Source organism: Kitasatospora sp. NPDC001225 (assembly GCF_053597855.1).
This window is the reverse complement of the sequence record NZ_JBSFJC010000014.1, coordinates 1-55,434: the sequence shown is the minus strand read 5'-3', so window position 1 is coordinate 55,434 and position 55,434 is coordinate 1. Positions and strand designations below refer to the sequence as shown.

Annotated in this window: 52 protein-coding genes; 22 read left to right on the top strand and 30 right to left on the bottom strand. The window is 73.4% G+C overall.

What is annotated here, in order from left to right:
• Positions 1–81 precede the first annotated feature (81 nt).
• On the top strand, positions 82–657 hold the full coding sequence (locus ACWDCZ_RS07320; RefSeq protein ID WP_449815442.1) for a hypothetical protein: 576 nt from the start codon (positions 82–84) through the stop codon (positions 655–657).
• Positions 658–670: 13 nt separating this feature from the next.
• On the opposite strand, the gene ACWDCZ_RS07315 is transcribed toward ACWDCZ_RS07320, so the two are convergent.
• Together ACWDCZ_RS07315 and ACWDCZ_RS07310 are read right to left on the bottom strand one after the other, a co-directional pair.
• Positions 671–1,687 (bottom strand): DMT family transporter, encoded by a 1,017-nt coding sequence (locus ACWDCZ_RS07315; RefSeq protein ID WP_449815441.1) that lies wholly within the window; start codon positions 1,685–1,687, stop codon positions 671–673.
• Positions 1,688–1,863: 176 nt separating this feature from the next.
• The gene (locus ACWDCZ_RS07310) at positions 1,864–2,529 is read right to left on the bottom strand and encodes a CatB-related O-acetyltransferase (protein ID WP_049651173.1); all 666 of its coding nucleotides are present in this window, start codon (positions 2,527–2,529) and stop codon (positions 1,864–1,866) included.
• 94 nt (positions 2,530–2,623) lie between these two features.
• On the opposite strand from ACWDCZ_RS07310, the gene ACWDCZ_RS07305 reads away from it, so the two are divergent.
• The 3 genes from ACWDCZ_RS07305 to ACWDCZ_RS07295 all read left to right on the top strand — a co-directional run bounded on the left by ACWDCZ_RS07305 (position 2,624) and on the right by ACWDCZ_RS07295 (position 4,531).
• The gene (locus ACWDCZ_RS07305; protein WP_449815440.1) at positions 2,624–3,274 is read left to right on the top strand and encodes a TetR/AcrR family transcriptional regulator; all 651 of its coding nucleotides are present in this window, start codon (positions 2,624–2,626) and stop codon (positions 3,272–3,274) included.
• A gap of 84 nt (positions 3,275–3,358) precedes the next feature.
• The gene (locus tag ACWDCZ_RS07300) at positions 3,359–4,066 is read left to right on the top strand and encodes a peptidylprolyl isomerase (RefSeq protein WP_449815439.1); all 708 of its coding nucleotides are present in this window, start codon (positions 3,359–3,361) and stop codon (positions 4,064–4,066) included.
• 108 nt (positions 4,067–4,174) lie between these two features.
• Positions 4,175–4,531 (top strand): MazG-like family protein, encoded by a 357-nt coding sequence (locus ACWDCZ_RS07295; protein WP_074005516.1) that lies wholly within the window; start codon positions 4,175–4,177, stop codon positions 4,529–4,531.
• 153 nt (positions 4,532–4,684) lie between these two features.
• Here the strand turns inward: ACWDCZ_RS07295 and ACWDCZ_RS07290 are convergent, their stop codons facing one another.
• The 7 genes from ACWDCZ_RS07290 to ACWDCZ_RS07260 form a co-directional block, all read right to left on the bottom strand.
• On the bottom strand, positions 4,685–5,974 hold the full coding sequence (locus tag ACWDCZ_RS07290) for a geranylgeranyl reductase family protein (RefSeq protein WP_117491907.1): 1,290 nt from the start codon (positions 5,972–5,974) through the stop codon (positions 4,685–4,687).
• Positions 5,975–6,219: 245 nt separating this feature from the next.
• The gene (locus tag ACWDCZ_RS07285; RefSeq protein WP_049651181.1) at positions 6,220–6,915 is read right to left on the bottom strand and encodes a demethylmenaquinone methyltransferase; all 696 of its coding nucleotides are present in this window, start codon (positions 6,913–6,915) and stop codon (positions 6,220–6,222) included.
• Between the two features lie 156 nt (positions 6,916–7,071).
• A complete protein-coding gene (locus ACWDCZ_RS07280) occupies positions 7,072–7,659 on the bottom strand; it encodes a DUF3592 domain-containing protein (RefSeq protein WP_074005515.1) in 588 nt (195 codons plus the stop codon).
• Positions 7,660–7,913: 254 nt separating this feature from the next.
• Positions 7,914–8,642, bottom strand: a complete 729-nt coding sequence (locus ACWDCZ_RS07275) for an amidohydrolase family protein (RefSeq protein WP_449815438.1) — start codon at positions 8,640–8,642, stop codon at positions 7,914–7,916.
• 127 nt (positions 8,643–8,769) lie between these two features.
• The gene (gene mqnC / locus ACWDCZ_RS07270) at positions 8,770–9,990 is read right to left on the bottom strand and encodes a cyclic dehypoxanthinyl futalosine synthase (RefSeq protein ID WP_049651178.1); all 1,221 of its coding nucleotides are present in this window, start codon (positions 9,988–9,990) and stop codon (positions 8,770–8,772) included.
• Positions 9,991–10,127: 137 nt separating this feature from the next.
• Positions 10,128–11,858 carry a serine/threonine-protein kinase gene (locus ACWDCZ_RS07265; protein ID WP_449815437.1) on the bottom strand — a complete coding sequence of 577 codons (1,731 nt, stop codon included), beginning with the start codon at positions 11,856–11,858 and terminating at the stop codon, positions 10,128–10,130.
• Between the two features lie 279 nt (positions 11,859–12,137).
• Positions 12,138–13,058, bottom strand: a complete 921-nt coding sequence (locus ACWDCZ_RS07260) for a menaquinone biosynthetic enzyme MqnA/MqnD family protein (RefSeq protein WP_380776138.1) — start codon at positions 13,056–13,058, stop codon at positions 12,138–12,140.
• A 486-nt stretch (positions 13,059–13,544) separates the two neighbouring features.
• On the opposite strand from ACWDCZ_RS07260, the gene ACWDCZ_RS07255 reads away from it, so the two are divergent.
• Positions 13,545–13,748 (top strand): cold-shock protein, encoded by a 204-nt coding sequence (locus ACWDCZ_RS07255; protein ID WP_045692393.1) that lies wholly within the window; start codon positions 13,545–13,547, stop codon positions 13,746–13,748.
• 346 nt (positions 13,749–14,094) lie between these two features.
• Here the strand turns inward: ACWDCZ_RS07255 and ACWDCZ_RS07250 are convergent, their stop codons facing one another.
• Positions 14,095–15,441 carry a dicarboxylate/amino acid:cation symporter gene (locus ACWDCZ_RS07250; RefSeq protein ID WP_049655677.1) on the bottom strand — a complete coding sequence of 449 codons (1,347 nt, stop codon included), beginning with the start codon at positions 15,439–15,441 and terminating at the stop codon, positions 14,095–14,097.
• 486 nt (positions 15,442–15,927) lie between these two features.
• Between ACWDCZ_RS07250 and ACWDCZ_RS07245 the strand changes: the two genes are divergently transcribed.
• Positions 15,928–17,136, top strand: coding sequence for an MFS transporter (locus ACWDCZ_RS07245; protein WP_449815436.1), 1,209 nt, complete (start codon positions 15,928–15,930; stop codon positions 17,134–17,136).
• 97 nt (positions 17,137–17,233) lie between these two features.
• On the opposite strand, the gene ACWDCZ_RS07240 is transcribed toward ACWDCZ_RS07245, so the two are convergent.
• The 5 genes from ACWDCZ_RS07240 to ACWDCZ_RS07220 all read right to left on the bottom strand — a co-directional run bounded on the left by ACWDCZ_RS07240 (position 17,234) and on the right by ACWDCZ_RS07220 (position 24,409).
• A complete protein-coding gene (locus ACWDCZ_RS07240; protein WP_449815435.1) occupies positions 17,234–20,638 on the bottom strand; it encodes an SdrD B-like domain-containing protein in 3,405 nt (1,134 codons plus the stop codon).
• Positions 20,639–20,860: 222 nt separating this feature from the next.
• A complete protein-coding gene (locus ACWDCZ_RS07235; protein WP_449815434.1) occupies positions 20,861–22,021 on the bottom strand; it encodes a LacI family DNA-binding transcriptional regulator in 1,161 nt (386 codons plus the stop codon).
• A gap of 29 nt (positions 22,022–22,050) precedes the next feature.
• Entirely contained in the window at positions 22,051–22,395 is a 345-nt protein-coding gene (locus tag ACWDCZ_RS07230) for a DUF4229 domain-containing protein (RefSeq protein WP_369808350.1), read from the bottom strand.
• A 114-nt stretch (positions 22,396–22,509) separates the two neighbouring features.
• Positions 22,510–23,040 (bottom strand): GNAT family N-acetyltransferase, encoded by a 531-nt coding sequence (locus ACWDCZ_RS07225; protein ID WP_416874891.1) that lies wholly within the window; start codon positions 23,038–23,040, stop codon positions 22,510–22,512.
• A 52-nt stretch (positions 23,041–23,092) separates the two neighbouring features.
• Positions 23,093–24,409 carry an MFS transporter gene (locus ACWDCZ_RS07220; protein WP_074005507.1) on the bottom strand — a complete coding sequence of 439 codons (1,317 nt, stop codon included), beginning with the start codon at positions 24,407–24,409 and terminating at the stop codon, positions 23,093–23,095.
• Between the two features lie 120 nt (positions 24,410–24,529).
• Here ACWDCZ_RS07220 and ACWDCZ_RS07215 point away from each other — a divergent pair, with 120 nt between their 5' ends.
• Positions 24,530–25,594 (top strand): GlxA family transcriptional regulator, encoded by a 1,065-nt coding sequence (locus ACWDCZ_RS07215; RefSeq protein ID WP_449815433.1) that lies wholly within the window; start codon positions 24,530–24,532, stop codon positions 25,592–25,594.
• 404 nt (positions 25,595–25,998) lie between these two features.
• Here the strand turns inward: ACWDCZ_RS07215 and ACWDCZ_RS07210 are convergent, their stop codons facing one another.
• Positions 25,999–26,472: an ATP-binding protein gene (locus tag ACWDCZ_RS07210; RefSeq protein ID WP_049658191.1), complete on the bottom strand. Its 474-nt coding sequence runs from the start codon at positions 26,470–26,472 to the stop codon at positions 25,999–26,001.
• A 657-nt stretch (positions 26,473–27,129) separates the two neighbouring features.
• Here ACWDCZ_RS07210 and ACWDCZ_RS07205 point away from each other — a divergent pair.
• Both ACWDCZ_RS07205 and ACWDCZ_RS07200 read left to right on the top strand, forming a co-directional pair.
• Positions 27,130–27,708 carry an RNA polymerase sigma factor gene (locus tag ACWDCZ_RS07205; RefSeq protein ID WP_074005505.1) on the top strand — a complete coding sequence of 193 codons (579 nt, stop codon included), beginning with the start codon at positions 27,130–27,132 and terminating at the stop codon, positions 27,706–27,708.
• The gene (locus tag ACWDCZ_RS07200) at positions 27,705–28,931 is read left to right on the top strand and encodes a zf-HC2 domain-containing protein (RefSeq protein WP_416874894.1); all 1,227 of its coding nucleotides are present in this window, start codon (positions 27,705–27,707) and stop codon (positions 28,929–28,931) included. The genes ACWDCZ_RS07205 and ACWDCZ_RS07200 overlap by 4 nt, the downstream gene beginning before the upstream one ends.
• A 52-nt stretch (positions 28,932–28,983) precedes the next feature.
• Here ACWDCZ_RS07200 and purU read toward each other — a convergent pair whose 3' ends face one another.
• Positions 28,984–29,847 (bottom strand): formyltetrahydrofolate deformylase, encoded by an 864-nt coding sequence (gene purU / locus ACWDCZ_RS07195; protein WP_449815432.1) that lies wholly within the window; start codon positions 29,845–29,847, stop codon positions 28,984–28,986.
• A 141-nt stretch (positions 29,848–29,988) separates the two neighbouring features.
• The gene (locus ACWDCZ_RS07190) at positions 29,989–30,423 is read right to left on the bottom strand and encodes an SCO4402 family protein (protein ID WP_234348233.1); all 435 of its coding nucleotides are present in this window, start codon (positions 30,421–30,423) and stop codon (positions 29,989–29,991) included.
• Positions 30,424–30,678: 255 nt separating this feature from the next.
• Here ACWDCZ_RS07190 and ACWDCZ_RS07185 point away from each other — a divergent pair, with 255 nt between their 5' ends.
• Positions 30,679–31,980: an ABC transporter substrate-binding protein gene (locus ACWDCZ_RS07185; RefSeq protein WP_117489146.1), complete on the top strand. Its 1,302-nt coding sequence runs from the start codon at positions 30,679–30,681 to the stop codon at positions 31,978–31,980.
• Positions 31,981–32,088: 108 nt separating this feature from the next.
• Here the strand turns inward: ACWDCZ_RS07185 and ACWDCZ_RS07180 are convergent, their stop codons facing one another.
• Together ACWDCZ_RS07180 and ACWDCZ_RS07175 are read right to left on the bottom strand one after the other, a co-directional pair.
• Positions 32,089–33,321: a hypothetical protein gene (locus ACWDCZ_RS07180; protein WP_049649969.1), complete on the bottom strand. Its 1,233-nt coding sequence runs from the start codon at positions 33,319–33,321 to the stop codon at positions 32,089–32,091.
• A 245-nt stretch (positions 33,322–33,566) separates the two neighbouring features.
• Positions 33,567–34,943: a tetratricopeptide repeat protein gene (locus tag ACWDCZ_RS07175; RefSeq protein WP_049649968.1), complete on the bottom strand. Its 1,377-nt coding sequence runs from the start codon at positions 34,941–34,943 to the stop codon at positions 33,567–33,569.
• Between the two features lie 306 nt (positions 34,944–35,249).
• Between ACWDCZ_RS07175 and ACWDCZ_RS07170 the strand changes: the two genes are divergently transcribed.
• Positions 35,250–35,960 carry a bifunctional DNA primase/polymerase gene (locus tag ACWDCZ_RS07170; RefSeq protein ID WP_053111970.1) on the top strand — a complete coding sequence of 237 codons (711 nt, stop codon included), beginning with the start codon at positions 35,250–35,252 and terminating at the stop codon, positions 35,958–35,960.
• 466 nt (positions 35,961–36,426) lie between these two features.
• Here the strand turns inward: ACWDCZ_RS07170 and ACWDCZ_RS07165 are convergent, their stop codons facing one another.
• On the bottom strand, positions 36,427–37,119 hold the full coding sequence (locus tag ACWDCZ_RS07165; protein ID WP_049649967.1) for a metal-dependent transcriptional regulator: 693 nt from the start codon (positions 37,117–37,119) through the stop codon (positions 36,427–36,429).
• Between the two features lie 220 nt (positions 37,120–37,339).
• Between ACWDCZ_RS07165 and ACWDCZ_RS07160 the strand changes: the two genes are divergently transcribed.
• From ACWDCZ_RS07160 to ACWDCZ_RS07150, 3 genes are all read left to right on the top strand, one after another.
• Positions 37,340–38,104, top strand: coding sequence for a sugar isomerase domain-containing protein (locus tag ACWDCZ_RS07160; protein WP_049649966.1), 765 nt, complete (start codon positions 37,340–37,342; stop codon positions 38,102–38,104).
• A 271-nt stretch (positions 38,105–38,375) separates the two neighbouring features.
• The gene (locus tag ACWDCZ_RS07155) at positions 38,376–39,293 is read left to right on the top strand and encodes a DUF4231 domain-containing protein (RefSeq protein ID WP_049649965.1); all 918 of its coding nucleotides are present in this window, start codon (positions 38,376–38,378) and stop codon (positions 39,291–39,293) included.
• A gap of 11 nt (positions 39,294–39,304) precedes the next feature.
• Positions 39,305–40,216 carry an alpha/beta fold hydrolase gene (locus ACWDCZ_RS07150; RefSeq protein ID WP_049649964.1) on the top strand — a complete coding sequence of 304 codons (912 nt, stop codon included), beginning with the start codon at positions 39,305–39,307 and terminating at the stop codon, positions 40,214–40,216.
• 7 nt (positions 40,217–40,223) lie between these two features.
• Here ACWDCZ_RS07150 and ACWDCZ_RS07145 read toward each other — a convergent pair whose 3' ends face one another.
• Genes ACWDCZ_RS07145 through ACWDCZ_RS07135 form a run of 3 tightly spaced genes read right to left on the bottom strand, consistent with a single transcriptional unit; the run spans position 40,224 to position 46,691 of the window.
• Positions 40,224–41,192 carry a 2-hydroxyacid dehydrogenase gene (locus ACWDCZ_RS07145; RefSeq protein WP_449815431.1) on the bottom strand — a complete coding sequence of 323 codons (969 nt, stop codon included), beginning with the start codon at positions 41,190–41,192 and terminating at the stop codon, positions 40,224–40,226.
• A 31-nt stretch (positions 41,193–41,223) separates the two neighbouring features.
• On the bottom strand, positions 41,224–45,231 hold the full coding sequence (fxsT, locus tag ACWDCZ_RS07140; RefSeq protein ID WP_079272748.1) for an FxSxx-COOH system tetratricopeptide repeat protein: 4,008 nt from the start codon (positions 45,229–45,231) through the stop codon (positions 41,224–41,226).
• Complete coding sequence (locus ACWDCZ_RS07135; RefSeq protein WP_449815430.1) at positions 45,228–46,691, bottom strand: TIR-like protein FxsC; 1,464 nt, start codon at positions 46,689–46,691, stop codon at positions 45,228–45,230. Before ACWDCZ_RS07135 ends, fxsT begins: the two co-directional genes overlap by 4 nt.
• 198 nt (positions 46,692–46,889) lie before the next feature.
• Between ACWDCZ_RS07135 and ACWDCZ_RS07130 the strand changes: the two genes are divergently transcribed.
• Positions 46,890–47,084: a DUF397 domain-containing protein gene (locus tag ACWDCZ_RS07130; RefSeq protein ID WP_074005498.1), complete on the top strand. Its 195-nt coding sequence runs from the start codon at positions 46,890–46,892 to the stop codon at positions 47,082–47,084.
• Positions 47,085–47,161: 77 nt separating this feature from the next.
• On the opposite strand, the gene ACWDCZ_RS07125 is transcribed toward ACWDCZ_RS07130, so the two are convergent.
• Positions 47,162–48,091 carry a helix-turn-helix transcriptional regulator gene (locus ACWDCZ_RS07125; protein WP_449815429.1) on the bottom strand — a complete coding sequence of 310 codons (930 nt, stop codon included), beginning with the start codon at positions 48,089–48,091 and terminating at the stop codon, positions 47,162–47,164.
• A gap of 91 nt (positions 48,092–48,182) precedes the next feature.
• Between ACWDCZ_RS07125 and ACWDCZ_RS07120 the strand changes: the two genes are divergently transcribed.
• Positions 48,183–48,734 (top strand): NIPSNAP family protein, encoded by a 552-nt coding sequence (locus ACWDCZ_RS07120; RefSeq protein ID WP_449815428.1) that lies wholly within the window; start codon positions 48,183–48,185, stop codon positions 48,732–48,734.
• A 31-nt stretch (positions 48,735–48,765) separates the two neighbouring features.
• On the opposite strand, the gene ACWDCZ_RS07115 is transcribed toward ACWDCZ_RS07120, so the two are convergent.
• Both ACWDCZ_RS07115 and ACWDCZ_RS07110 read right to left on the bottom strand, forming a co-directional pair.
• On the bottom strand, positions 48,766–49,293 hold the full coding sequence (locus ACWDCZ_RS07115; RefSeq protein WP_380782604.1) for a hypothetical protein: 528 nt from the start codon (positions 49,291–49,293) through the stop codon (positions 48,766–48,768).
• A gap of 94 nt (positions 49,294–49,387) precedes the next feature.
• Positions 49,388–50,893: an MBL fold metallo-hydrolase gene (locus ACWDCZ_RS07110; RefSeq protein WP_449815427.1), complete on the bottom strand. Its 1,506-nt coding sequence runs from the start codon at positions 50,891–50,893 to the stop codon at positions 49,388–49,390.
• Positions 50,894–50,971: 78 nt separating this feature from the next.
• On the opposite strand from ACWDCZ_RS07110, the gene ACWDCZ_RS07105 reads away from it, so the two are divergent.
• A complete protein-coding gene (locus tag ACWDCZ_RS07105; protein ID WP_449815426.1) occupies positions 50,972–51,565 on the top strand; it encodes a TetR/AcrR family transcriptional regulator in 594 nt (197 codons plus the stop codon).
• A 15-nt stretch (positions 51,566–51,580) separates the two neighbouring features.
• Here the strand turns inward: ACWDCZ_RS07105 and ACWDCZ_RS07100 are convergent, their stop codons facing one another.
• Together ACWDCZ_RS07100 and ACWDCZ_RS07095 are read right to left on the bottom strand one after the other, a co-directional pair.
• Positions 51,581–51,823 (bottom strand): hypothetical protein, encoded by a 243-nt coding sequence (locus ACWDCZ_RS07100; RefSeq protein WP_449815425.1) that lies wholly within the window; start codon positions 51,821–51,823, stop codon positions 51,581–51,583.
• On the bottom strand, positions 51,820–52,188 hold the full coding sequence (locus ACWDCZ_RS07095) for an ATP-binding protein (protein WP_074005487.1): 369 nt from the start codon (positions 52,186–52,188) through the stop codon (positions 51,820–51,822). The genes ACWDCZ_RS07100 and ACWDCZ_RS07095 overlap by 4 nt, the downstream gene beginning before the upstream one ends.
• A 169-nt stretch (positions 52,189–52,357) precedes the next feature.
• Here ACWDCZ_RS07095 and ACWDCZ_RS07090 point away from each other — a divergent pair, with 169 nt between their 5' ends.
• The 4 genes from ACWDCZ_RS07090 (at position 52,358) to ACWDCZ_RS07075 (ending at position 54,233) form a co-directional block, all read left to right on the top strand.
• The gene (locus ACWDCZ_RS07090) at positions 52,358–53,227 is read left to right on the top strand and encodes a helix-turn-helix domain-containing protein (RefSeq protein ID WP_449815424.1); all 870 of its coding nucleotides are present in this window, start codon (positions 52,358–52,360) and stop codon (positions 53,225–53,227) included.
• Between the two features lie 2 nt (positions 53,228–53,229).
• A complete protein-coding gene (locus tag ACWDCZ_RS07085; RefSeq protein WP_449815423.1) occupies positions 53,230–53,427 on the top strand; it encodes a DUF397 domain-containing protein in 198 nt (65 codons plus the stop codon).
• A 314-nt stretch (positions 53,428–53,741) separates the two neighbouring features.
• Positions 53,742–53,939 (top strand): DUF397 domain-containing protein, encoded by a 198-nt coding sequence (locus ACWDCZ_RS07080; protein ID WP_449815422.1) that lies wholly within the window; start codon positions 53,742–53,744, stop codon positions 53,937–53,939.
• 96 nt (positions 53,940–54,035) lie between these two features.
• Entirely contained in the window at positions 54,036–54,233 is a 198-nt protein-coding gene (locus ACWDCZ_RS07075) for a DUF397 domain-containing protein (RefSeq protein WP_449815421.1), read from the top strand.
• Positions 54,234–54,281: 48 nt separating this feature from the next.
• Here ACWDCZ_RS07075 and ACWDCZ_RS07070 read toward each other — a convergent pair whose 3' ends face one another.
• Complete coding sequence (locus tag ACWDCZ_RS07070) at positions 54,282–54,818, bottom strand: hypothetical protein (protein WP_449815420.1); 537 nt, start codon at positions 54,816–54,818, stop codon at positions 54,282–54,284.
• A 230-nt stretch (positions 54,819–55,048) separates the two neighbouring features.
• Between ACWDCZ_RS07070 and ACWDCZ_RS07065 the strand changes: the two genes are divergently transcribed.
• A partial coding sequence (locus ACWDCZ_RS07065; RefSeq protein ID WP_449815419.1) for a transposase occupies positions 55,049–55,434 on the top strand: 386 nt, incomplete at its 3' end.

Genomic DNA, 55,434 nt, shown 5'->3' with positions numbered 1-55,434 from the left:
CTGCCGCGAACCCCTGGCGGGCCTCCAGTCTTGAGTCATCGCACCGGCCACGGAGGCCGGAGCCGAAGGGAGTCCACCACCATGTCGAAGCTCGTGATCACCGCCCGCGGCACCGCCCACCGGGCCGCGGCGACGGCCCCGAACGTCCCGCCCGCCCCGCGTTGGGCCCGGCTCGCCGCCGGGGCCGCAGTCCTCAGCACCATCCCCTCGGGGCTGTGGCGGATCGCCTTCGGCTTCGGCGTCCCGGTCGGCTTCTCCGGCGCGACGGCCGCGGCGTACGGCGCGCACCAGCCGGGCTGGGGCACGGTCTACTGCGTGGCGCTGAGCGCCCTGGCGGAGGCGCTGGCCTTCCTGACCCTGGGCCTGGTCCGGCCCTGGGGGCTGGTGGCGCCCCGGTGGATCCCCCTGATAGGTGGCCGTCGGGTCCGGCCGCTCGCCGCGATCGTCCCGGCACTGCTGGGCTCGGCGGTCCTCACCTATGTCGGCACGGCCGCACTGCTCGGCGGCTGGGCGCACAACCTGGCCGAGCCGGATTCCCCGCACGGCTTCGCCGCCGTGGTGATGACGCTCGCCTACCTGCCCCTGGTCGCCTGGGGCCCGCTGCTCGGCGCGGTCGCCCTCGACTACGCCCGCCGGACGCTGCGGCGGCGCCGGTGACGAGGACGGCGGGTCACACCGGAGCCGGCTCCGCGCCCGGCCCCACCGCGTCGGTCCCGCTCTCGCACTCGCCCCCGGCCGGGCGCGGCGCCGGAGCGGGGGCGACAGCCGGGGCGGGGGCGGGTACGGGGGCGGTGCGCCGGCCCCACTCGGTCGCGACCAGCACCAGGGCTCCGCCGAGCAGGGCGAGCGGGCCCATGCGGTTCCCGGCCACGGTGATGCCGAAGACGGCGGCCCAGAGCGGCTCGGTCCCGAGCAGCAGGCTCACCCGCGAGGGCGACGTGGCCCGCACGGCCCACATCTGGACGAAGAAGGCGAACAGGGTGCAGAACAAGGACAGGTGCAGCAGCCAGCCCCACTGGCCGGCCCCGTACGAACGCGCGACCGTCCACGGCGCGGGTCCGACCAGGAACGCGACGGCGGCGAACACGCCGGTGGCCACCGCGAGTTGGACCCAGGTGACGGCGAGCACATCGGTGTCGCGGACGGCCCGGGTGCGGGCCATCGCGAGGACGTACGCCGAGCGGACGAGGGCAGCGCCCAGCACCAGTAGGTCACCGAGTGCCGGAGGGCGCAGCCCGCCGTCCCCGGTGAGCAGGGCGACGCCGAGGACGGCCAGCCCGGCGGCGGCGAGGAAGGCCTTCGGCGGCGCGGTCCGGGCGAGGGCGCTCTCGCCGAGCGGCGTGAGCACCATCGCGAGGCTGATGATCAGCCCGGCATTGGTCGCGGAGGTGTGCACGGCTCCGTAGGTCTCCAGCAGGAAGATCCCGCTGAGCACCAGCCCCAGTGCGGCGCCGCCGAGCCACTCGGCGCGGCTCAGCCTCCGCAGGGCACGCCAGGCGACCAGCCCGAGCAGCGGCAGCACCAGGCCGAACCGCAGCACCAGCATCGCCACGACCGTCCCGGGCTCGGCCACCCGCTGGACGGCGAGGAAGCTCGATCCCCACACCACGGCCACGAGCAGGACCGGAAGATCGCGAAGGACCGACGAGGACGAACCCTCGGACGGGTCGGACAAGGAGGCTGGCATGCGAAAGATCCCTCCGAACGAACGGAACCGGCGGGCGCGAGTACCGTACGGCGTCGGACGGACCCAGGAGCCGGGCGGAAGGCCCGGCAGTGGACGGGGCGGTGCGCGGAGCAAGGGGGCGCCATCTTCGCGCACCGGGCCCCCGATGATCAATGCCCTCCACGGGCACGGTTGGGTCAGGCGGAGAGCAGACCGTTCGCCGCGGCGATCGCCTCGATGTCGGCCGGGGTGCCGGACATGATGGCGCGGACGTGCTCGGTGACCAGCTCCACCGGCCAGTCCCACCAGGCCGCACGGAGCAGACGCTCGATGTCGGCGTCGTCGAAGCGGCGGCGGATCGGGCGGGCCGGGTTGCCGCCGACGACGGTGTAGGGCTCGACGTCGGCGGTGACCATCGCCCCGGCCGCGATGATGGCACCGTCGCCGATCCGGACGCCGGGCAGGACGGTGGCCCCGTGGCCGAACCAGACGTCGTTGCCGACCACGGTGTCACCCCGGCTGGGCAGGCCCGTGACGATGTCGAGGGTCCGCTCGGTCCAACTGCCGCCGAACATCGTGAAGGGGAAGGTGGAGACGCCGACGGTCGGGTGGGCGGCGCCGGCCATCAGGAAGCGGGTGCCGGTGGCGATCGCGCAGTACCTGCCGATCACCAGCCGCTCGGGGCCGTACGCGTAGAGGACGTTGCGCTCCTCGAAGCGGGTGGCACCGTCGGGGTCATCGAAGTAGGTGTACTCGCCGACCTCGATCCTCGGGTCGGTGACGAGCGGGCGCAGCAGGACGACCCGGTCGTGGCCGGCAAGCGGGTGGAGGGCGGTGGGGTCGGGAACGGCAGTGGCGGACACGCGGGCTCCTCTCGTAATGCGACGCAAGTCGCATTACGATGAGCATGGCACGGCCGCCACCCCACAGCAAGCCTTAATGCGACTGGAGTCGACTTTGACTGGAGCAACCCACCCCGCACCGGAGCCCCGCACCCCCACCCCGCGCCCGGGCGGCCGCAGCACCCGGGTCCGGGCGGAGGTGGTCGCCGCCACGCTCGCCGAGGTGGCCGAGAAGGGGTACGACGGGCTCACCGTCGAGGCGGTCGCCGCCCGCTCCGGCGTCCACAAGGCGACCCTCTACCGGCGCTGGGGCGGAGTGGACGGCCTCGTCGCCGACGCCCTGACCGCCTCCGCCGACCAGCCCTGGCCCCTGCCCGACACCGGCGACCTCCGGCAGGACCTCCGCCGGATCACCCAGGAGGTGTTCAGCGTCTTCACCGATCCGGAGCTCGGCCCCACGCCCACCGCGCTGATCTCCGCGGCCCAGCGCTCGGACACCGGCGCGGCCGCCCTGCGCGCCTTCTTCGCGGCCCGCCACCGCCAGGCCGCCGAGGTGGCCGAAAGGGCCGTCGCCCGGGGCGAGCTGCCCTCCGGGACGGACGGCACCGAGGTGGTCCGGGCCGCCACCGCGCCGCTCTACTACCGCCTCTTCGTCTCCGGCGAGCCGCTGGACGCCCGCACCGCCGAGCGGGCCGCCGACGCCGCGGCCATGGCCGCCCGCGCCGGACTCTTCACACCCACCACGACCACCCCGGAGCAGAACTGACAAACCATCACACTGTCGCCGCCCGGGGAGCCACGGCCGCCCCAACCCCTACCGCATCCCCATCCGGCCGTGGATGATGCACCCATGACAACACCGCCGTCCACCACCCCCCGGAAGGCCCGTCACGTGAAGCGCAAGCACTGGGCGCTGGTCGCCGCCGCCACCGTCCTCCCGCTCGTGGCGAGCACCGGCACCGCCATCGCGGACACCCCCGCGGCCGCGACCCCCGCTACCGGCTGCGCCTACACACCGGCCGTCCCGGCCGACAACTTCAAGGGCATCCCGGTGTTCGACGCCAAGAAGGCGGCGAGGCCCTACCGCGCGACACTGCGGACCAGCCAGGGCCAGATCAGCTTCGAGGCCCTGACCGACAAGGCGCCCTGCACCACCTTCTCGTTCCGGTTCCTCGCCGAGCACGACTACTTCGACCGCAGTCACTGCCACCGCCTCACCACCCAGCGGATCTACGTCCTCCAGTGCGGCGACCCGACCGGCACGGGCAGCGGCGGTCCCGGCTACTCGTTCCCGGACGAGAACCTGACCGGCGCCACCTACCCGGCCGGCACCGTGGCCATGGCCAACGCCGGCCCGAACACCAACGGCAGCCAGTTCTTCTTCGTCTGGAAGGACACCAAGCTCTCCCCCGCCTACACCCCCTTCGGCCGGATCACCGGCGGTCTGGACGTGCTCCAGAAGATCGCCGCCGGCGGCGAGGACGACCAGAACAACCCGGGCGACGGCTTCCCCAACCTCCCGGTGAACATCCGCAACGTGAAGATCAGCGCCCGCTGAGGCTGCTCGTCCCCGGCGGGCCGGACAGCCCCGGCCCGCTCCCGCCCGCCCCCGCTCCCGTACGGTGGCAACACCAACGACACCGCGTGGGAGCAGGAGCAACGCCGCATGGACAGCCGGATCTGGGAGAGCGTCGACGACCTGGTCGCACGGCTGGACGAGCAGAGCACGCAGTCGCCCCAGGAGGAGCGACTGCTGCGGATCCTCAAGCTCTCCGAGGAGGTCGGCGAGGTCGGTGCCGCGGTGATCGGCGCCACCGGCCAGAACCCGCGCAAGGGGGTCACCCACACCTGGGAGGACGTCCAGCACGAGCTCTGCGACGTCGTCTTCACCGCCCTCGTCGCCCTGAGGACCCTCACCCCCGACGCGGCCCGGATCTTCGACGAGCGTCTCGCCTACGTCGAGCAGCGCTCCGCCGCCTCCCGCCGGGCGCCGGAGGCACCCCGGGCGGCCGAACAGCCGTAGGGCCGGCGGGGACGGACATCCCCACCGGCCCCAACACCCGGTCCGCGCCAGGCGTTCGGCGTCCGGCCCTTCGGCGTCAGCCGCCAGGCATCAGGCGCCAGAGACCAGCCGTCAGGCACCAGCTGTCAGGCACCAGGCGCCAGAGACCAGCCGTCAGGCGTTCGGCGCGACCCTGGCGAGGCCGTTGATCACGCGGTCCATCGCGTCGCCGCCCTGCGGGTCGGTGAGGTTGGCGAGCAGCTTGAGGGTGAAGCGCATCAGCATCGGGTGGGTGAGGCCGCGCTGGGTGGCGATCTGCATCACCTTGGGGTTGCCGATGAGCTTCACGAAGGCGCGGCCCAGCGTGTAGTAGCCGCCGTACACGTCCTTGAGGATGCGCGGGTAGGCCTGGAGGGCGCGCTCGCGGCCGCCGTCGGTGACCCGGGCGAGGGCCTGCACGATGACCCCGGCGGCGATCTGCCCGGATTCCATCGCGTAGGCGATGCCCTCGCCGTTGAACGGGTTGACCATGCCGCCCGCGTCGCCGACGAGCAGCAGGCCGCGGGTGTAGTGCGGCTGCCGGTTGAAGGCCATCGGCAGCGCTGCGCCGCGGATCGGCTCGGTCATGTTCTCGGGGGTGTAGCCCCACTCCTCCGGCATGTTGGCGCACCAGGCCTTGAGCACCTCGCGCCAGTCCAGCTCGCCGAACGCCGGCGAGGAGTTGAGGATGCCGAGGCCCACGTTGGAGGTGCCGTCGCCCATGCCGAAGACCCAGCCGTACCCGGGCAGCAGCTTGCGGTCGCCGTCGCGGGTGTCCCACAGCTCCAGCCAGGACTCCAGGTAGTCGTCGTCGTGGCGCGGCGAGGTGAAGTAGGTGCGGTAGGCGACGCCCATCGGGCGGTCCTCGCGCCGGTGCAGGCCCATGGCGAGCGAGAGCCGGGTGGAGTTGCCGTCGGCGGCGACCACCAGCGGGGCCCGGAAGGTGACCGGCCGCTTCTCGTCGCCGAGCTTGGCGGTGACGCCGACGATCCGGCCGGTGCGCTCGTCCAGGACCGGCCCGCTGACGTTGCAGCGCTCGTAGAGCCGCGCGCCCGCCTTCTCGGCCTGACGGGCGAGCAGCTCGTCGAAGTCGGCGCGCTTGCGCACCAGGCCGTAGTCGGGGAAGGAGGACAGCTCGGGCCAGTCCAGCTCCAGCCGGACGCCGCCGCCGATGATGCGCAGGCCCTTGTTGTGCAGCCAGCCGTTCTCGGTGGAGACGTCGATGCCCATGTCCACCAGCTGCTTGGTGGCGCGCGGGGTCAGGCCGTCGCCGCACACCTTCTCACGCGGGAAGGCGGTCTTCTCCAGCAGCAGCACGTCCAGCCCGGCCTGGGCCAGGTAGTACGCGGTGGTGGCGCCGGCCGGGCCCGCGCCGACCACGATGACGTCGGCCGTGCTCTCGACGGGGCTGTCCGGCTTCGTCAGATCGGCTGCGGTCTCGGACACGTGGACACACTCCTGGAACTGCGGCGGGGGACGGCGGCTTTGTCTCCGGCAGTCTAGTTCCGCTCACGCCACCGGATGCGCCCCCGCCCCCGACCTCCGGCTCCGCCCGTCAGCCCCGACCGCCCCAACCACCAACCCGAGCCGAGCAGCCGGGCGGCCGAGCGACCGGGCGACCGGGGCGCGGGCCCACCGAGCCCGCCGAGCCCCGAGCCCGCCAAGCCCGGCTACGCGATCTTGTACGCCCGGTGCAGCGCGACGATCCCGCCGGTCAGGTTCCGCCAGGCGACCTTCGACCAGCCGTTGTCCTGGAGCTTGGCGGCCAGCCCCGGCTGGTCCGGCCAGGCCCGGATGGACTCGGCGAGGTAGACGTACGCCTCCGGGTTGCTGCTGACGGCGGTCGCCACCGGCGGCAGCGCGCGCATCAGGTACTCGGTGTAGACCGTCCGGAACGGCGTCCAGGTCGGGGTGGAGAACTCGCAGATCACCAGCTTGCCGCCGGGCTTGGTGACCCGCTGCATCTCGCGCAGCGCCTCGTCGGTGTCCTGGACGTTGCGCAGCGCGAAGGAGATCGTCACCGAGTCGAAGGTGTCGTCCGCGAACGGCAGCCGGGTGGCGTCGCCGGCGGTGAGCGCCAGCTCGGGGTGGCGGCCCTTGCCCTCGGTGAGCATGCCGACCGAGAAGTCGCACGGGACGACCTTCGCACCGGCCTCGGCGAAGGGCAGCGAGGAGGTGCCGGTGCCGGCCCCGAGGTCGAGCACGAGGTCCCCCGGGCCGGCGGCCACCGCCTCGGCCACCGCCCGGCGCCAGGCGCGGGCCTGGCCGAGGGAGAGCACGTCGTTGGTGCGGTCGTACTTGGCCGCGACGTCGTCGAACATGGCGGCGACTTCGTGCGGCTGCTTGTCCAGAGAGGCTCGGGTCACGCCCCCCATTGTTCACCCTCGCACGGACACCCCGACCAACGGGGCCGCGCCCACGGACCTCACCGGCCTCACCCACGGACCTCACCGGCCTCACCCACGGACCTCACCGGCCGGGCCCACGGTCCTCACCGGCCGGGCCGTACCCGCACGCCCCCCTCAGTGCTGGGCGCGCCGCCCGCCCGCGCGGCGCCGCCGCCGGGACCGCTTGCCGTGGGTTATCGCGGGCATCCCGTCCGCGAGCGCCCCCGCCGCCAGCGCGAGGTTGGCGGCCAGCGCTCCCTGCCCGCTGCGGACCGCGAGGGCCTTGTGGTGCCGACGGATGCGCAGCACGCAGATCACGAAGAACACGAGGGCCACCGGCACGCTGAACCGGGCCAGGCCCACGCCGACCGGCTGCGGGTAGGTGTCGCCGCAGATCCGTACCGCGCCCGGGTCGTCGGCGGCGTGCTCCAGGCAGACCGCGTCGCCGACCTTGGCGCTGTCCGAGAGCGGCAGCGCGGCCGCGGTGTGCGGCTCCCCGTCGGCCCGGTAGCTGACGGCGCTGTAGGTGCCGCCACCGGTCGGGAGCTGGGTGACGACCCCCTCGACTCTCACCGGGTGCGCCTCGATCCGGTCGGCCTGGTCGGCCTGGCGCCAACCCAGCAGGCACATGCCGACGGCCAGCACTGCGCTGAGCACGGCGGCGAGGTACCAACCACGGCCCATCCGCGGGGTGCGCGGCGGGGGAACGGTCGCGGTTCGCATGGTTCCTGTCCTGGCTTGCCGTCGGGGCCGGGGACACGGCCCCGCCACCCGCGGGCGCGGGCGGTGGTGTGGTGAGGGTACGGAGTGGGTGAGCTGTCCGGGATCGTATCCGCTGGCGGGCCCTCAGGTCACGATGAAGGGACAATCACTCTCCGGTACCGGACCCGGAGTTCGGGTGCACACGAAGGAAGTCCCGTGCGCCACAAGGAAATCCGCCTACTGACGAGTACGTCACACCCGCCGTGACGCCCGTCTCAGCGTCGGCGGTACACCAACCGCCCGCCCAGCACCGTGGCCAGGCACCCGCCGGCCACCGGTTGCGCGCCCTCGTCCCCCGCGACCGCGGCCGTCGCGAACACCGCGAAGTCCGCCCGGCCCCCGACCGCCACCCGCCCGTACACGGCCTCGGCGAACGGCAGGACGGCCAGCGGGTCCAACAGCCGCGCGCCACCGTCCTGCGGCCCGCTGCCCTCCGGCCCGCCGTCCTGCGGCCCGCCGCCCACCCCGCCGGACGCCACAGCGGACGCCACAGCGGACGACACGGCGGAACCGGGCAGCCCCACGACCCCCGACCGCGCCACCGCCGTCCGCACCGAGGCCCGCTCGAAGGGCCCGGCCACCGCCGTCACCCCGTACCCGAGCATCCGCTGCAGCCCCCGCCGGGCGCTGGCCCCGCACCGCGCCTCGTCGGTGGACCCGGCCAGCCCGTCCGCCACCGGTTCGACGCCGACCTCCTCCCGCGGATCCGGGTGGTACGCGCGTTCCAACAGCCAGTGCCCGTACGGATTGCGCAGCCCGGGGGCGAGCACGGCCGCCCCCCAGTCCCGCACCCGCGCGCCCGGGTACCCGGCCGCCAGCTCCCCGTACGGCCCGACCGCCTCGACCAGCTCGCCACGCACCACCACCGCCCCGTCGGCGATGGACGGGGCGGTGGGATCGGCCGGGTCGGGCAGCACGAACGCCGCCCGGTGCAGAGTCAGCACAACAGCGCCTTCGACTTCGACAACAACGGCAAGTGCAACGGCAACGGCAACGGCAACAGCGCCGACGCCGGCACCGCCATCAGCGGCACCGGTACCGGCACGACAAGAAGGGAGGAGGAACGAGGACTCAGTTGTCCAGGATCTTCAGCTCGGGGTGCGCGGTGCCGCCCTCGATCGCCGTGGAGGCGATGTGCGAGGCGACCCGCGGGTCGACCGGGTCGTTGGCCGGGTCGTCCAGCACCCGCAGGTGCTCGTACGTGGTCGAGCGCTGCGCCGGGACGCGGTCGGCGGCCCGGATGAGGTGGATCAGCTCGGTGAGGTTGGAGCGGTGCTTGGCGCCCGCCGCCGAGACGACGTTCTCCTCCAGCATCACGGACCCGAGGTCGTCCGCACCGTAGTGCAGCGACAGCTGGCCGGCCTCCTTGCCGGTGGTGAGCCAGGAGCCCTGGATGTGGGCGACGTTGTCGAGGAACAGGCGGGCGATCGCGATCATCCGCAGGTACTCGAAGACGGTGGCCTGGGTCGAGCCCTTCAGGTGGTTGTTCTGCGGCTGGTAGGTGTACGGGATGAAGGCCCGGAAGCCGCCGGTGCGGTCCTGCACGTCGCGGATCATCCGCAGGTGCTCGATCCGCTCGGCGTTGGTCTCGCCGGTGCCCATCAGCATGGTGGAGGTGGACTCCACGCCGAGGCCGTGGGCGATCTCCATGATCTCCAGCCAGCGCTCGCCGGACTCCTTCAGCGGGGCGATCGCCTTGCGCGGCCGCTCCGGCAGCAGCTCGGCGCCGGCGCCGGCGAAGGAGTCCAGGCCCGCCTTGTGGATCCGGGTGATGGCCTCCTCGACGGAGACGCCCGAGATCCGCGCCATGTGCTCGACCTCGGAGGCGCCCAGCGAGTGGATCACCAGCTGCGGGAAGTCGGCCTTGATCGCCGAGAACGCGCGCTCGTAGTACTCCACGCCGTAGTCCGGGTGGTGGCCGCCCTGGAACATGATCTGGGTGCCGCCCAGCTCGACCGTCTCGGCGCAGCGGCGCAGGATCTCGTCGAGCTCGCGTGACCAGCCCTTGTCGCTCTTCGGCGGCACGTAGAAGGCGCAGAACTTGCACGCCGTCACGCAGACGTTGGTGTAGTTGATGTTGCGCTCGATGATGTACGTCGCGATGTGCTCGGTACCCGCGTAGCGGCGGCGGCGCACCGCGTCGGCGGCGGAGCCGAGCGCGTGCAGCGGCGCGGAGCGGTAGAGCTCCAGCGCCTCCTCCGGGGTGATCCGGCCGCCTGCGGCGGCCCGGTCGAGCACGGCCTTCAGGTCGGTGCTGGACGCATCGAGGGTGGTCGCTGCGAGCTCGGTCACCTGGCGGCCTTCTCTCTCTCAAGTGCTACTCGGGTACGGCCGAACCAGCCTACGCCAGCACATTCCGCCGCCCGCGTCAGCCCGCTGAACAGCGCGCGGAGCACCCCGGACCAGCCCCGAGCAGCTCGGACCACGCCTCAACCGTTCGCCCTGCGCATCGTGCCCGCCGGGTTCCCGGCCGGCGGGTCGGCGGAGGTGAAACGGACCGTCCCGTCGGACTGGAGGGTGAGCGTCTCCGCGTTGGAGCCGCCGGTGCAGGCGCCGGGGATCGAGGAGCGGACCAGCCGGGACTGGAACACCAGCACAGTGGCGGAGGCCGACCTGAGCGTCCAGGCGCCCTCGCAGCTGATCGAGATCAGCCCGGAGGCCGCGTTGCGGCTGGTGGTGCTCTCCTGACCGATCGCCGCCGGACGGACGGTGAGCGTGGTGGTCCCGGCGGGCAGCCCCTTGTCGGTGACCATGTCCCCGCTCCAGGTGCCCAGGAAGGCGGCGGGCACCACGCTCGGCCCGCCCGTCCCGGGTGGCGCCGCGCCCGGGGCGGGCGGCGTCGCGCTCCCCGGAGCACCGGGGGCCGACGCCACCCCGGAGCCGAAGGCCCCGCTCGGCAGGACGGCCTGGCTCGGATCGACCGACACCTCCGGCAGCGGCCCCACCGTCGGCGACGGCCCCGAGGCCGCCGGTTCGGCCCGGTGCAGCCACTCGTACAGCCCGTACCCGCCGCCCCCGAGCACCGCGAGCGCCGTCACGGCCGCCACGACCGCCACCCCGGGCCGGACGCGCCGCGGCCGCGCCCCCGCCGGCTCGTCCCAGACACCCGAGCACAGCGGCTGCCGATCCCCCTCGCCCTCCGGCCCGCCCCCGGATGCGACGGTCGGAGTCCGCACCACCCCGGAAGCACCCGCCTCCGGAGCCGGCTCCCCCGAAGCCCCCGGAATCCCCTCCGGGTCCGAGTCCGGGTCCAAGTCGAGGTCCAGGTCCAGCAGCCCCACCGCACTGCGCCCCACCCCCGCCGCCAGCTCCGCCGGCAGCCAGCCGCCGTGCGACAGCCGGGTGGCGGCCGTGCCGTCCGGGTCCAGCCGGTCGTGGAGCTGCCGCGGGGTGGGGCGAGCGGCCGGGTCCTTGGCCAGGCAGGCGAGGACGGTCCCCCGCAGCGGCTCGGGCAGTCCGGCCACGTCCGGTTCCTCGTGCAGCACCCGGTAGAGCAGCACGGCCGCGCTGACCCCCTCTCCGAAGGGGTGCACGCCGGACCCGGCGAAGGCGAGGACGGCGCCGAGCGAGAAGACGTCCCCGGCCGGCCCGACCGCCTGCCCGTTCGCCTGCTCGGGTGACATGAAGCCGGGCGAACCGACCACGTAACCGGAACGGGTGAGGCCGCCGGCGGCGTCCAGTGCCCGGGCGATCCCGAAGTCGATCAGCCGGGGCCCGTCCAGGGTGAGCAGCACGTTGGAGGGTTTGACGTCCCGGTGCACCAGGCCGAGCCCGTGGACGTGGGCCAGCGCCCCGGTGAGTCCGACGCCGAGCGAGCGCACGGCCGGCTCGGGCAGCGGCCCGTACGTCCGGACGGCCTCGCCGAGCGCGGGGCCCGCCACGTAGCCGGTGGCGACCCAGGGCTGCCCGCCCTCGGTGTCGGCGTCCAGGACCGGCGCGGTCCACGCGCCGCCGACCCGCCGGGCGGCGGCCACCTCCTGCCGGAACCGGGCGCGGAACTCGGCGTCGTCCGCGAGTTCCGACCGCACCACCTTGACGGCGACGGTGCGCCCGCCGGCCGTCCGGCCGAGGTAGACCCGGCCCATCCCGCCCGCGCCGAGCCGCCGCAGCAGCCGGTAGCCGCCCACCTGGCGCGGATCGTCCGACCCCAGTGCCCGCATCCCCGTACGCTCCCTCGCCCGCTCGGCCACGCGCGCCGACCACCGACCGCCGACCGCCGGGGGCCGAGCGGCCACCCGGCCGGCCGACCCCCCGGGTCAGCCGTCCGGTCGGCCGGCCGACCGACCGTCAGCCGGACGCGCCTCGGGTGCAGACCGTACCGGGCCCGGCCGGGCCCCGCCCGGCCCGCGGACCGGAACGGGGCCAGGAGCCGGACCGCGCGCCCCCGGGGGGCCGTCGTCACACTCCCGTCGCCCCGCGGGCGGGGGCGAGGACGGGCCCTACGACCCCAGCGGCAGCGCCGCCGGCTCCAGCAGCCGCACCGCGACGTCCGGGGCGAACCCGCTGTCGTGCGCGACCCGCCGGGCGAACTCCGTGACCCCGGCCAGCTGCCGCTCGCCGAGCGAGAAGTCGAGCGCCTCGCTGAAGTACCGCTCCAGCACGTCCGCCCCGATGGTCTCCCAGCGGGCGGCCTGCTCGGCGACCTTGGTGGCCTCCACCAGCGACAGGTCGCGGGACTCCAGGAAGGCCCGGTGCACCGCGGCGGTCATCTCCGGGGCGCGCTCGGCGAACTCGCGCCGCACCGCCCAGACCGCGAAGACGAAGGGCAGTCCGGTCCACTCCTTCCACATCTCGCCGAGGTCGTGGACGGTCAGCCCGAGGTCGGCGGCCTGCCCGAGGTAGGCGCGCAGGGCCGGGTCGCCGATCAGGACGGCGGCGTCGGCCTCGGCGAGCATGGAGCTGAGGTCCGGCGGGCAGCTGAAGTAGTCCGGGCGCACGCCCTCGCGCTCCTCCAGGAGCAGTCGGGCGAGCCGTACGGAGGTGCGGCTGGTGGAGCCGAGGGCGACCCGGCGGCCGTCGAGGTCGGCGAGCGGCACCTTGCTCACGATCAGGCAGGACATCACCGGGCCGTCGCTGCCGACCGCGATGTCCGGCAGGACGAGCAGGTCCTCCGCGTTGCGCAGGTACTCCACGCAGGTGATGGGGCCGATGTCCAGGGCGCCGTCGACGAGCTGGTCGCTCAGCTTCTCCGGGGTGTCCTTGGTGAGATCCAGATCGAGCAGGTTGCCGGTCCTGGCGAGCCCCCAGTAGAGGGGGACGCAGTTCAGGAACTGGATGTGGCCGACCCGCGGCCTGACCGGGGTGTCCTGCCGGGGCTCCCGCGTCCGCGCGTCCGGTGTTCGTGCTTCCGGTGCTGCCACTGCGCCGCTCCCTTGCTGTTCGTGCCTCCCCGCAGCGTATGCCTGCTGTCGGCGGTGGCTCGCACCGGCCACCCGACACGCCCTCACGCGCCGCCGGCGGGCCTTTCCGCGCCCGCCCCCACCTTGACGAACGGCCTGACGCACACCCTCCCGACCGGCCGACGGCCGCCCGGCAACCGACCCGGCGAACACCCGCAACAGCCTTGCGCCCGGCCCCTGTGAGCGCCTCAGGACCGCCCTACGACACGCGCCTTCCACGCCGTAAGTGACCTCTGGTCGTCACAGCGGCCGCATGCTAGCGTTGCCCTCAGTTGCAGTTTGATTCCCCTTGCAGTACTTGAAGCCTGCGGAGCATGTAACCGCAGGCTTTTTGTAGTTTTTCAGCAATATCGAAAAATTTCGGACACGTCCGGAGGCAGGGCGATCAGCGCAGCGGACCGGGTGCCACACGGTGTGGCCCCCGACACGCCTCGCAAGGAGAACGGCATGGCCACGGGAACCGTCAAGTGGTTCAACGCTGAGAAGGGCTTCGGCTTCATCGCCCAGGAGGGCGGCGGCCCGGACGTCTTCGTCCACTACTCCGCCATCAACGCGAACGGCTTCCGTTCGCTGGAGGAGAACCAGGCGGTCACCTTCGACGTCACCCAGGGCCCGAAGGGCCCGCAGGCGGAGAACGTCACCGCTGTCTGACCATCCTCTGATGATCTGATCGCTCGTGGACCCCGACGGGTCCGCCGGCGGCTCCCGACAGCCGCCACCATGAGCACAAGAGCAGTACCCAAGGGGGCCCGCCCGTCCGGCGGGCCCCCTGCCTTTTTTCGAACGCCTTCCGGCCGAACTCCACTCGAACGTCACTCGAACATCGAACGGGCGGTTCGGGCCGGGAAGTTCGGGTGCGGAGAAAAGGAATGCGGAAAGGGCCCTCCCCCGTCACCGGGAGAGGGCCCTTTCCGTCCGGTCGATCGGACGTCCCCTCTGGCGTCCGATCGGGCATTCGGCCTCCGGCTGAGCGGCCGGACCGGAGGCCGAACGAGCCTCAGGCCGCGGCCGTGGCCGCTCCGCCCTGGGCGGCGACGACGGCCGGCTTGGCGTCCTCCTCGTACAGGTCCCCGGACGGGTTGTTGTACGCGGCGACGTCCAGGATCTTCTCCCGGGCGGCGACCACGATCGGCACGACGACCTGGCCGGCGACGTTGGTCGCGGTGCGCATCATGTCCAGGATCGGGTCGATGGCGAGCAGCAGGCCGACGCCCTCCAGCGGCAGGCCCAGGGTGGACAGGGTCAGCGTCAGCATGATGATCGCGCCGGTGAGGCCCGCGGTGGCGGCCGAGCCGACCACCGAGACGAAGGCGATCAGGATGTAGTCCTTGATGCCCAGCTCGATGTTGAAGACCTGGGCGACGAAGATCGCGGCGACGGCCGGGTAGATCGAGGCGCAGCCGTCCATCTTGGTGGTGGCGCCGAACGGCACGGAGAAGGACGCGTACTCGCTCGGGACGCCGAGGCGCTCGGTGACGCGGCGGGTGACCGGCAGGGTGCCGACCGAGGAGCGGGAGACGAAGGCCAGCTGGATGGCGGGCCAGGCGCCCTTGAAGAAGTGCAGCGGGTTGAGCCCGGCGGCGAAGCGCAGCACCAGCGAGTAGACGACGAACAGCACCAGCGCGCAGCCGAGGTAGATGTCCAGGGTCAGCGTGGCGAAGGGCTTGAGCAGGTCCCAGCCGTACTTGGCGACGGACTTGCCGATCAGGCCGAGGGTGCCGAGCGGGGAGAGCCGGATGACCCACCACAGGGCGGTCTGGGTCAGCTCCAGCACGGACTCGCTGAGCTTGAGGACCGGCTCGGCCTTGGCGCCGAGCTTGATGATCGCCGCGCCGACCACGACCGCCAGGAAGACGATCTGGAGCACGTTCACCTTGGCGAACGAGTCGACGATGTTGGTCGGGAAGATCCCGGTCAGGAAGTCGATCCAGGTGCCCTTGGAGTCGAGCGCCTTGAGGCCCTCGGTCTTCAGGTTGGTGCCCTCGCCCGGGTTGGTCAGCAGGCCCAGGCCGATGCCGATGCCGACCGAGATCAGCGAGGTGATCATGAACCAGAGCAGCGTGCGGGTGGCCAGGCGGGCCGCGTTGGTGACGTTGCGCAGGTTGGCGACGCTCACCACGATCGCGGTGAACACCAGCGGCGGGACGGCGACCTTGAGCAGCTGGACGAAGATCTTGCCGATCGTCTCCAGGGTGGTGGCCAGCCAGGAGATGTCGGCGGCGCGGGCCAGGTAGCCGAGGCCGACGCCGAGCACGAGGCCGGCGACGATCTGCACCCAGAAGGGCGTCTTGCGGATGCGGGCGAGCACGGACGGCGACGAGGTCGCCTCGGGCGCTGTGGACATGGGGGAGCGTCTCCGGGGGAGGGCGTTGCTGACGGTGAGGTGGGGGCGGAGCAGGCGGCACGGCGCGGGGCCGGACGAAGGGGTCGGCCCCCGATCAGGGGCGTGCCGCCGCGGTACAGCTCGGGGCGGTACAGCGCATGGCGCGGCAACGGCCCATGGCGCGACAACGGCGCGGACTGTCCACAGCACCGGTCAGAGCACACGGGCGGGCGGCGCCGGGCAGCGGGCCCGGGCCGTGCATCCGCAGTGCGTCTGAGGCTGTCATGGCCGATACGTTAGCAGCAAAGGTTTGAGATGTTCAAAGTACTTGTTTGAGGTCACGGAGAGTTCCTGCCCACCCGAACCCCGCCGCGAACCCGCGCTCCGGACACGAACGAAGCTGACGCCCCATCAGGACGGCTCGATGGTCCGATTGACCGCTGAACGGTTATACGTATAACTTTGGCGGCGTCCCCGCCCCTGCCTGCCCACCCGGAGAGGACGCCGATGGGCTACCTCGCCCTGCTCCGTGCCCCGCACGTCACCCGCCTGCTGTTCGGCACCCTGCTCGGCCGCCTGCCCGCCGGCATGACCGCCCTCGTCATCGCCCTCGCGCTGCGCGACGCCGGAGTGGCGTACGGCCGGGTCGGACTGGCCACCTCCTGCTACGCGATCGCCGCCGCCGTCGGCGGGCCGGTGCTCGGCCGGATCATCGACCGCACCGGACAGCCGCGCGTCCTGCTCGCCTCCGCCGTGGTGGCCGGCGGCGGGTACGCGCTGCTCGCCCTCGCCCCCGGCTCCGCGATCGGCGCGCCGCTCGGGGCCGCGATCGCCGGCCTCGCCATGCCCCCGCTGGAGCCCTGCCTGCGCTCGCTCTGGCCGGACGTGGTCGAGGAGAAGCAGCTCGACACCGCGTACGCCTTCGACTCCGCCTCCCAGCAGATCCTCTACGTGGCCGGCCCGCTGGCCGTCGCCGCCATCTCCGGACTGTTCAGCCCGGTCGCCGCGCTCTGGGTGGCCGCCGGACTCGGACTGGCCGGCGCGCTGATCGTGGCCACCACCGGACCCGCCCGGTCCTGGCGCGCCCCGGCCCGGGAACAGTCCGCCGGACTGCTCGGACCGCTGCGCTCCCCCGGGCTGGTGCTGCTGCTGGTCGGACTGGCCGGGGCCGGCTGGGCCGTCGGCGCGCAGAACGTGCTGTTCATCGCCTACGCCGAGCGGAACGTCGGCGCGCTGCCCGGCGGCGGAGGCACCCTGCTCGCCCTGGCGGCGCTCGGCGGCCTGCTCGGCGCACTCGCCTACGGCGCCGTCAGCTGGCGGCAGACCACGGCCACCCGCACCTGGATGATGGCCCTCGCGATGGCCGCCTCCTACCTGCCGCTGATCGCCCTGCCCGGGCCGTACCCGATGGCCGCGCTGGCCTTCCTCTCCGGGATCATGCTGGCCCCGCTGCTGGCGGCGGCGTTCGTGCTGGTCGCCGAACTGGCGCCGACCGGCACCGTCACCGAGGCCTTCGCCTGGCTGGTGACGCTGTTCGCCACCGGCAACTCGCTCGGCTACGCCGTCTCCGGCAAGCTCGCCGAGGACTCGCTGCGCCCGGTGGCCCTGTGCGCGGTGGGCGGCATCGCGCTCGGCGGGCTGCTGCTGTTCGGCGCCCGGCGCTGGTTCCACCCGGCGCCGGTCGCCCCCGCCGAGCAGCCCGTCCCGGTGGGCTGACCCGCCCCCACGAACGACCGCGCCCGCCGGTGGTCTGGCCGGCGGGCGCGGTCTTGTCCTTCCTGTCCTTCACCTACGGGTGATCAGCCACGCGCGGTCAGCTGTGGCGGCCCCGACGGCGCCGGGCGACCACCGTGAACAGCACGCCGAGGCCCAGGGCGGCGGCGCCGAGAGCGGCCGGCAGCAGACCGGGCCCACCGGTGTGCGGCAGCTCGCCGCCATCCCGGTCCGGGGACGGCCGCTGCGGATCCTGCGACGGCGCGCCGGGCTCACCCGTGCTCGGGGGCTCGCTCGACGACGGACCGTTCGAGGGGCCGTCCGACGGACCGCCGGTGGGGCCGCCCGACGGCGAGGTCGAGTCCGTCGGTGCCGGCGAACCGGTAGGCGTACTCGTGGGCGTACCCGTGGGCGAACCGGTCGGCGTCGGCGAACCCGTGGGGGACGGCGAGTTCGTCGGAGTCGGCGACGAGGTCGGCGTCGGCGAACCCGTCGGAGTCGACGTAGGCGTCGAAGTCGGGGTCGCAGTCGGAGTAGGCGTAGGCGTCGGCGTCGGCGTCGGCTCGTCCGCCGGCACCAGCCCCAGGTCCAGGCTCAGGTCCCGGGCCCCGCCCGACAGTCGCACGGTCTGGGTGGTCCCGGTGGCCGGGTCGGCGTCCGAGTCCCGCGCCGGGTCCTTCCCCGCGTGCCGCGTGGTGGCCCTGGCGCCCGCCGGAGCGGTCGTCAGGTCGAAGCGCACCGCGTACTCCCCGTCCGGCAGCTTGTCGAACAGGTAGTTCCCGTCCGCGTCCGTCACCGTGGTGACCGGCTTGCCCAGCTTGTCCCGGACCGGCTGTCCGGTCCCGTCCAGCAGCTCGACCCGGACGCCGGGGACCCCGTTCTCGCCGGGGTCCTGGACGCCGTTGCCGTCGCGGTCGGCCCAGACGTGGTCGCCGAGCGCGTTGTCCGGCGGCGCGGGCGCCTGGACGCCGACGCCGACCTTGGCGGGCTCGGCCGGCAGCAGCGGGCTGCCGGTGGAGTCGGTGGCGGTGTAGGCGAAGCTGTTCCACGCGAAGTCGGCGTTGCCGGCGTCCACCGAGGCGACCATCGGCCAGGTCAGGGTGAACAGTCCGCCGGACGGCAGGGTGCCCGGCCGGCTGACCTTGAACCAGGTGGTGTTGCCCGGCCCGGGGAAGTCGGTGCTCCACTTCGCGTTCGCGTCGCACGGCCCGGGCACGGTGATCGGCCCGGTCGGGCAGGGGTTCGGCGAGGTGGTGTACTCGATCGCCACGGTCGGGTCGCTGGAGGTCAGCGGCCGGGTGAGCGAGGGCGTCCAGGCGGAGCCGCGCGGGACGTCCGGGCGCAGCAGGTAGGAGTCGCCGGGGGTGGGCAGCTTGTCGTACGCGACGAAGTCGGTGACCGGGTCCGGCGAGTCGTTGCGGACGGTCAGCCGGTAGGAGAGGCCGCCGCCGGGCGTGGTGGTGCCGGTGGTGGCGTAGTCCTGGTCGAGATCGCCCTTGACCTCCTTGAAGGAGCGCAGCACGGCCGGGACCTGCACCTCGACCCGGGAGGAGGCGTGGCACATGGTCTCGGTGGTGTTGCCGTCGCCGTCGAGGTCGTGGGTGTCCGGGACACCGCTGTCGGTGCCGAAGTAGGAGCAGGCGACGGGTTCCCCGGCGCCCTCGGTGGTGACGTACGCGTCGTTGGTGAGGGTCCCGGGCCTGGCGCTGCCGGCCACCTGGACGTCGATCAGGGTGCGGTAGGCCCGGTGGTCGTTGAGGTACGTCATGTCGGGCGCGCCGGCCGGCCAGGTCAGCTTGAGCAGTTGGCGGCCGTCCGGTCCGGGCAGCACCTGGACGGAGCTCGGGGCGACGGACTCCGGGTAGCCGGGGTCGCGCCGGGCGCTGCCGTCCTGGTAGACGAGGCCGGGCGGCAGCAGGTCGTACATCACCAGCGGGGTGCCCAGGGTGCGGCCGGTGCGGTTGTACGGGGTGAGCTGGAAGGTCGCGATGCCGCCGGGGGCGAGGACCTCGCCGGAGACGGTGGTCTTGGCGGCGCCCAGGTTGGTGGCGCCGGAGACGGTGGTGTCGGCGCAGGCGTTCGCCGAGGCGGTGGCGCCGGCCGCGTCGGTGCCGGTCACGTCCACGCAGTTGTGCAGCGGGCCGGGGGCGGTGCGGCCGTCGTGGCCGGGGGTGACCACCTGGGCGAGCACCTGGACGGCGTTGCCGGGGCTCCAGCCGGTGGGGACGGGGCCGTTCCACTCGAAGCGCAGCCCGTCGAGCCGGCGGCCGGCCGGGAGGCCGAGCACGTCGTTCGCCGGGTTCCCGGCGCCTTCGGCGAAGGTGATCCGGCGGCTGCCCGAACCGTCGAACGGCTTGCCGGGGGTGAAGGTCCGCCAGGTCGGGTCGCCGTCGAGCCGGTACTGGAGGGTGAGGCCGATGGTGGCGGGGTTCCAGGCCTCCAGCTGGATGGACTGGGGGATCAGCCAGTTGTAGAGGCCGGTGGTGGTGCCGCCGCCCGGGTCGGTCATCACCAGGCGGGTGACGGGGCCGGCGGTGTTGACGGCGTGGAGGCTGAAGGAGGCGATGTCGCCGGAGACCACCCGGTCCTGCCAGACCTTGGAGGCGGTGACCTGGATGCCGGTGGTCGGCGGCTGGAAGACCGGGGACACGGCGGTGGCGTCGGACAGGTCGCGCATGCCCTCGGGGCCGAGCGGGTCGCCCTGCAGGACCACCGAGTTGGTGGAGGTGGTGCCGCTGGGGAACGCCGGGTCGGGGTAGTTGACGACCAGGACGCCGGGGTTGCGGCAGCCGGCCTGGCCGTTGCCGGCCCGGAAGGCGCCGATGTCGAACACCCAGCGGTCGGGGTTGCCCGGGTCCTGGGTCCAGCCGGGCGAGCGGCCGGTGTCGACGACGGCGCCGGGCGGCAGGGTGTCGACCAGCCGGCTCGCGTCCAGGTCGACGTTGGGGACGCCGCTGGTGGAGCAGGCGCTGAACTGGTAGGTGACCGAGCGGCCGTCCTGGCTGCTGGTCTGGACTCCCTTGGTGACCTTGTAGTCGGGCTGGACGACGGCGCCGGTGGTGGCGGAGCCGGACTGCTCGGGCTCGCCGTCGGCGGTCAGGGTGGCCGAGTTGACGGCCTTGGTGCCGTTGGGGGTGGTGAAGTTGGGGAACCTGAGGACGACCTTGACGGTCGCGGTGGTCCCCGGGGTGAGGGTGAGGAGCCTGATGTCGAGGGTGCCGCCGACGGTGCCGGCCGCCGGGACGGTCGAGCCCGCGACGTCGACGGTGCTCGCGTCCGGGGTCCAGCCGACGAACTCCATCCCGGCCGGGAGGGTGTCGGTGATCCGGCCGTTGGCGCAGTCGGTGACGGAACAGGTGTAGCGCAGGGTGTAGGTGACGTTCTCGCCGGGCGCCGCCGTCGGCTTGTCCACCGTCTTGGTGAAGCCGACGGCCGCCTGGGCGGTCGGGACGGTGAGGGTGCCGGTGAGCAGCGTGCCCGCGAAGAGGCCCAGGGCGGTGGCCATCCGGCCCGCCTTGGACGAGGGTGAGGGTATTGATCGGAGCGTCCGCATCCTGGAATCTCACCCTCTGTTAATCCGAATGGAGGTACGGCGCGAGAGTAAATGAGGATTATTCACCCGATTGGAGCAATCCTGAACGCGTCCGAGGGGCATCTGTGAGCCACCTGAGGGCCATACGGGGGCAATCCGGACGGAGCGGCGCCGCCCAGTGGTGACGGACCGTGATCAGCCTGTCGAAGCCGAACCGGCCGGCGCCGTGGAGGAGCGCAGCACCAGCGAGGTCGCCAGCGGCGCGACCGGCGCGACCCGCTCCCCGCGCAGCAGGGCCGCCAGCGCGGCCGCGCCCGCCCGGCCCAGCTCCTCGCCCGGCAGGTCGACGGTGGTCAGCGGCGGGGCGAGCAGCGCGGCCACCGCGACGTTGTCCATGCCGACCACCGACAGGTCCTCCGGCACCCGCAGCCCCAGCTCCGCGGCGGCCTGGTAGACGCCGGAGGCGACCACGTCGTCGTCGCAGAGCACCGCGCGCGGCCGGTCCGCCCGCTCCAGCAGCCGACCCGCGACGGCCCGCGCGGCCCGATGTCCGTCGTTCAGGCTCACGCCCAACTCCACCACGTCCAGGCCGAGTTCACGGACGGCCTGCTCGAAGGCGGCCTGCCGGACCCGGAAGGTGTACGCGGAGTGGCTGGAGCGCAGCCGGCCGATCCTGCGGTGGCCGAGCGCGGCCAGGTGCTCGACCGCGGCGCGCATCCCGCCGGCCACGTCGAGTTCGACGGTCGGACGCGCCCGGTCGGTACCGGGGTCGGCGTCCAGGAAGACGGCGGGGGTGTCGGCGGGCAGCTCGCCGAGCTGGCTGTCGTCCGGGGAGCAGATCAGCAGGCCGTCGAAGCGGCCCGCGGTGGCGGCCTCGGCGAGGGTGGCGCTGCCCCAGCCGGAGCTGACCACGACGGCCAGGCCGTTGCGGCCGGCCTCCTCGTGGACGCCCTCCAGCACCCGGCCGAAGAACGGGCCCTGGAGGTTCGGCACGGCCAGCAGGATCATCCCGCTGCGGCCGAGCCGCAGCTGCCGGCCGGCCGCCTGCGGGCGGTACCCGAGGCTGCGGGCGGCCTCCCGGACCCGCTCCCGGGTCGCCTCGGAGACCCGTCGGCCGGCCTCGGCGCCGGAGAAGACCAGGGAGACGGTGGCCTGGGAGACCCCGGCGAGCCGGGCCACGTCCCGGCCGGTGGGCCGGCGGACGGGGGCCGGCCAGGTGCCGAGCGCCGCCTCGACGGACGGCTGCCCGGCGGACGGCTGCTCAGCGGAAGGCGGCTCGGACGGCTCGACGGAAGACGGCTCGGGCGACTCGGCGGAAGGCGGCTCGGACGGCATGGAGTCTCGGGTGGCGGGCACGGCGGCTGCGCTCGCGGGCGGGGCCGGGGTCAGCTCTGGCCGGCGGTGGCCGCGCGGGCGGCGTCGTCGGCGGCGTCCTCCTCGGCGTTCTGCGCGGCGATCCGCTCGGCGGTACGGCTGCGCATCCCGGAGACCTTGCCGCTGATCTGCTCGGACATCGCGTCGCGCTGCCTGCCCAGCAGCGCGTAGCTGAGCGGCGCGGAGGCGACCGCGGCCAGCAGGAAGAGGAAGATCATGCCGGCCTCACCGCTGACCGGGATGACCTGGAAGTGCCCGAGCAGCAGGGCCACCAGCAGGCAGCCGAGGAAGATGCTGACCCGCATGGAGGTGTAGCGGAGCGTGGCGTGCGACTTCTCCGGGCCGTTGCTGGTCACTCGACACATCCTTCTTCGTTGCGCTGGGGCCGGTCCTCCAGTCAAGCATGCCTGACAGCCGGAACGGGGCACGGGGCACCCGGTCCGGCCCGGACGGCCCGACCGGGGCCGGCGTCAGCGCAGGTCGAGCCACATGGTGATGTCGTCCCGGTCGTCCCCGGGGGCGATCCGGATCGCGGCCGGCACCCGGCCGACCTCCCGGTAGCCGCTGCGGGCGTAGAACCGCTCCAGCCCCTGGCCGCCGCGCGCGGTGAGCCGCAGCGACTCCAGGCCCCACTCCCGGGCCACCCGCTCGGCCTCGGCGAGCAGCCGGGCGCCGTGCCCGAGGCCCTGGAAGTCGGGGTGCACCATGACCCGCTTGAGCATCCGCCAGTGCTCCATGAGGTCGAAGCGCATCGACTCGAAGAACAGCGCGCCGACCAGCCGGCCCGTCCCGCTCTCGTGGGCGACCAGCAGCCGGTCCGGACCGTCCGGCGCGATCCCGGCGAACTGGTGGTCGGCGGTGTCCCAGACCTCCTCCTCGGTGACCGGCGCCACGAAGCCGACCGCCCCGCCGGCGTTGGTGACGTCGACCCACAGCCGGACGATGTCCGTCCGCAGGTCCGGGTCGGGCTTCGGGTCCAGGGTGAAGGTCAGGGCGGCCATGGACCGGAGCCTAGACCTCCGGTACGACAACCCCGCCCGGGGGCACCGGCCGTCACGGCAGCGCCGGCACCGCCCGGTCGGTCCGCCCGGTGCGCAGCGCCAGGCAGAGCCCGACCGCGACCGCGCACAGCCCGCCGGCCCCGTACCAGGTGAGGTCGTAGTTGCCGAGCGCGTCGCGGGCCAGGCCGGCCAGTCCGGCGACGACGGCCGCGCCGATCTGGTGGGCGGCGAGCACCCAGCCGAAGACGATCGGGGCGTCCCCGCCGAAGTGCCGGCGGCACAGCGCGACGGTCGGCGGCACGGTGGCCACCCAGTCCAGCCCGTAGAAGATCACGAAGGCGAGGATCGGCGGCTGGAGCGTGCCGGCCATCAGCTGCGGCAGCAGGAGCAGGGACAGGCCGCGCAGCCCGTAGTAGACGGTGAGCAGCAGCCGGGAGTCGACCCGGTCGGTGAACCAGCCGCTGGCCACGGTGCCGACCACGTCGAAGACGCCGATCAGGGCGAGCAGGCTCGCGGCGGTGGTGACCGGCATGCCGTGGTCGTGCGCGGCCGGGATGAAGTGGGTGCCGACCAGGCCGGCGGTGGTGGCGCCGCAGATCGCGAAGGAGCCGGCCAGCAGCCAGAACGCCCGGGTGCGGGCGGCGTCCCGGAGCACCTTCAGCGAGCGGGTCAGGGCGCGGCCCTCGGTCACCGGCGCGGGCGGGGCCTCGGTCGCGCCGTACGGGAGCAGGCCGACGTCGGCGGGCCGCTCGCGCATCAGCAGCAGGACCGGGACGGCGACGGCGCTGGCGGCGAGCGAGACCACGACCACGGCCGAGCGCCAGCCGTGCTGCTCGACCAGCCAGGCGCCGACCGGCAGGAAGACCAGGTTCCCGGCGGCCCCGGCGGCGGTCAGCACCCCGGTGACCAGGCCCTGCCTGGCCTGGAACCAGCGGCCGGTGATGGTGGTGGCGAAGGCGCCGGCCATCGAGCCGCTGCCGAGGCCGACCAGCACGCCCCAGCAGAGCACCAGTTGCCAGGGCTCGCGCATCAGCATGGTCAGCCCGGCGCCGACCGAGATGGTCAGCAGCGCGCAGACCACCACCAGGCGCACCCCGAAACGGTCCATCAGGGCGGCGGCGAACGGGGCGGTGAGGCCGTAGAGCGTCAGGTTGACGGAGGTGGCGCTGGAGATCGTCCCGAGCGACCAGCCGAACTCGTTGTGCAGGGCGTCCATCATCAGGCTCGGCGTGGAGCGGAAGCCGGCCGAGCCGAGCAGGACGAGCAGGGAGACGGCGGCCACCACCCAGGCGTAGTGCACCCGGGGGCGCTTGGCCGGGGCGGGCGGTCCGGAGCGGGAGGCGGGGGCGAGGACACGGCGTTCGGTCACGCGAACGAGTGTTCCGGGCCGCCCGGCGCCGGACGAGTGGCCTGAATGACAGCTTTCGCAAGAATCGGGCCAAGGTCCGACGTAGGCTGGCCCGGACCCACCGACATCCGAGGGGACGGCATGGCACACCTGGTCGCGGTACTCGCCCTGGAGGGCGTGATCGCCTTCGAACTCGGCATCCCCGCCCGCATCTTCGGCGGCGCCAAGGACCCGGCCGGGCGGCCGCTGTACGAGGTGGCCACCTGCACCCTGGACGGGCGGCCGGTCGCCACCAGCGCCGACTTCCGGATCGTCGTCGACCACGGGCCCGAACTGCTGGAGCGGGCCGACACCGTGGTGATCCCGGCCTCCGCCGACTCCAGCCCGGCCGTCGCCGACACCTGCTTCACCCCGGCACTGGCCGCCGCGCTGGCCCGGATCCGGCCCGGCACCCGGCTGATGTCGATCTGCACCGGCTCCTTCGTGCTCGCCGCCGCCGGCCTGCTGGACGGCCGCCCGGCCACCACCCACTGGCGCTACACCGAGCGCTTCGCCCAGCTGTTCCCCCGGGTGCGGCTGGACCCCGACGTGCTCTACACCGACGACGGCGACGTCCTCACCTCCGGCGGGGTGGCCGCCGGGGTGGACCTCTGCCTGCACGTGGTGCGCCGCGACCACGGCAGCGCGGTGGCCAACGCGGTGGCCCGCAACTGCCTGGTACCGCCGTGGCGCGAGGGCGGCCAGAAGCAGTACGTGGAGGCCCCGAGCCCGGTGGACCCCGGCGACAGCGGCACCGCCGCGGTGCGCGCCTGGGCGCTGGAGCACCTGGACCGGCCGCTGGTGCTGCGGCAGCTCGCCGACCGGGCGGGGATGAGCGTACGGACCTTCACCCGGCGCTTCCGGGAGGAGACCGGGGCCAGCCCCGGCCAGTGGATCACCACCCAGCGCACCGAGCGGGCCCGCCAGTTGCTGGAGCGGACCGACCTGACGATCGACCAGGTCGCCCGGGAGTCCGGCTTCGGCACCGCCGCCTCGCTGCGGCTCCAGCTGCGCGGCCGGCTCGACGTCGCGCCGAGCGCCTACCGGCGCACCTTCCGTGCCCTTCCCGAAAGCAGCGCCCTCCCCGAGAGCGGCACCGGCCACGAGAGCGGCACCGGCCATCAGAGCCCCGCCGTCGCCGAAAGTCCTGTCCGGCGGGCTTCCTGAGCGAAGCCTGGGAACGGGCCGCCCGGTGGCCGGATCCCGTCGCACGGGGGCGACGCATTGGATGGCGGCAGGCCGAGCGCACTGCGAGCGCGACACGGCAGGCCGCCATCCAACCGCGGCGCGCGAGCCCTGAGTCCGCGCCACACCCTCCGCACTCGCCGAGGAGCGGCCCGTGGCCGACCGTCCGCGATCCCCCCTGCTGGCACGAATCCCCTGGACAGCAGCACCGCGACGGTGGACGAACGTCCCCTCGGCGTCCCCTCGCAACGGAGCGCCGCACCCAAGAGTGATCAGTCGGATACGTCACGTCAATGGGTAGTCCGAAATTCGGAATGGTTGCGTCACCTTTCGGCCGGTGATCAGCACCGGTGATCGGCACCCGCGGACGGCCGCCGCGAAAGCCGCTATTGCGCCAAAGCCGCCCAGTCCACGTCGGCCAGCGGCTCGGTCGGCCGGGCGTCGCTGCCGATCTCGCACCAGACCCGCTTGCCCGAGCCGTCCGGGTACCAGCCCCAGCGCTCGCAGAGCAGTTCGACCAGCTCCAGGCCGCGCCCGTTGGTCGCGTCCTCGTCCGCGCCCGCGTGCCGCGGGGCCGGGGGGGCCTGGCTCGCGTCGGCGACCTCCACCCGCAGCGGGGCGGCCGGGCCGCCCTCCTGCGGGCCGTCGGCCACCGGCAGACAGAGCCGCAGCACGGCCGGACAGCCGGTGTGCACCACGGCGTTGGTCACCAGCTCCGAGACCACCAGCACCACCGTCTCGGCCATCGGCGCGTCCGGGTCCACCCCGTGGTTCAGCAGCCGCGAGCGCACCCACCGGCGGGCCCGACCGACCTCGGCGGGGTCAGCCTGCACCGCCAGCTGTACCTGAAGAACCTGCACCGCTCCACCACCCGCACTCGCAGTTCGGCTGAGTCCCGGTCGGGCCGGACCGGCCGGCGGGCCCGAGCCCGTCGCCCGGTGCCGCCCGAGCCGTGCCCGGGCGCCCGCGCGATCCGTTCGCCCGCGCCCGTTCGTCCGCGCCGTCTCGTCGGTCGGGCACCGGCCGCGACACGAATACGCCTCAGGATGGGCGGGGGGACGGAACGCAGCAAGCGCTTCGGGCATATTCCGGCGATCGGGCGACAGCGCGGTGCATACTGTCCCGCTCACGCTCGCGAGCCTCGTACCGGTGATCGTCCGACCCGGGCCGACCTGCCGGTCCCGCGGTCGGGAACCTACCGCCGCGCGCCCCGGGCGCCCCGCCCGCCACTCGCGAACCACCCGTGCGGCGCGTGTCCGACGGTGCTCGTACGGCGGCGCCGACGGACGCCCCCGCCGACCCTGCCGTCACATCGACCGACCGTCGCACCATCCGACGGTCCGGTCCCGGAGGACGGCGGTCCGGCCCCGGGGTCGGCGGCCCGGACCGGGGAGCACGTCCAGGAGGACGGCGATCCGTGGGGAACGGTTCCGTTCTTGCCGGAATCGCCCCCGGCGCCGCCCGGCCGCGGGATACCGTTGGGTACGCCAGCGAACCCGTCAGGAGGGTGGTTCCCGATGGCCACCCCGGAGCGGACCCCGCGCTGGGACGAGCAGTTGCAGCGCCGCCTCGCCCGCGGCGAGGAGACGGCGCTCGGCGAACTCTACGACCAGCTCGCGCCGATGGTGCACGGCCTGGCCGGGCGGATACTGGCCGACCAGGCCGCCGCCACCCAGCTCACCCGGGAGGTCTTCGCCCATGTCTGGGAGCACCCCGAGGACTTCGACCCCGCCCGGGGCTCGCTGCGCTCCTGGCTCGGCGCGCTGACCCACCACCGCGCGGTCGAACGGCTGCGGGCGCGGCGGGCCGCCGACCGCGGACCGGGCGCGGAGGCCGAGATCCGCGCCGTGGCCACCGCCGCGCGGATGCAGTACGTGGTCGACTCCCTGCCCCAACCCCTGCGTGAGACCATCGCGGTGACCTACTACGACGGTCGCACCTACCACGAGACGGCCCGGCTGCTCGGCATCAGCGAACAGGTCGCCAAGCAGCGGATGCGGCTCGGTCTGGAGCTGCTGGCCACCGAACTGGCCGAGGAGCGCGCCCGCCAGGACGGAGCCGGGGACGGAATCGGGCACGGGGACGGGGAGACGTGAGCAGCACTGAGGAGCAGCACGACGCCCTGCGCTCGCTGCTCGGCGCGTGGGCCCTCGGCGCCTGTCCGGCCCGCGAGGCGGCCGAGTTGGAGCAGCACCTGCGCGACTGCCGGGAGTGCGCCGAGGAGGCGGCCCGGCTGCGCGAGGCGGCCGGCTGGCTCTCCCTGGACGAGCCGCTGGACCAGCCCGGCTCGCTGCGCCAGCAGGTGCTCGACTGGTGCCTGGCCCGTCGGCCGGCCGAACTGCCCGTCCCCGCCTGGGGGATGCCGTACACGGCGGAGACCGCCAAGCTCGACGCGCTGCTGCGCGACCTCGGCCCGGAGGAGTGGCAGGAGGTGGCCGAACTGCCCTGGCACGGCGGCACCGAGTGGCTGCGCCCGGCCGAGGTGCTCGGCCACCTGACCGCGGTGGACGGCTTCCTGGCACTGGCGCTCGGTCTGCCCGACCCGGTGCCGGCCGCCCCGGGCCTGCCCGCCGCGCGGATCGGGCGGCGGGTGCCGCCGCAGGAGCCGGCCGCCGGTCCGGCGGTGCCGCGCGTCCCGGCGCAGGGCGGTCCGTACGCCGCGATCACCGCGCGCACCGCCCGGCTGGTCGCCGACCAGCGCGGTCTGGCACCGCAGTCGGTGCGCTCCCGCTGGCGGCGGCAGGCCCACGACCTGGTGCGCGGGGCCGCGCTCCGGCCGCAGGGCAACACCCCGGTCGACTACGGCTTCGCGGTGCTGCCGCTGCGCGACGCCTTCGTGGACCGCGCCTTCGAGTGCTTCGTGCACGGCGAGGACGTGGCCCGGGCGGTCGCCTACCCGTACGACCCGCCGGCGCCGCAGCACCTGCGGCAGATGGTGGAGCTGGTGGTCCGGCTGCTCCCCCGGGCGCTGGCCGGGCTGCGCGCGGCCCGCCCCGAGTTCGCCGGGGTGCCGGCCGCGCCGGTGGGCGGGGTCAAGGCGGCCCGGCGGGTGCGGCTGATGGTCGACGGCCCGGCGGGCGGCGAGTGGCTGGTCCCCCTCGACGGCGACGGCCTCCGCACCGACGGCTCCGACAGCACCGACGGCAGAGCCGGCAGAGACGGCACCGAGCCGGTGGCCTCGATGGTGCTGGACGGCCTGGAGCTGTGCCAGCTGGCCGCGGCGCACCGCGACCCGGACCGGCTGCCGGTCGGCACCCACGGCGACCGGGCCGCCGTCCGCGAGGTGCTGCACGCGCTCCCGCTGCTCTCCAGGCCGTAGCGGGCCGTAGCGGGCCTCAGGGCCCCGGCGCCGCGCCGCGCCGCCCCGCGCCTCAGGCGAAGACGACCGTCCGGGTCCCGTCCAGCAGCACCCGGTGCTCGCTGTGCCACTTCACCGCGCGGGCCAGCGCCTGGCACTCGACGTCCCGGCCGAGCGCGACCAGCTGGTCGGGGCTGACGTCGTGGGTGACCCGGGCGACCTCCTGCTCGATGATCGGGCCCTCGTCCAGGTCGGCGGTGACGTAGTGGGCGGTGGCGCCGATCAGCTTCACGCCGCGCGCGTGCGCCTGGTGGTACGGCTTGGCGCCCTTGAAGCTCGGCAGGAAGGAGTGGTGGATGTTGATCACGCGGCCGGACAGCGCGGTGCACAGCTGGTCGGAGAGCACCTGCATGTAGCGGGCCAGCACGACCAGTTCGACGTTCTCCTCGGCGACCAGGTCGAGCAGCCGCTGCTCGGCCTGGGCCTTGGTGTCCTTGGTGACCGGGATGTGGTGGAACGGGACCCCGTAGCTCTCGGTCAGGTCCTTCAGGTCGGTGTGGTTGGAGACCACCGCGGCGATCTCCACCGGCAGGGCGCCGATCCGGGTGCGGTAGAGCAGGTCGTTCAGGCAGTGCCCGAACTTGCTGACCATGAGCACGATCCGCATCCGCTGCTCGGTCGGGTGGATCTGCCAGTCCATGCCGAAGGAGGCGCCGATCGCGGCGAAGCTGGCCCGCAGCTTGTCGGCGGTGACCGGCTCGGGGGCGGAGAAGTGCACCCGCATGAAGAAGAGCCCGCTGTCGCCGTCCCCGAACTGCTGGCTGTCGATGATGTTGCAGCCGGTCATGAAGAGGTAGCTGGAGACAGCGTGGACGATGCCCTGCTTGTCGGGGCAGGACAGCGTGAGGACGTACTGGGCGCCGGCCGGCTGCTGCACTGGGGGTATCCCGTTCTAGGTCGTGACGTGCGTGGACGGTCCAGCGTGTCACATCCCGGACATGCGCCGTCCCGCTGCCCGTACTGCGGGACGGCTGCTGCCGCGGGGCGGCTGCTACCGCGGGACGGCGGCGCCCGGCGGTCAGACCCGGGTGAGGATGCGCAGCACGTCCAGCGACTTCGGCGGCGCGTCCGGGTCGTCCCCGTCGCCCACGGCCATCGCGACGTGCGCCTCGCGGGCGGCCCGGACGGTCTCCGGCCAGCCGGGGTGGCCGAGGTAGGCCGAGGCCGGCGCGTCCGCACCGACCTCGTGCAGCATCTGCACGGCCCGCAGCACCGCGACGTCCACCAGCGCGGCCTCGGCGGCGTCGCGGAAGATCGTCCCGACGTACTTCTCGGCCGACCAGTGGTCCAGCCAGGTGTCCTCGACCAGCCGGTAGACGGCGTCGGTCACGTCGCCGTACCCCTCCCGGCCGGTCAGCCAGGCCTCGTGCTGGAAACCGGGGTCGGACAGCATGTGCAGCGCCGAGCGCATTCGGGCTCGCCAGCGCCACCAGGGCAGGTCGTTGAGCGGCATGCCGCCCATCGTGCTGGAGCGGTGGCCCGGACGAGAAGGGTTTCGGGTGGACCGATACGAAGAATCTGTGCTGGCGGACATGGTGAACGATCGTACGTTCCCCGTCTGTTCGTGCTCCACTCGCGATCTACACGCGTACCGCCCCGGATTTCGGCGTCCGTTTGCCGTCCGTTCGCACTTCGGCCCTCTCGGCTTGCGGCGCCGGGGCTTGGCTTGCTCCGGTGCGCCGGAGGGCGCCCCAGAGAGGGAAAACCGATGACCAGCCGAAGGGACTCCTTCCAGGCCCGTCCCCCGATCGTGCGACGCCGCCGCCGACGCCCGATCGCAGCCGCCGCCACCGCCGCGGTCCTGCTCCCCACCCTCTTCTCGGCCTCCGCGTGCGGCGGATCGGCCGATGCTTCCACCAGTGGCAGCGACCTGACCGTGATGACCTGGGCCCCGGCGGGCACCGGCTCCGCCGACCGCCCGGGCATGACGGCGCTCGCCTCCGCCATCGGCCAGGACGTCAACACCAAGGGCGGACTGAACGGCCACCGGCTGCGCGTGATCACCTGCAACGAGCACAACACCGTGGACGGTGCCCGCGCCTGCGCCCAGCAGGCGGTGGACGCCAAGGCGGTCGCCGTGATCGGCTCGTACAGCCAGTGGGGCGAGGCGTTCATGCCGGTGCTGGAGCGCGCCGGCATCCCGCTGATCGGCGGCTACGGGCTCTCCCAGCCGGAGTTCGCCAGCCCGCTGTCCTACCCGGTGGACGGCGGCATGCCGGCGCTGATCGCGGGCAACGGCCGCCAGCTGGTGGACGCCGGCTGCAAGTCCGTCGCCCTGGTCCGCCCGGACACCCCGGCCGGCGACAACCTGCTCGGCTACCTGGGCACCGCGCTGCGGCCGGCCGGGATCCGGCTGACGGACGTCAAGGCGCCCGAGCAGTCCTCCGACTACACCCCGGTGGTCCGCAAGGCGATCGGCAAGGACGAGCCGGGCACCTGCGTCACCAGCGCCCTGGCCGCCGAGCCGACCGGCAACCTGCTGGACTCCTACCGGCGGCTGAACCCGAAGAACACCCGGATCGCCTCGATCATCGGCAGCGTCCAGCAGTCGGTGGTGGACTCCACCGGCGGCGACTCCGGCCCGCTCGGCGGCGCCTACGTCACCAGCTGGTACCCGCCGGAGTCGGCGAAGATCTGGGACGGGCTGCGCGCCGTGGTGCGCACCGACACCACCAACGGGCACCCGATCGACGTCTCCGACCCGGGCGTGCAGACCACCTGGGTCGCGTACGAGGTGTTCCGGACGGCGGTGCAGAAGCTGACGGAGGCCGGCAAGCCGGTCTCCTCGAAGGCCGTCTCCTCGCTGCTGGACGGCGGCGAGGTCATCGACGTCGGGATCACCCCGCCGCTGAACTGGGGCACCACCAACATGCTGCCCAGCAGCGGGTCGCCGCGGCTGGTGAACACCTGGGTCACCTACCAGGTGGTCAGGAACGGCCGGATGACCCTGCAGCAGCCGGGCTTCGTGGACATCCGCTGGACGCTCACCGGAGGCCGTCCGCCGGCCTGACGCGCGCCGCCCGGAGCGGAGCGGGGACGGGCCCTCGGGCCCGTCCCCTCCGGTCGTTCAGGGGCCGCCGCCGCTCAGCGGTCGCCGTCGCTCAGCGGGCGCCGCCGCTCAGAGGTCGCCGTCGTTCCGGTTCGGCAGTCCGCTCTGGGCGGCGATCGTGTTCCAGAGCGTGGCGGCCTGCTTCTTCGCGGTGGTCGCGGTGCCGCTGGCCTGGACGGCGTTCTTGTAGTGCGGGTTGTCCTGCTTCTTCGCGTCGCAGCCGCCCTGGGCGTCCTGCGCCCAGGCCGCGTACTCGTCGTCGGCCTGGGCCGAGGCCGTCCAGGCCGCGTTGAGCTGGTCGACCAGCTGCTGGCCGCCGGGCAGCTTGTCGGTCTTCAGCTGGCCGAGCTTGCTCTGGAGCTCGCGCCGCTTGCCGGCCGCGGCGGTCAGCGCCTGCTGGGACTCGGGCAGCTTGTCGCACTTCTGCACCGAGGCGACCGCGGAGACCACCGAGCTGCGGCTGTCGCTCGCGGTGCCCAGCAGGTCCGACAGCGGCTGCGCCTGGGCCTTGACGTCCGGGTCGACGGCCGCGCCGGAGCCGCTCGCGCTCGCCGTCCCGGGGGCGCCGGTACCGGTGGTGCCGGCGGTGGCGGCCACCGGGCCGGTCTTCTTGGTGTCGTCCGTGGGCTCGCTGCCGCCGTTCATCAGGACGGCGACCAGGATGCCGGCCGCCGCGCAGCCCGCCACCACACCGCCGATGATCAGCTTGTTGGACGGACGCCCGCCCCGCCCCGAGCCACCGGCCTGGGTCGCGTCGAAGCCCTGGCCGTAGTCCTGCCCCTGCTCCGGGGCGTAGCCCTGGTGGTAGTCCTGCGCCGGGTAGGCAGGCTGCGGCTGCGCGGCCGGCGGGTAGGCCTGGTAGCCGGGCGCGGGCTGCGGCTGCGGGTAGCCGGGCTGGGCCTGCGCCGCCGGGTAGCCGGCCGTCTGCGGGTCGCCGCCGGGGTAGGGCGGCAGGTACTGGGTCTCCGGGGCCGGATCGGGCTGCGGCGCACCGTACCCGGGCTGCGCGGCGCCGTAGCCGGGCTGCGGCGCGCCCCACGGGGCGTTCGGCGCGGGCATCGGCTGGCCCGCCATCGACTGGCCGGGCATCGGCTGCGCGGGCATGGCCTGGGTCGGCAGCGCGTGCGCGCCCTCGCCGAGGTACTCCGGCTGCCCGGAGGGCTGTCCCACCGGCGGCACCGCCGAGTGGGCCTGCGGCGGGCCCGGCTGGCCCGGCTGGCCCTGGGGCTGGCCGGGCTCGGGGCGGAACAGGTCGTCCAGGTTGAAGTCACCGGAGTTCGGGTACGAGCGGCGCTGACTCAACGCGATTCCTCACCTGTGCAGGACCGCGCACTGACGGCGGACCACATCTCGTCGGTTCTTGGGAGCATCACAGTTCCATTGGACGTCGCGCCCACGCTACCGGTTCGCCTCACCGGGTGACCACGTGGGCGGGACATCCGTCACGCTCCCTGCACAGACGATCCGCGGCGGCACCGGGCTCAGGGCCTGTCTTCTGGATCCTCGCCGGGTCCGCCAGGATCCAGGAGACAGGCCCTGGGCCGCCGCTAAGCCGCCTCGGCGTCGGCCCGGGCGTGGAACTCCCGGACCACCCGCTGCTCCCGGTAGGGCTCCAGGCGGCGCCGGAACTCGTCCAGGTACTCCACGCCCCGGTTGGAGCGCAGCCCGCTCAGCAGCCGGACCGCCTGGGTGCCCGTCTCGCAGGCGCGTTCCAGGTCCCGCTGCTGGAGCTGGGCGGTGGCCAGCAGGACGAGGTCCACCGCGCGGCGCCGGACCCGGGTCGGCGGGTGCAGGTCGAGCGCCCGCCGGGCGTAGTGCTCGGCCGGGCCGGCCTGCTCCAGGTCCCGGTGGCAGTGGGCGAGCTCGTCCGCGAGGTAGGCGTCGTCGAAGTGGGCGATCCAGTCCGGGTCGTCCTCCGGGCGGCGCTTCTCCATCGCCTCCAGCGCCCTGGCCGACACCGTCTCGCAGGAGCGGGCGTCGCCGAGCAGGGCGTGGCCGCGGGCCTCGGCGGCGTAGAACATCGCCATCGCCGTCGGGGTGGCCACCGAGCGGGCGCCTTCCTGGGCGGCGCGGGCGAGTTGGGCGATCTCGCGCGGGTTGCCGAGGGTGGCGGCCAGGTGGCTCATCGAGGCGGCCAGCACGTAGCCGCCGTAGCCGCGGTCGTCGGCGGCCTGGGCCAGCCGCAGCGCCTGGATGTAGTAGCGCTGGGCGAGCCCGGGCTGTCCGGTGTCCACCGCCATGTAGCCGGCCAGTTCGGTCAACCTGGCCACGGCGGCGAAGAGTTGGCGCCCGGTCTCCTCCCGGTAGGCGCCGCCGAGCAGGCCGGAGACCACCGAGTTGAGGTAGTGCACCACCACCGGGCGCACGTGGCCGCTGCCGAAGCGGTGGTCCAGGTCGACCAGCATCGCGGTGGTCGCCTTGATCGCGGCCACGTCGGTCGGACCGACCCGGGGGCCGCCGGCCCGCGCCACCACCGGGTCCGGCGGGGTGATCAGCCAGTCCCGGCTGGGCTCCACCAGCGCGGACGCGGCGACCGTCGCGCCGGTCAGGAAGTCCCGCCGGCCGACGTCACTGCGCCACAGCTCGCACACCTGCTCCAGGGCGGCGCCGATGGTCGGCGCGAACTGGAGCCCGATGCCGGAGCTCAGGTTCTTGCCGTCCGCCATGCCGATCTCCTCGACCGACACACTGCGGCCGAGCTTGCGGCCAAGGGCCTCGGCGATCACGGCCGGCGCCTGCCCGCGCGGCTGCTGCCCGCGCAGCCAGCGGGCGACGGAGGTCTTGTCGTACCGAAGGTCCAGCCCGTGCTCGGCGCCGCAGAGGTTGACCCTGCGGGCCAGGCCGGCATTGGAACAGCTGGCCTCCTGGATCAGTTGCTGCAGACGCTCGTTGGGCTGTCGTGCGACGAGTGGTCTCGCGGCCATTGGGCTTCGCCTCCCCACACCCTCCGGTCCCGGCCGGCGGGCGACGATTCTGCTGATCTGTTGCCGACTGTCCGACCGTCCAAGGAATCTGACACCAGGTTAGCGATCAGCAACGCCAGCGGGATACCCACGGTGACGAACCGCACCCCCCTTGCGCCCTGGTAAATGCTCCTGTGCGCCCCCGCTGCGCCTGCCCTCGGGCCCTTCAACTCGGTCGACTAACCGGAACGGGTGACATTGCCGCGATGCACCCAACCGGGCGGCTCCGGGCCGTAACCAGCCTCACGCACGGTAGTTGAGCACCCCGTGGAAGACATCCCCGACGCGGACCGGAACGAGAAGGCCGCTCCGCCCCCCTTACTCATCGAAGCCGTCGGCTACGCCGAGACCCGCCACTGGGAGGTCGCCCCGGGCGCCTGGCTGGTCGACGACGGCGACGGCGGCGTCCGCTGCTCCTGCGGCGACCGGCGCTGCACGCTGCCGGGCGCCCACCCGCTGGACCCGGACTGGGCGCGGCAGGCGAGCGCCGGCCCCGGCGCGGTGCGGAGCTGGTGGACCGAGCGGTCGCAGGCGTCGATCCTGCTGCCCACCGGGCGCTCGTTCGACGTCCTGGACGTCCCGGAGACGGCCGGCTGCCTGGCGCTCGCCCGGATGGAGCGGATGGACCTCCAGCTCGGACCGGTGGCGGTCCAGCCCGCCGCGCCCGGGCGGATCGGACGGCGGCTGCACTTCCTGGTGCTGCCCGGGGTCGCGGCCAGACTCCCGGAGATGCTCCGCCGGCTCGGCTGGCCGCCCGGCCGGCTGGACCTGGTCGCCCGCGGCGAGGGGGACTGGACGGTCGCCCCGCCGTCCCGGATCGGCTCCCTCGGGTACGCCCAGTGGGCCCGCTCCCCCACCGCGCTCAACCGCTGGCTGCCGGACGCCGCGGAACTGATCAGCCCGCTCGCGTACGCCTGCGGCCGCGAGGCGCCCTCGGTCCGCACCGCCGGGGCCGCCCAGCCCGCGCCGGTGGGCTGAGCCCGGGCCGCTCCCCCGACCCGCTCCGTCCGACCCGCGCCACCCGGCCTGCTCCGTTCGGCCCCGGGCGTGTCGGACGCCCCCGAGACCAGCCGCCCTCTGCCGATCGGGTGAGGGCGTGCTCCGCGCGACACCACGCGCGCGAGTGACGGGCCTTGTCCCCCACCGGGGACGGGGCCCGTCATACGCATGTCCGGATAAGGCCTCCGTGTACCCGCTGGTCAACCGGCAAAGCCCCTCGTACGAGTGACAGCACTCAAGGATTGCCATGATCGGCCGAGGGGAGGAATTGCGATGTGTGGGGACGCCGGCAGGGGCGCTCGGACGGGGAAGCCGGGCGGCGGCGACGGAGGGGAAGCGGGAGGGAACAGGAGGGGACGGAGGGGATGGGGAGGACGAAGGGGCCCGCTGCACGGGGAGCAGCGGGCCCCTTCGCCGTACCGGAGTACCCCGGCGCCGTACGGGCTCAGGCCTGGGCGACGAAGACGTGCTGGGCGATGTCCTTGCCCAGCTCCGCCGCGTTGTCCCCGGTGCCGACCAGCACGCCGCCGACGCCGGCGCTCACCTTGACCGTGGAGCCCGGCCGGACGCCGGCCCGGCGCAGGGTGCTCATCAGCGCGCTGTCCGTCTGGATCGGCTCGCCGATCCGGCGGACCACGACGTCGGCCCCGGCCTCGCCCGGCTTGACGGTGTCCAGCGGGACGAGCCCGGCGTCGAAGCCCTCGCCCTCGGCCTTGGTGTCGCCCAGCTCATCCAGGCCCGGGATCGGGTTGCCGTACGGGGACTGGGTGGGGTGGCCGAGCATGGCGAGCACCTTGCGCTCGACCGTCTCGCTCATCACGTGCTCCCAGCGGCAGGCCTCCTCGTGCACCTGCTCCCACTCCAGGCCGATCACGTCGACGAGCAGGCACTCGGCGATGCGGTGCTTGCGCATGACGCGCACCGCGAGCCGGCGGCCCTCCTCGGTCAGCTCCAGGTGGCGGTCCCCGGCGACCTGGAGCAGCCCGTCGCGCTCCATCCGGCCGACCGTCTGGCTGACCGTGGGACCGCTCTGTTCCAGGCGCTCGGCGATGCGGGCGCGCATCGGGACGATGCCCTCCTCCTCCAGCTCCAGGATGGTGCGAAGGTACATCTCAGTGGTGTCGATCAGCCCAGACATCGCCGCTGGCTCCGTTCTTCGGTGTCCTCACCGCCAATTCTGACGTACCGGACCGACAACCGGGTCCGCCCCGGGGCTCCGGGGACCCGTTTTGTTCCTGTTGACAACGATGCCGCCGGGGCGCGACCGTGCTCGCCGAAGCTTTCTCCACCGGCGGTCTGGACCACCCGGACCACCCCACCCGGCCGGATCCCCCACCGGCAGAGAGCGAAGGCAGCAGATGAACGACCTGGTCGGCCGGTACTTCGACGCGGCGATCTCCCACCTCCAGCGGGTCCGCGAGGAGGAGGCCGACACCATCGAGGCTGCCGCCGCGCTGCTGGCGGAGGCGATGACCGAAGGTCGCCGGGTGTTCACCTTCGGTGCCGGGCACTCCGCGCTGCCGGCCCAGGACGTGGTCTACCGGGCCGGCGGGCTGGTCCCGGTGAACCTGCTGAACGTGCCCGGGATGGCCGGGGTGACGGTGATGCCCGCGCCGCTGTCCAGCGCGCTGGAGCGGGTCTCCGGGCTGGCCACCGCCACCCTGGACCTGACCCCGGCGACCGCCGGGGACCTGCTGTTCGTGATCTCGCTCTCCGGCCGCCAGGTGATGCCGGTCGAGCTGGCCCGGTACGCCCGGGACCGCGGCCTCAAGGTCGTCGGTGTGACCTCGCTCGCGTACCCGCGGGAGGTGCCCTCGGCGCACCCGACCGGCACCTACCTGAAGGACCACTGCGACGTGGTGCTGGACAGCAAGATCGCGGTCGGCGACGGCGAGCTGACCCACCCCGGCGCCGAGACCACCTTCGGCCCGGTCTCCACCATCGTGACCAGCGCGCTGATGCAGGCCGTGGTCGCCTCGGCGGTCGGCCGGCTGGCCGACCGGGCGGCCGCCGGGGAGTGCCCCGCGCCGCCGCTGTTCCGCTCCGGCAACGTCCCGGGCGGCACCGAGTGGAACGCGAAGCAGATGGCCGAGAACGCCGAGCGGGTCTTCTACACCTACTGAGCCGCACTCCCGCCCGGGTGAACCCGCCGGTCCGCACCGGCAGGTCGCCCGCGCACGCCCGTCGGCCGCCGCACGCCCCCACCGCCTCCCGCACGCTGGGTGCTGGACCGAACACGGGGAGTACCGGACAACCACCGGGTCTTCCCGGCCACATCCGGCCGCCCCGGCCGTCACCAGGCGTACCGGCGAGCCGCCCGGGGCAGGAGAGCGGTGCGACCGGAGCGACTGGTGGGGGCCGAACATGGCGTCTGTTGCGGGACGGACCGGGTGGGTGCGTGAGCGGGACCTGCTGCCCGAGTTCTTCTGGGCCGCCGACGCGGCCTCACTGCGCGGGCAGCGGCGCTCGGTGCTGCTCTCCGCCTGGGAGCTGGTCCTGCTGGTGGTCGCCGCGGCGACCGGCTCCGCCGACGGCGAGCCCTGGGCCTGGCCGGCGGCGGCGGCCTACCTCGGCGCGATCGCGCTGGCCGTGGTGATCAGCCGGCAGAACCCGCAGGGCCTCTGGTACGAGGGCCGGGCGGCCGCCGAGTCGGTGAAGACGCTGGCCTGGAAGTACGCCGTCCGGGCCGACGCCTACCAGCCCCCGCCGCGCCCCCTGCCGGACGCCGAGGGGCTGTACCGCTTCCAGCTCGCCCGGGTGCTCGGCGCGTTCCGGGAGACCCCGGTGGGCGTCCCGGACGCCGGGGTGGAGATCACCCCGGCGATGCGCGACCTGCGCGGGCAGCCGCTGGCGGTGCGCCGCGAGGTGTACCTGGCCGAGCGGATCCGGCTGCAGCACGACTGGTACCGCGCCAAGGCCCGCTACTGCGCCCGCGCCGGGCACTGGGCCGGGGTGCTGGGCGTGCTGCTGCCCGCGCTGGGCCTGGTGCTCGCCGTCCTGCGGGCGCTCGGCGCGTTCGGCTACGACGCGCTGGGCACGGTGTCGGCGGTGGCCGCCTCGGTCGCCGCCTGGGCGCAGCTGCGCCAGTACCGGCCGCTGGCCGCCGCGTACGCCCTGGCCGCCGAGGAGCTGGCGCAGGTCCAGCGCCAACTCGCCCAGCTGGACCTGGAGTCGATGGAGGCCGAGGAGGTCTGGGCCCGCCTGGCCCGGGACGCCGAGGACGCGATCTCCCGCGAGCACACCACCTGGCAGGCGCGCCGGGAGGTGCGCACCACCACCGACCGGGAGCACGCAACCGACCCGGAGCACTGAGGAGGCCGCAGGTGTCGTTACGGACGGTCAAGACGGCGGACGACCGCGCCCTCGCCGTGGAGTCCCTCGGCGACCCGCGCGGCCGTCCGGTCTTCCTGCTGCACGGCATGCCCGGCAGCCGGGTCGGCCCGCACCCGCGCAGCACCGTGCTGTACCGGCTGGGCGTACGGCTCATCTCGTACGACCGGCCCGGCTACGGCGACTCGACCCGGCTGTTCGGCCGCCGGGTGAGCGCGGCGGCCGCGGACGTGCGGACCATCGCGGACGAGTTCGGGCTGGAGAACTTCGCGGTGCTCGGCCGCTCCGGCGGCGGCCCGCACGCGCTGGCCTGCGCGGCGCTGCTGCCGGAGCGGGTCAGCCGGGCGGCGGTGCTGGTCGGCCTGGCCCCGCGCAACGCGACCGGACTGGACTGGTACGCGGGGATGACCCCGTCCAACGTCCGCGCCTACAAGGAGGCCGAGCGCGGGCACGGCCGGATCGCCGACGCGATGGAGTTCCGCTCCCGGCAGATCAAGGACGACCCGGTCCGGCTGCTGAACGGGCTGCGCACCGAACTCTCCGCCGCCGACCGGGAGGTGGTGGCCGACAGCGGGCTGCGGCGGATGCTCCAGAGCAACTACCGGGAGGCGTTCCGGCACGGCGCGGACGGCTGGATCGACGACGTGCTGGCCTTCACCGCCGACTGGGGGTTCGAGGTCGGGTCGGTCCGGGTGCCGACCTGGCTCTGGCACGGCGCGGACGACCAGTTCTCGCCGGTCGACCACTCCCGCTGGCTGGCCGACCACATCCCGGACGCCGAGCTGTTCCTGGAGCCCGGCGCCGCGCACTTCGGGGCGTTCCGGGTGATGACCACCGCGCTGGCCTGGGCGGCCGGCTGGGGTGCCCCGGGGGGGTCGGACCTCCACCGGCGTCCGGGGCGCTGAGCCGCCGTCAGATGCGCTGGACCACCGGCGTCAGCGGCGCCGAACCGCCGAGCACCGCCAGCACGTTGTCCACCGCCAGGCCGCCCATCGCCTGCCGGGTGCGGACGGTGGCGCTGCCCAGGTGCGGGGCGAGCACGGCGCGCTCCTGGGCGAGCAGCGCGGACGGGACGGCCGGCTCGCGCTCGAAGTTGTCCACCGCGGCGGCGAACAGCGCGCCGGACTCCAGCGCGGCGGCCAGCGCCTCCTCGTCCACCACGCCCGCGGTCATGCTGACCACCACCGCGCCGCGCGGCAGCAGGGCGAGCCGGCGGGCGTCCAGCAGGTGCCGGGTGTCGGCGGTGAACGGGCAGGTGACGACCAGCACGGTGGAGGTGGCGAGCAGTTCCTCCAGCGGCTTCCAGTCGGCGCCCCCGGCCTGCTCGGGCGGCAGTTCGCGGCGGTTGTGGTAGCCGACCGGCATGTCGAAGGCGCGGGCCCGGCGGGCCACCGCCTGGCCGATCCGGCCCATGCCGAGCACGCCCAGCGGGGTGCCGGCCAGCTCCATGCCGAGCAGGAAGTTCGGCGCCCAGGTCCAGGGCGCGCCGGAGCGCAGCAGCCGCTCGCCCTCGCCGAGCCGGCGGGTGGCGGCCAGCAGCAGCGCCCAGGCCATGTCGGCGGTGGCGGTGGTGAGCACGCCGGGGGTGTTGGTGACCAGCACCCCGCGGTCGGCGCAGGCGGCCACGTCCACGTTGTGGTAGCCGACGGCGTGGTTGGCGACGACCGCCAGCCCCGGGCCGGCCGCGTCGAGGAACTCGGCGTCCACCCGGTCGTCCAGGGTGGTGATCACGGCCCGCCGGCCGCGGACGGCGTCCAGCAGGGCGGCCCGGTCCATCGCCAGGTCGGAGTCGTGGCAGGTGACGGCGTGGTGCGCGGTGAGCCGTTCGATGACGCCGGGGGCGAGGCGCCGGGTGACCAGGACCGGGGGCGGGGTGCTCATGGTCCGGCAGCGTACCCCGCCCCCTGCCCGGTCAGACCGGCTGCGGCTCCAGGTCCCGGTTGATCCGCTTCCAGCCGCGCGCGGCGACCGTGTTGGGGTGCTCCTCGCCGAACTGCCGGATCAGCTCGGAGATCGCCCGGGCCCGCAGTTCGGCCGCCTGGGTGTGCCGCCCGCCCGACCGCAGGGTGATCGCCAGGTTGGCCTCGCAGGCCACCGCGTCCGGGTGCTGGGCGCTGTAGCGGTCGCAGAGCCCCTGGTACGCGGCCCGGCCGAGCCGTTCGGCGCGGTCCAGCTGCCCGTCGTCGCCGTAGGCGTTGGCCAGGTTGATCATCGCGTTGAGGGTGTACGGGTGCTCGGGCCCGACCGAGCGGGTCAGCCCCTCGAAGGTGATCCGGCCGCGCTCGATGGCGCCCGGGACGTCGCCGCTGCCCCGCAGGTAGATGCCGAGGTTGTTGGCGCAGGCCAGGGTGAACGGGTGCTCGTCGCCGAACAGCCGCCGGTGGCCCTCGAAGACGGTGGAGCAGAGGTCGCGGGCGGCCTCCTTGTCGCCGGAGGCGCTGTGGTCGGCGGCCAGGTTGAGCGCGCAGGCGAGCGCGTCGGGGGCGTCGGCGCCGTAGCGCTCCAGGTAGCGCTCGTAGGTCTCCTTGGTGATCCGGCGGGCCTCGGCGAGCTGGCCGATCCGGCGCAGCGAGACGGCCAGCGACTTGGCGTTGCGCAGGTTCTCCGGCAGGTCCGGGTCGAGCACGTCGCCGAGGTCGGAGGTGACCTCCTGGAGCAGGTCCACCGAGCCGCGGTAGTCGCCGAGTTCGCGCAGGTCGCGGGCCAGGTTGGACTTGGTGGACAGGGTGTAGGGGTGCTTGGGGCCGAGGACGGCGGTGCGCCGGTCGAGGGTCTCCTGGTCGAGCTCGCGGGCCGCCTCGCTGTCGCCGACCAGCCGGTAGTCGATCGCCAGGTTGTTCGCCATGGAGAGCGTGCGCGGGTTGTCGTCGCCGAACAACTCGCGGAACTGGTCGAGGATTTCGCGGTCGAGGTCGAGGGCGGCCTGGAACCGGCCGAGCGCCCTGCGGTCGGCGCCGAGCGAGCCGGCCGTCATCAGGGTGTACGGGTGGTGCTCGCCGAGCAGGGCCCGCTGGCGCTCCAGGGTGTCCTCGTCCAGGGCCAGCGCCTCGCCGTAGTTCCCCTGGGAGCGCAGCACGTTGGCGAGCTGGAAGCGCAGCAGCAGGGTCTGCCGGTCGTCCTCGCCGAGCTTGCCGGTCCACTCCACGTCCAGGGCGTGGCCGAGGTCGCGGGCGCGGTCGAGCTCGCCGCGCTTCCACAGGTAGCGGACCCGGTCGATGAGCAGCTGGCGGGTGTCCGCCTCGTCGCAGTTGTGCGCCTTGGACGGCGACAGGTGCGGCCAGATCTCGTCGAAGGCGGGCCAGTTGGCCGGGTCGTCGGTGTCGCCGAGGACGGGCCGGGCGCCGGTGAGGATGCGGTGCACCTCGTGGACGGCGACCTCCTGCTCGTCGGCGGTCATCCCGGCCCGGATCACCGCCTGGACGAGCCGGTGCACCTGGAAGCTGTTGCTGCCGGCGTCGACCTTGGCCAGCGCGTACCGGCCGATCGCCTGGATCACCTTGCCCAGCATGAACTTGTCGCTGAGGTCGGCGTCGAACCGCACCAGCGCCCGGATCATCTGGTCGCTGTAGAAGAGGTTCATCGAGATCGGCTCGGGCGCGAAGAACGCGCACAGCTGGAGCAGCCGGACGGCCGCCGGGGACTGCTGGCGCAGCCGTCCGATCGACACGTTCCAGGTCGCGGCGACCGGGGTCGGGTAGTCGGCCGGGCGGCCGACGGCCAGCGCGCGGGCGGCCTCGGCGTGCAGCTGGGAGACGTAGGTCTCCACCGGGGTGCCGGTGGTGTCCAGCCAGGCGGCGGCCACCTCGACGGCCAGCGGCAGGTCGCCGACCGCCTCGGCGACCCGGTCGGCGTCCGGGCGGGAGAGGCTGCGGGCGCGCCGGCACAGGTGCTCGACGCTCTCCCCGCGGGTGAAGACGTCGACCTCCAGCGCCTCGGCGTGCCCGGTCCAGGCCTGGTTCCGGGAGGTGACCAGGATGTGGCCGGAGCCGCCGGGGAAGAACCGGCGGATCTCGGCGGGCTCGTCGGCGTTGTCGAAGATCAGCAGCCAGCGCGAGGTGGGCACGCCGCGCCGCAGCGCCTCCCGGGCCGCCTCGGCCGCCTCGGTGACCGAGTCTCCGACCCGCAGGCCGAGCCGGCGGGCGAGTTCGGCGAGCGCCGGGGCGACCAGCTCGATCTGCTCGGCGTCGATCCACCAGACCAGGTCGTAGTCGGACATGAAGCGGTGGGCGTACTCCAGGGCCACCTGGGTCTTGCCGACGCCGCCGAGCCCGTACAGGGTCTGCGGGGTGGGCAGCACGGCCGCCATGCCGCCGCGCAGCTGGTTGCGCAGCTGCTCCAGGACGGCGGCGCGGCCGGTGAAGGAGGGGTTGCGCGGCGGGACGTCCCACACCGAGGGCTTGCTGCCGGGGAAGCGCGGGCCGCCGCTGGGCGCTTCGTCGAGCGGGGAGTCGCCGCGGCCGAGCGCGCGCAGCAGGCTCTGGATCGACTGGGTCTCGTCGCGGCCGACCAGGTCGACCGGGTTGCGGTTGCTGAACGGCGCGGTGAGCCGGACGTCGCCGACCCGGACCGGCAGCAGCTGGCGCCGGGTGCCGGAGGGGTCGGAGCTGACCACCGACTCCCACAGCGCCCGCGCCTGCGGGGAGCGCTGGTAGGCGGGCGAGAGCACGGCGACCGTCCGGTACGCGGAGTCGATGCCGCGCTCGGTCTCCTCGCGCGGGTCGGTGCCGGCGCTGAGGTCGCGCGGCAGCACCCGGAAGCCGGCCCTGGTCAGGACGGACTCGATCCAGTCCGCCCACATCCGGTCCTCGGGGACGTAGGAGAGGTAGAGGTCGGCGGGCACGGACGGGCGGCGGCGGGTGAACGCGTCCACGTAGCGCAGCCGCACCTCCTCGTCCATCGGCGGCAGGCCGGCCGCCCGGCCCTCGGTGATCATGGAGGTGAGCCGCTCGCAGGCGGCCAGCATCGAGGTGGGCGTGCCGGTCTGGTCGCCGAAGGTCGCGAGGATCTCCTCGTAGGCGTAGAACGGCCGGTACGGGATCTCCACCGAGCCCCAGTACTGGGCGAGTTCCTCGCCCTCGAAGCCGGTCGGCAGCCCGTCGAAGCGGACCCGGGCGAGGGCGCGGCCGGCGTCCGCCTTCTCCTTCTCGCCCTCGTCGATGCGCATCGGGACGGGCAGGATGCGGATGCCGCGCTCGCGGTAGCGGTCGTGGATGTGCTGGGCGATCCGGGAGGCGCCGTCGATGGACTGGTCGCTGAGGGTGAAGCAGACCACCAGGTCGTCGGGCATCTGGACGGTGCAGATCTCGGCGATGTCGGACAGGCCGGTGCGGGAGTCGATCAGCACGTAGTCGTAGCGCTTGGCCATGTCGGCCTTGAGGGCGTCGAAGAACTGCCCGCCGTCGAAGCGGTCGTAGAAGATGTCCCAGTCGAGGTGGGTGACGGCCTCGGAGTAGTCGCGGTTGAACTGGCCCGCGGAGAGGAAGTCCAGGCTGCCGCCGGCCGGGAAGTGCGGCCAGATGAGCGAGAGCGCGTGCGGGTGCACCCGGGCGAAGTCCAGGTGCCAGCCCTCGGCGTGCTCGACCGGGCGCAGCGCCTCCTCCCGGTACTCGGCGATCAGGTCCATCATGCCGGTGGTGCCGGCCAGCGAGGCCTGGTCGAGGAACGGGTGGAAGAACTTGGCGAGGCCGGGCGCCTCCAGGTCCCAGTCCACGGTGAGCACCCGGAACCCGTTGGCGGCCAGGATCCAGGCGGTGTTGGCGAGCGCCATGGTGCGGCCGGTGCCGCCCTTGTACGAGTAGAAGGTGATGATCCGGCCGTTGCGGTCCTGCTCCGCCGCCTGCCGCCCGGCCTCCCGCTGGGCGGCCAGGTCGGCGGCGGTGAGCCCGCCGAGGCGCAGGTTCCTCGTGACGTTATCGCTCATCGTGGTCCTCGTCCTCCCAAGGGCGCCATCCCGTCATCGGGTTCATCGCCGTCGTCGCGGTACGGTGCGTGCTCGCGGTGCGGGTCGTTGCCGTTGTTCCGACTCCGGTGCTGGGTGCGGCCGTTGCCGTTGCTTCTGCTGTCGGCGGGTTCGTCCCCCTGCTCGTCCCCGAAGGGGTCCGCCGGGGCTCCGTCCGACCCGTACCCGCCTCCTGGGCGCCGGAACGCGTCCCGCAGGCTCGGCCGCGGTGGCGGCGGTTCCTCCGGTTCGGCCCGGGTGCGGCCCTCGAAGGCGTACTTGGCCTTCATCGCCGCCCGGGGCAGCGCGTCGTCGAAGTCCTCCAGCGTGTGCAGCCCGGTCGGGCCGGTCGCGCCGAGGAAGCTCGGCCGGCTCGCGCGCCGGGTGATGCGCAGCGCATCGTCGCTCAAGTCGCCGAGTTCGTCGGAGCGTTCGGCGCACTCGGGGTCGTCGCCGTTGAACGGCTCCAGGATGCTCACCCAGGTGGCGTCCGAGCGGTCGAAGCGCCGGACCAGTTCGCGCCGGCGCGGGTCGCGCAGCGCCCAGCGGTCGAGCAGCAGCAGGCCGGGCGCCTCGGCGTTGCCGTCGATGATCGACTCGACCTCGTCGTCGAACTCGTGCACGGTCGGCTGGAACCCCAACTGCCGTGCGAGACGGGCCGCGTGCTGGGCGATCGGCGAGCCGACCGGCCGGTACGGGTGCCAGTCGGTGCGCCGTTCGCCGTAGTAGTCCGGGCTCCGGTCGGCGGGCAACTCGTTCTGGTGGTAGGAGAGTACGGAGATCCGCAGCTGCTTGGTCGGGGCGGTGACGTTGAAGGCGCTCGGGAGGGTGTTGAACTCCAGCCGCCGCCCGACCGGGATCACCGTCTCCTCGGCGACCTGGACGATCCGGGCCGCCAGCCGGTGCACGGCCAGCTCGTAGGAGGAGCGGAAGTAGCTGAGCTTCATCAGCGCGTAGAGCCCCTCGGTGGCGTACTCGGGTCCGAAGCTCGTGTGGTTGAACTGGAGTTCACTGGCCACGTTCGGCAGCCGGTAGCGGCTCATCGGCGCCCACAGCACCGGCACGATGCCGCTGGTGCGCTCGGAGTCGAGGTTCGCCGGGTAGACCGGCCGACGGGTGAAGGCGTGCCACTCCTGGCCGCACGGGACGCTGTTGAAGTACCTCGGGGAGTACAGGGGTACGAAGACCCGGCACGTCGCCAACTCGTCGGACAGCCGTTCGGCCCACAACTCGCCCTGGTGCATGGACTCGTCCATGAAGCCGACCGCGACCCCGTCCGGGACGGTGGTGAGCTGCAGCACCGCCTCGCAGAGGTCCCGGTACAACTGCCTGACCCAGTGGTTCGGGTCGCTCGCGCCCCGCGCACCGGCCTTGGGGGTGTGCGCGTAGGAGAGGAAGAAGTACGGCCGGGCGTCGTCCTCGTCCCAGCCCCGGTCAGTCACACGCGCCTCCCCCGGGCCCGTCGGCAAACCTGCCTCCCGCAGCCCCCGTGCGGCGGGGCTTCAGTGTAGGAACGACTGACACCCCAATGGAATAGCACAACGTCTCGCACGAATTGACATGACCGAAACGATGCCGCCACCCGTGCACAGGGAGCAGTACCCTCGTTCCGGCCGCCACGCACCACCAGGAGGGCATCCGTGGACCACCTCGACTGGCAGAGGTCCAGCACCAGCAGCGACAAGGATGACTGGATCGAGATCGCCTCCGCGGGCGACCACGTCTACATCCGGCAGTCCAACGACCCCACCCTCGTCGTCACCACCACCCGCATCAAGTTCAACGCCTGGGTCCGCGGCGCCAAGGCCGGCGAGTTCGACCACTTCGTCGCCTGACCCCGCCGGGCCCCGCCTGCCGACCCCGCCCGACCGGCCCCCCGCCGGTCGGGCGTTCCGCTGTCCGGGCCCGGGGGTCACCCCCCGTAGCGGGCGGCCAGGGTCCGGACCGTTGCGGCGATGCGGGCGCGGAGTTCGGCCGGTTCCAGGACCTCGACGTCGGCGCCCAGCCGCAGGAACTCCCCGTGCGCGTGGTCCAGCGACTCGATCGGCACCCGGGCCTCCGTCCAGCCCCCGTCCGCGGCGGCGACCCCGAGGCGCCGGGCGCCCTCCGGGGTGAGCCGGAGCAGCGCCTCCCCGGTGTGCAGCCGGGCCCGGAAGTCGGCGAGGTAGTCCGCCCAGTACGCGCCCAGGCCGAAGCCGTCCGGCACCGCGAACCCCTCGTCCAGCTCGCGCAGTTCGACGACCTGGTCGACCCGGTACGTGCGCATCCCGGTCGGCCCGGCGGCGACCAGGTACCAGCGCCCCGCCTTGAGCACCAGCCCGTACGGCTCCACCCGCCGCTCGATCTCCTCCGGCGCCCGCCAGCGCCGGTACCGCAGCACCACCGCCCGCCGCTCCCACACCGCGGCGGCGACGGCGGCCAGGTGCGGGGTCTCGTCCGCGGCGCCGTACCAGCCGGGCGCGTCGAGCAGGAAGCGCTCCTGGATCCGCCCGGCGTGCTCGCGCAGTTCGGCCGGCAGGGCCGCCCGCAGCTTGAGCTGGGCGGCGGCGAGCGCCTCGCCGAGGCCCAACTGGGCTGCGGCGCCCGGGAGTGCGGCGAGGAAGGCGGCCTGGGCCTCGTCGGCGGTCAGCCCGGTGAGGCGGGTCCGGTAGCCGTCGACCAGCCGGTACCCGCCGGCGTGCCCGGCGTCGCCGTACAGCGGGACACCGGCGGCGGCGAGCGCCTGGACGTCCCGGTAGACCGTGCGGACGGAGACCTCCAGCTCCGCCGCCAGCTGCTCGGCGGTCAGCCGGCCCCGGTTCTGGAGCAGCAGGAGCAGGGCGACCAGCCGACTCGCGCGCATGCCGCCCAGTATCCACTGACAGGGGATGTCAGGGGAGCGCTCCTACGCTGCGGCCCATGAACGACTTCACCCGCACCGGGGCGGCCGCCGCATGAGCCCCGTCGTCGAACTCCGCCGGTACACCCTGCACCCCGGCGCCCGGGAGACCCTGATCGAGCTGTTCGAGCGCGAGTTCGTGACCGGCCAGCAGGCGGTCGGCATCACCGTCGGCGGCCGCTTCCGCGACCTGGACGACCCGGACCGCTTCGTCTGGCTGCGCGCCTTCCCCGACATGGCCGGCCGGCGGCGCGCCCTGGAGGCCTTCTACGGCGGCCCGGTCTGGCGGGAGCACCGCGACGCGGCCAACGCCACCATGGTCGACAGCGACGACGTCCTGCTGCTGCGCGGCCCCGGCTTCACCCCGCCCGCGGGCGCCCGCGAGGTCCTCGCCACCGTCTGCCACCCGGCCGACGCCGCCGGCTTCGACGCCTTCGCCACCGAACACCTGCTCCCGGCCCACGCGTTGCACCGCACCGAGCACGCCGAGAACGACTTTCCCCGGCTGCCCGTCCGCACCGGCGAGGACGTCCGCGTCTGGTTCGGCCCCGCCGAGCCGGCCCCCTGGCCGTCCCGGCGACTTCGGCTGGAACCCGTCACGCCGTAGCCGCCGGACGCACCCCGCCGCACCCGCTCCGTCAGGGGCCGACGAGCCCCGCCAGCTCGTCGGCCGACTCCGGTGCCAGGCGGTAGAACCCCTGGAGGCCGACCGCCCGTTCGAGGCGGCCGTCCACCACGTGCTTCAGGTTCCGCGTCCGGTTGCGGCGGTTGCGCCAGGTGAGCCGCTCCAGCAGCTCGCCCGGCACCGGCCGGTCGAAGCGCACCGGCGTCGCGTCCACGTGCACCGCCGAGGCGCCGCAGCCGCCGGCGCCGAGCATCGACCAGGCCTCGTGCCCGGGGAACGCCGGGTCGTCCCAGCTCGCGGCGGCGGCGCCGCAGCAGTCGCCCCGCTCCCGGTCGACCACCCGCATCCGGCTCACCACGAACACCTCACACCGGTTGACGTGCAGCGCGTACACCTCGTCCCCGGCCCGGGCCCCCGACCAGGCGGGCAGCGAGGTGTGCACCCCGCTGAAGGCGACCGGGGGCCGGGCACCCACGTGGCCCGCCTTGCGCAGGGCGCGGCAGGTCGGCTGGGTCCACAGGACGGTGAAGGCGTCGGGCATGCGGCGATCGTAGGAGCGGGCACGGACAACGGCGGGTGCGCGTTCCCTGCGCGCGCCGGGCACGTGCCCTACGCGCCCGCTCCTGCTGCCGCCCCTACGCGCCGGCCCCGGAGAGCCAGCCGTCGACGGGGACCCGGCAGGAGTTGAGGATTCCGGCCACCATCCGGTACGTCCCGACCAGCGCCAGCAGCTCCAGCAGCCGCGGCGCGGAGTGGCTGTCCGCCAGCGCCTCCCAGGTGGCCGGGGAGAGCGCGTGCCCGTCGTGCAGCTCGTCGACGGCCCGCAGCAGGACGCGGTCGGTCTCGGCCCAGTCGGGGTGGTCCGGCCCCTCCGGGACGCGGGCGATCTCGGGCCCGCTCAGCCCGGCGAGGCCGCCGAGCCGGACGTGGTGCTGCCACTCGTACGTCGAACCGGTGCGGTGTGCGGTGCGCAGAACGGCCAACTCCCGTTCGCGGGGCGGGATCGTGCCCTGGTTGAGCAGGGCGAGCAGCGGCGCCAGGCTGGTCAGCAGGTCGGGGTGGTGCCCGATGGTGGCCAGCACGTTGGGCACCGGGAAGCCCTCCAGCGGCCCGGCTCCCTCAGCCGGGAACAGCTGCCGGACGACGCCCGGCAGGCCCGCGGCCAGCGCGGTGACCTCGGCGGCGACCTCGGCCCCGGCCCGCGGGGCCAGCAGCGGGGCGGGCTCGTACGCGTCCAGGAGGCCCAGGAGTTCCATCTCGCCCGGGGTTCCGTCGCCGTTGAGTTCGCGGTGGACGGCGCCGATGTTGAGGACCAGCCGCTCGGGGTCGGCCAGGTCGGCGAGGCCGATCAGGTCCATCTCCCGTGCGGCGCGCAGCACCGGCACGCCCGCCCGGTGGGTGCGCTCGGCATGGTCGCGGACCCGCTCCAGGTAGTCGCGGAAGGAGCGGACCTCGGGCTTGCCGACGACCGGCCCGTGCCCGGGCACGATCGTATCGACGTCCAGGCCGAGGATGCGGTCGCAGACGGCGATCCAGTTGCCGATCGGGCCGCTGTGGATCACCGGGTGGCCGCCGATGAACAGCAGGTCCCCGGCGAACAGCACACCGGTGTCGGGCAGTTGGACCAGGATGTCGCCCTGGGTGTGGGCGGGGCCGACCTCGATCAGCCGGACGGTGCGCCGCCCGACAGCCACGTCCAGCTCGCCGGTGAAGGTCCGGTTCGGCGGGGTCGGGGTGATGCCGCCGAAGTCGAAGGTCTCCCGCATCCGCTGGACGACCTTCGGCAGCCGGAGGTCACCCGGCGCGGCGACCACCGCGTGCAGGTGGTCGGCGCGCATCTCGGCCGCGGCAGCCTCGGAGGCGATGGTCACGACGTCCGGGAGGAGCTGGTTGCCCCACCAGTGGTCGCCGTCGCTGTGGCTGTTGACCAGCGTGCCGATGGTGACGTGCGGCAGGGCGCGCGCGACGGCGTCGAGCAGCTCGCGGGTCTGCGGGACGGTGAACAGGGTGTCGACGAGCAGCGCCTCGTCGCCGGAGGCGATCAGCCCGGCGTTGCTCAGGCCCCAGGAGCCGTTGGGCTGCAGGTAGGCGTAGGCGTCCGGGGCGATCTCGTGCAGGCCGAGGGTGTACGGGACGGCCATCGTCAGGCCTCCTCACTGATTGGACTGGAGTACTAACATGTACTCCAGTCCATCAATGGATTCAAGTACGCTCCCCTTGTGACCTCTCCTCCCAACCGACACGACCAGCGCCGCACCGCGACCCGGGAACGGCTCCTGACGGCAGCCCTGGAGCTGTTCGCCACCCAGGGGTACGCGGCCACCACCTACGACCACATCGCCGAACGCGCGGACGTGGGACGCCAGACGGCCTTCAACCACTTCCGCCGCAAGGAGGACTTCGTCACCGCCTGGGTCCAACAGCGGCACGAGGTGCTGAACCGGCAGGACGAGGCGAGCGCATCCACCGGCGACTCCGTCATCGATGCGCTCGCCGACGCACTGCGCACCCTCGCGGAGCTCAACGAGCGGGAGTATGCGCTGGCCAAGGACCTGCACGACAGCGGAGTCCTCCACGCCGCCTTCGCCCTCGGCGCCACGACGCCGCAGGCGTTCGTCACCGCCACCACCCGGGGAGCCGAACGGGGCGAGATCCGGCCGGACTTCGACCCGGCAGCCGTCGCCGACCTGGTGTTCGACACCTACATCACGACCCTCGGCCGCTGGCTCGCCGCCGGCGCGGACCGCCCGCTCGCCGACGCCCTGCTGGCCAGGCTCGACATCCTCGCCACCGGCTTCACGGGCGGCTACTGACCGCACGGGCGCGGGCTACCGGTACTGCCTGAACTCGCGGACGAGCGCGAGCAGGTTGATCAGAGTGCTGGCCGGAACATTGCCGAGCGAGACCAGGACCTGCCCGTTCAGGACGGTCTCCCCGGGCTGGGCGGACGGCCAGAGCAGGCCGAACTCGCGCCCCTCGGTGCGGAGTTCCACGATCAGGCCGGCGATCTGCCGACTGGTGAGGTACCGAATCGCGGGATCGGCCGGCCGGATGGGATAGAGGGCGTTCACGCGACCAGGTCCAGCTCGAACCAGACCCGCTTCCCGAGCTTCTGCGGCTCGACACCCCACCGGTGCATGAGCCCCTCGATCAGCTGCAACCCCCGCCCCGACTCGGCGAGCAGACCGAATTTCTGATGCTTCGGCAGCTCCGAACTGCGGTCGGCGACGGTGACGCGGAGGGTGCTGCCGGAGTAGACGACCGTGACGACCGGCGAGGCGGTCAGCCCGTGCCGCCACGCGTTCACGACCAGCTCCATGAGCGCGAGTTCGGCGTCCCCGATGACCGGGTCGGGGTACCCGGCGCGCTCCATCGCGTCGCGCAACACCTCGCGGGACACGGTGAGGGAGGGGGAGTTGAGGTTGGGGTCACACATGGGGATGCTCCCAGCGGTGCAGAGGAATGCCGTACAGACAGGCACTACTGACGACCCATCTGGTCGGCTGCGTTATTGAACTGTAGGGGAATCTCCCTCAACTCTGCAACACACTCAGTGCATGTGCCTACACTTTGCGTAGGCACAGGTCACGCGAAGGGGCACCCCCATGGGATTCAGGACCGGGATCAGCGAACGGCAGCGCCGCTTTGGCGAGGAGCTTCGACGCGTTCGAGACGCCGCAGGCCTCTCAGCCCTGGAGATCGGCGAGGCCCTTGGGGTGAAGGGCCCGAACGTCAGCCACACCGAAGCTGGCAGGCTCGGCCTCAATCTTGAGCGATTGAATGCCTGGCTCGACATCTGCAACGTCACGGACCCCGACTACCGAGCCGGCCTCGTCGCCATGAGCGAGAGCTCTGGCAAGGGCTGGTGGACCGAGTTCAAGCACGACGTGATCCCTCCGGCCCTGGATCTGGCCGAAGTAGAAGCGAGCGCCATGGCCGTGGACACCTACGAAACGCTTCTGATCCCGGGTCTCTTGCAAACCAAGGCGTACAGCGAGGTCATCCACGCATACACCGAGAGGAAGGTCGAGTTCCGTCGACAGCGCCAGCAGCTCCTGACGGGCGAGAGTGCCATTCCACTCCGGGCGGTGATCCACGAAGCGGCCCTGCACATGATGTACGGAGGCCCGACCGTCATGCGCGACCAGTTGACCCACCTGATCGAGATGAGTCAGCAGCCAAACGTGACGATCCAGATCCTCCCGTTCGACTGCACGAGCTATGCGCCGACCGACACCCCGTTCATGCTGGCCCGGGGATCACACGCAAGGCTCCACACAGTTCTGCTCGAACATCCGCATGGCTCGACCTTCGTGGGAGATCCTGAGTCGGTGGCAGCGTTTGACCAGAAGTTCGACCGGGTCAGGGGTCTGGCTCTCCCACCCCTGTCCATTTCCGCACCGGCACCATCCGCCACCTATCGTGACTCGATGGGCTTGATCCAGCACATCCGTTACAAGGTCCAAGGAAGGTGACCATGAGCCAGCTCACCTGGCAGAAGTCAAGCTTCAGCGGCGACCAGGCCAACTGCGTCGAAGTCGCATCCGTCAACGGCCGCATCTACATCCGCGAGTCCGACGACCCCACCACCATCGTCACCACCACCCCCACCAGGCTCGCAGCCTGGCTCCACAGCACCAAGGCCGGCGAGTTCGACCACCTCATCGAAGCCTGACCCTCCTCCCCCGTGCCCCGGCAATGGGCCGGGGCACGGGACCTGGTCAGCAATAGCTCGTCCCCAACCAGCGGCGCCTCACAGTCCAAGAGCCCCATCGGGGAACGGGCCGTCACCCGTGGCCGCTCGCCGTTCCTCCCCACTGCTCTCTGCGTAGGAAGTCGACCTGGCCGACTTCCTACGCAGAGAGCAACCTATCGGCCCGTGCCCCAGGCATCCTGGGACACGGGCCGTCGTGGTAGCAGCGTGCGCACGGCGGAGGCTATACAGGACTTGCTCCAGCCCATCCGTCACACAGCGTCGGAAAGGCAGACATGGAACAGCTCAACTGGCAGAAGTCGAGCTTCAGCGGCGACAGGGCAGACTGCGTCGAAATCGCTTCCGCTGGCGACTTCGTCTACATCCGTGAGTCCGACGACCCCACCACCATCGTCACCACCACCCGCCCCAAGCTCACCACCTGGCTCCACAGCACCAAGGCCGGCAAGTTCGACCACCTCATCGAAGCCTGACCCTCCTCCCCCGTGCCCCGGCAATGGGCCGGGGCACGTCACCAGGCAGCCCAGCCCCAGCCAGAGCATCCGTCATGCAGCTCAGGGAAGGTAAGCATGGAACAGCTCAACTGGCAGAAGTCGAGCTTCAGTAGCGACCAGGCCAACTGCGTCGAAATCGCTTCCGCCGGTGAGCTGGTCTACCTCCGCGAGTCGGACAACCCCACAACCATCGTCACCACCACCCGCCCCAAGCTCCACGCCTGGATCCACGGCGCCAAGGCCGGCGAGTTCGACTACCTCATCGAAGCCTGACCCTCCTCCCCCGCGCCCCGACAGTGGGCCGGGGCGCGGGGACCCCGTTCAACCCACTCGCCCCGCCAGTCCCAACACGCGGTACCAGTGGCTCGTCTCCACGCCTTCCGCATCAAGCCCGGCCAGGTCCCGGAAGCGCTCCCCCGCGATCCACTCGAAGAAGAACTCCTCAACGCTGCCCGCCACAGGCTCGACCCTGCACCCCGTGAACCAGACGTAGCCCTCGTCCGGCACCCGCCACACGCTGCCGTCGTGATCCACCAGCAGCGGGTTCAACGCGGCCTCCCCGAAGTAGAAGAACCGCGACGCATCCTCCAGCACCCCACCACCGGGCAGCTCCGCTCCCTCCAACCCCTCCGCCCACTGCCGGTCGGCCAACTCGTCGGCCCGGTAGAGCCGGCACGAGTGGTCCAGGTAGAGCCCGTCAGAGGCCGCCACCAGCTCCCTGACCCCCTCGGGCGTCCCCACCGGAACCGAGCTGCCGTTTCCACCCTGCGGCACCTCACAGTCCAGGAGCCCCAACTCCTCCCGGTGCGCCTCCAACGTGGACCGCAGAAGCCCCATCACCTCGAAGACGCCAGCCATCTCCCCACCCACCCTCGAACAACAACCCCCTAAAGTCTCGCGCAGGAAGTCGACCGGGCGACTCTGCTGGCGAAGTCGGTTGGGTTGGGCGTGGGACGGTAAGTGTCTGCTGGTCGGGGTGGGTTGGCTGTCTGTGGGGGTGGGTCGTGTTGCGTCCTGGTGGTGTGTCGGGGATTCCGGCGGAGACGGTGGCGCTGGCTCGCCGGGTCCATCCGCGGGGGACGGACGAGATGCGGGTTCGGGACGCGCTGGGTCCGTTGTTCAGCGACGTGGACTTCACCACGGGTGAGTTCGAGGAGATGTACGCGGACCTGGGACGGCCCGGGATCTCGCCGGCCCTGCTGGCGATGGTCACGGTCCTGCAGTTCCTGCACAACCTCTCCGACCGGGACGCCGCGGTGGCGGTGGCCGACCGGATCTCCTGGAAGTACGCGCTGGGACTGGAGCTGGAGTACACCGGTTTCGATGCCAGCGTGCTGTGCGAGTTCCGGGCCCGCCTGGCAGCCGGGAACCGGGCGGATGCCCTGCTCTCGCTGATGCTGGAACGTCTGAAGGCCGCCGGCCTGGTGCGGGCCGGCGGCCGTCAGCGCACCGACTCCACCCACGTGCTGGCCTG

What these genes read in the sequence shown, in the direction of transcription:
- ACWDCZ_RS07225 (WP_416874891.1), bottom strand. Translation starts at nt 23,040, where the DNA reads ATGGCCGCCCTGACCTTCACCCTGGACCCGAAGCCCGACCCGGACCTG.
- ACWDCZ_RS07215 (WP_449815433.1), top strand. Translation starts at nt 24,530, where the DNA reads ATGGCACACCTGGTCGCGGTACTCGCCCTGGAGGGCGTGATCGCCTTC.
- ACWDCZ_RS07085 (WP_449815423.1), top strand. Translation starts at nt 53,230, where the DNA reads ATGAGCCAGCTCACCTGGCAGAAGTCAAGCTTCAGCGGCGACCAGGCC.
- ACWDCZ_RS07240 (WP_449815435.1), bottom strand. Translation starts at nt 20,638, where the DNA reads ATGGCCACCGCCCTGGGCCTCTTCGCGGGCACGCTGCTCACCGGCACC.
- ACWDCZ_RS07205 (WP_074005505.1), top strand. Translation starts at nt 27,130, where the DNA reads ATGGCCACCCCGGAGCGGACCCCGCGCTGGGACGAGCAGTTGCAGCGC.
- ACWDCZ_RS07090 (WP_449815424.1), top strand. Translation starts at nt 52,358, where the DNA reads ATGGGATTCAGGACCGGGATCAGCGAACGGCAGCGCCGCTTTGGCGAG.
- ACWDCZ_RS07120 (WP_449815428.1), top strand. Translation starts at nt 48,183, where the DNA reads ATGAGCCCCGTCGTCGAACTCCGCCGGTACACCCTGCACCCCGGCGCC.
- ACWDCZ_RS07110 (WP_449815427.1), bottom strand. Translation starts at nt 50,893, where the DNA reads ATGGCCGTCCCGTACACCCTCGGCCTGCACGAGATCGCCCCGGACGCC.
- ACWDCZ_RS07175 (WP_049649968.1), bottom strand. Translation starts at nt 34,943, where the DNA reads ATGGCCGCGAGACCACTCGTCGCACGACAGCCCAACGAGCGTCTGCAG.
- ACWDCZ_RS07250 (WP_049655677.1), bottom strand. Translation starts at nt 15,441, where the DNA reads ATGTCCACAGCGCCCGAGGCGACCTCGTCGCCGTCCGTGCTCGCCCGC.
- ACWDCZ_RS07245 (WP_449815436.1), top strand. Translation starts at nt 15,928, where the DNA reads ATGGGCTACCTCGCCCTGCTCCGTGCCCCGCACGTCACCCGCCTGCTG.
- ACWDCZ_RS07265 (WP_449815437.1), bottom strand. Translation starts at nt 11,858, where the DNA reads ATGCGGGCACTGGGGTCGGACGATCCGCGCCAGGTGGGCGGCTACCGG.
- ACWDCZ_RS07095 (WP_074005487.1), bottom strand. Translation starts at nt 52,188, where the DNA reads ATGTGTGACCCCAACCTCAACTCCCCCTCCCTCACCGTGTCCCGCGAG.
- ACWDCZ_RS07125 (WP_449815429.1), bottom strand. Translation starts at nt 48,091, where the DNA reads ATGCGCGCGAGTCGGCTGGTCGCCCTGCTCCTGCTGCTCCAGAACCGG.
- ACWDCZ_RS07145 (WP_449815431.1), bottom strand. Translation starts at nt 41,192, where the DNA reads ATGAGCACCCCGCCCCCGGTCCTGGTCACCCGGCGCCTCGCCCCCGGC.
- ACWDCZ_RS07255 (WP_045692393.1), top strand. Translation starts at nt 13,545, where the DNA reads ATGGCCACGGGAACCGTCAAGTGGTTCAACGCTGAGAAGGGCTTCGGC.
- ACWDCZ_RS07315 (WP_449815441.1), bottom strand. Translation starts at nt 1,687, where the DNA reads ATGCCAGCCTCCTTGTCCGACCCGTCCGAGGGTTCGTCCTCGTCGGTC.
- ACWDCZ_RS07300 (WP_449815439.1), top strand. Translation starts at nt 3,359, where the DNA reads ATGACAACACCGCCGTCCACCACCCCCCGGAAGGCCCGTCACGTGAAG.
- ACWDCZ_RS07320 (WP_449815442.1), top strand. Translation starts at nt 82, where the DNA reads ATGTCGAAGCTCGTGATCACCGCCCGCGGCACCGCCCACCGGGCCGCG.
- fxsT (WP_079272748.1), bottom strand. Translation starts at nt 45,231, where the DNA reads ATGAGCGATAACGTCACGAGGAACCTGCGCCTCGGCGGGCTCACCGCC.
- ACWDCZ_RS07165 (WP_049649967.1), bottom strand. Translation starts at nt 37,119, where the DNA reads ATGTCTGGGCTGATCGACACCACTGAGATGTACCTTCGCACCATCCTG.
- ACWDCZ_RS07185 (WP_117489146.1), top strand. Translation starts at nt 30,679, where the DNA reads ATGACCAGCCGAAGGGACTCCTTCCAGGCCCGTCCCCCGATCGTGCGA.
- ACWDCZ_RS07160 (WP_049649966.1), top strand. Translation starts at nt 37,340, where the DNA reads ATGAACGACCTGGTCGGCCGGTACTTCGACGCGGCGATCTCCCACCTC.
- ACWDCZ_RS07080 (WP_449815422.1), top strand. Translation starts at nt 53,742, where the DNA reads ATGGAACAGCTCAACTGGCAGAAGTCGAGCTTCAGCGGCGACAGGGCA.
- ACWDCZ_RS07295 (WP_074005516.1), top strand. Translation starts at nt 4,175, where the DNA reads ATGGACAGCCGGATCTGGGAGAGCGTCGACGACCTGGTCGCACGGCTG.
- ACWDCZ_RS07190 (WP_234348233.1), bottom strand. Translation starts at nt 30,423, where the DNA reads ATGCCGCTCAACGACCTGCCCTGGTGGCGCTGGCGAGCCCGAATGCGC.
- ACWDCZ_RS07070 (WP_449815420.1), bottom strand. Translation starts at nt 54,818, where the DNA reads ATGGCTGGCGTCTTCGAGGTGATGGGGCTTCTGCGGTCCACGTTGGAG.
- ACWDCZ_RS07280 (WP_074005515.1), bottom strand. Translation starts at nt 7,659, where the DNA reads ATGCGAACCGCGACCGTTCCCCCGCCGCGCACCCCGCGGATGGGCCGT.
- ACWDCZ_RS07075 (WP_449815421.1), top strand. Translation starts at nt 54,036, where the DNA reads ATGGAACAGCTCAACTGGCAGAAGTCGAGCTTCAGTAGCGACCAGGCC.
- ACWDCZ_RS07115 (WP_380782604.1), bottom strand. Translation starts at nt 49,293, where the DNA reads ATGCCCGACGCCTTCACCGTCCTGTGGACCCAGCCGACCTGCCGCGCC.